Source organism: Thermococcus alcaliphilus (genome assembly GCF_024054535.1).
Taxonomy (GTDB): domain Archaea; phylum Methanobacteriota_B; class Thermococci; order Thermococcales; family Thermococcaceae; genus Thermococcus_A; species Thermococcus_A alcaliphilus.
The window spans coordinates 221581-276112 of the sequence record NZ_JAMXLV010000020.1 but is presented as its reverse complement, the minus strand read 5'-3'; the positions used below and the strand labels follow the sequence as shown (position 1 = coordinate 276112).

Here is a 54532-nt window from a genome sequence, read left to right as displayed (position 1 = left end):
GGGAAGGGGATCCTCTCTTTACAATACACGCGGAGAGCGAAGTTAGACTCGACCAAGCAATAATTCAAGCAAGGAGAATGGAGCCGATAAGAATAGAGGGCATGGTGCTCCAGAGAATTGGAAATATCTAACGTTTTCTATGCCTTTCGTACCATCCCCACTCTTTTTTGCTTCCAAAGCTTCTTACCCCTTCTTTCACAAGCTTTATCCTGAGTTCTTTGGCTAATTCAGGAGTTATCTCGCCGTGCTCCTCCATCCAGTTGATAATTTCCAAAGCCTCCTCATCGGTCTCGCATCTTCTTATGAAGTCAATAACCGTCGGATTGTACCCGGAAAAATCCATCAATTCTTCCTCTTCTTCCTCTTCCACTCTGTAACCTTCGATAACAAGACCAGGCTCTTCTTCAAGTTCTTTAGCTAAGTGGGGATATTTTTCTTCAAATTCTTCCTTATCATATTCCTGCCAAGGAAATTCATCAATGGGGCGCTTTTTCTTTTTGTCCACCATACTAGGCACCTCTCTTCAAACTTTACTCCGCTGGTCTGCTTTATATACTTTGTTGCCTTGCCCTTGCAAAGCCCTTATATATTCTTTTGCAGAGTTCTAAACATGAAGGGCTCCTATCTTCTTGTAATCTATTTGGAAAGAGACGCAAACATAAGAACAAAAGCCCGAGAGTTTCGTTTGAAGAAAGGGTATTACATTTACGTTGGCTCTGCAATGAACTCCCTCGAAAAAAGGGTTGCAAGACATTTCAGAAAGAAAAAACATCTTCACTGGCATATTGACTTTCTTCTCCAAAGAGCACAGCTTTTGAGCGCTTATCTAATACCCAGCGAGGAAAGAATTGAGGAGGAACTTTCCCGTATCGTGGGAAAAGTTTTTCAAGGGGTTGAAGGTTTTGGGGCGAGTGATGTTAAAGTAAAAACAAATTTATACTTCTCCGCAACTCCTCCAGATGGAACAATATGTAACATCTTAAACTCAAGAAACCTTAGGTGGAAAAGAGTTAAAAGTCCCGAAGAAATTATGAAGTGGAGGGAAGAGAATGCTGAGGATAGGAAAGGTTGAATCTTACATTCACGAGAAGCTCGAAAAAGAAAAACTCCACTTTGTTCTCTTAGATCCCGATGATGTTTCTCCCGAAACTGCAGGAAAGCTTGCCAAAATGAGTGAGGAACTCGGTGTGGATGCAATAATGGTTGGTGGTTCCACAGGGGCAGAGGGAGAAATTCTTGATGAGGTCGTTAAGTCGATAAAAGAGAGTTCCAGCTTACCTGTGATACTCTTTCCGGGTTCACATGGAGGGGTAAGCAAATATGCGGATGCAATATTCTTTATGAGCCTCCTTAATTCACGAAATCCATTTTTTATTACTGGTGCCCAGGCGCTTGGAGCTTTTACGGTAAAACGCTATGGAATTGAGCCAATACCGATGGCCTATCTGGTAGTAGAGCCGGGTGAAACAGTTGGATGGGTAAGTGATGCTAAGCCGATTCCAAGGCACAAGCCAAAAATAGCCGCCGCTTACGCTCTAGCTGGGCAGTACATGGGGATGAGGCTTGTTTACCTTGAAGCGGGAAGCGGTGCTCCAGAACATGTACCGAATGATATGATTAAAGTTGTTAAAGCCGCAATTGATGTTCCCCTAATAGTTGGAGGCGGCATAAGGAGCTACGAAGATGCAAAAGAGGTTGCCCAGAGCGGTGCGGACATAATCGTTACTGGCACAGCGATAGAGAAAGCGGGATCTTTAGAGAAAGCTAGGAAAAGGCTGGAAAGAATAATAAAAGGGGTCAAAGAAGTCAAGCCTTGAGTTTGACTGGTGAACCTTTGTTCCTAACTTCACTTTTTTGAGGTTCCCAAGAAATCTCCAACAAGCTCTGAGAGGCCTTTCCAGAATCCTTCTAGAAACCATATAATCACTATTACGGTAACTAACCACACAACAATTCCCATAACTATCTTTAGAAATTCAACTATCGCGCCCATTTAATTCTCCTGTTTAATTGATTGTGCTCATTATATTTATTGGTTATCGTTTTTGTTTCTGAGGGTGTCTTGTTTCCCAAATTTATTTAAATGTGTGCCACTGAGATATTTAATCGGTGATCCAAATGCGCGCTTTTATCTCTGTTGATTTAGAAGGGATGCCCTTTATAGTCAGTCCTCAGCACTTGGTGGAAAAAGGCGCTCTATACAACGAAGCTCGGAAAATAGCCACGGAGATAACTTTAACCGCTGCAGATGCCCTTCACAGAGCCGGTTTTGAAGAGGTGATAATAGCTGACAGCCACGGCCCAATGGTAAACCTTCTTCCCGAGGAGCTCCCCGAATACGTTTACCTCGTCAGAGGTTACCCAAGGCCAATGGCTATGGTTGCTGGAGCTGAAGAATGTGATGTAGCTTTATTTTTGGGATATCACGCAAAGGCTGGAACGGCATATGGTATCTTTGACCACACCTACAGCGGTGCAAACGTTGGAAAGCTTGAGCTAAATGGCATTGAGGTTAGTGAATTCCTCTTGAATGGCTTTGCTGTAGGACATTTCAACATTCCAGTGATCCTTGTTGGAGGAGACAAAAAACTCCTCGAGGAGGATGTGGAGAAATTCACACCATGGGCTGAGAGAGTGGTATTTAAGGAGGCATTCTCAAGGTATTCCGCCATAAGCCCGAGCATGAAGAAAATTAAGAAAGACCTCGAGAACGCCGTCTTCAGAGCTGTTGAAAAATACAAAAACGGGGAAGCAAAACCTCTAAAACTTGACTATCCCGTTAGGGTGAGGCTCACTTACAACAACAGCGGCATGGCGGATGTAGGAGAACTTCTACCGGGGGCAAGAAGGATAGATGGAAAAACGGTAGAGTTTGAAGCAAAGAACATTATCGAGGCATACAAGGCATTTCAGCTACTGGTGTTTGCTGCCACTGGAGTCACATCAATACTTAGGCGTTAGGCTTCACTCAACACTTTAAAGCTGATTTTTCCGTCTCTTACTATCTTTTTGATGTCCTCAAGGAGCTTTTGAACGTTCTCTTCTGCAACTTCCATTCTTATTTCACTAATACCTTTGCTTGTGGGGGGCAAGAAGTATATGTCCTTAATCTTTCCCCTAACCTCATTTAAAATTTTACTCAAAATTTTTCCCCTTTTCTCATAAGGCAATTTTATGTCCAGTTCAACAATTTTCATAGCTGTCACCATTTTATTTTAGAAAAGAAACCCTATATAACCTTTTTCATGAGCCAGAGGTATGAAGCTTTTGGGAGTTTATTCCTCTCGGTTATGAGAAAATTTTTGATGTTTTCATCTAACTATCAATGCCCCGGAGAAACCGCGGGGGATGAGCGAGTGGCGAGCTGTGATTCCCCTTCGCTCCTCCGGGGCACACTTTAAATGTTGAGTGGCTTAAGAAGGTTTATCCTGAAGCCATCCTTCTCCTCGATTGAAACAACTGCTGTTGAAATCTCCTCCATAATAGGTAAAATTTCCGGAACCGCTGATTTTATCAAATCTGCGTTGATGAAGTAGAAGGCAATCCTCTTTTTGTTTCCGAGATATTTCAGCACTCCGTATATACTGGGTATGAAATCTTTTCTCTCGCTGTGGAGAATGAAAAGCTTATCAAAACCCAGCACGAGGTTTATCACTTTCTCTTCGGGCAGTTTTTCAAAGATTTTATCGTATTCTCTTTCCAAAACCGTGCTCTCAGTTATTGGGACTCTTCCTAGGACTTTCCCTATGTTTATAGCCCCTCCAATCTTTATTACATTAAGGTCGTTGAGAAGGGAAGTATCTATTCCAGCAATCTCCATCTGAGATTTATACATGTGGAGCGTGTCCAAGAAGTCATCTACAAGAACCGGGTAGTTATTCTCCCTGCTCCACTTTATAAGTTCGTGGAAGAGCAGATAAATCGGAGCTTTTGAAGAGTACTCCACTAAAACAGTTTCACCAAATTTTAGTTTTTCCAGTATAGAAAGAAAGTTGTGCACAGCGGCACCCCCGTTTGTGATTTTTCTATTGGTTTAGATAATTTTGAAAATCTTATATATTTTTCTCTTCCTCCTCTTCATATGGGGCAGTTATGACTTTTCTTATCTCTCTGGCTATTTTTTCTCCAATTCCATCCACCTGCATTAACTCGCTCTCTTTTGCCGTGAAAACCCTCTCCACGCTCCCGAAATGCCTGAGGAGTCTTCTCGCTAAGGTTGCCGATACATAGGGGAGCCCTTCAACGATTAGCCTCTGCCTTTCAGCTAATGTTAAGGCCTTCTTCTCACTTCTAACGGCTACTTCCTTCTTTCTCTCCTCCTGTTCACGCTTGGCGATGAGGTAAATGTAGTTGGCAACTTCACTCGAATCTTTAGCGAAAAGAACTGGGATCTCCCAGTCTACAGTTAAAGCAGCTAAGGCACCTCTAATGGCATTTGGGTGCACGTTCCTAATTCCGTAGAGCTCTCCTTCGATAATAATGACCGGTCTGGAATAGGCCTCTTTTAAACGCTTTGCCTGATCAAAAAGCCTACCATCTATTATTGACTGGATAAAATCATTAGCGGCTTTTCTCTCTATAGCCACGTCTTCACTCACTATGTAATCTCCAACGTCGAGGGTTCTAACTTCCAAATGAGCACCTAGTTCCTTTAGTATTTTTGGAACCTGGCTCTTGAGCTCGCGTGAATCAACATAAACTACAATTCCTTTTGGCTTTTTCACAAAAATTGGCTTTATGGGGAGCTTTTCATACACATCTTTCTCTGGCTCTTCCCTCTTTTCGACAACTTCCTCAGCTTTTTCCTCCTTCTCTTTCGGCTTTACAAAACCTAAGAGGGAGGCTTGTTTTTCTTTTTTAACCATATCCTCCACCTTCTTTAAGAGAGAGATCATCTGCTTCTCCTTATGGCGGGAACTCCAGTAGTAAGCTTCGTCCCTCGTGCCCTTCGCCATTAATATAACAACCCTGCCCGGCCTGTGTCTTCCCGTTCTTCCCCTTCTCTGGATACTTCTTATGGCAGAAGGCACAGGTTCGTAAAAGATAACCAAATCCACTTCGGGAACATCCAGACCTTCTTCGCCAACACTTGTGGCAACGAGAACGTTGAATTCTCCCTGGGAGAAAAGATCTAAAATTTGCTTTTGCTTCTTTTGGCTTAAGCCCCTGTCGTTTTCTTTATTTGCCTGTCCCACAAAACGCATGCTCCTTATTTGCTCTTGAAGGAGCTCTTTTACGATCTTTTTTGCAGTTTCCCTGTAGTTTGTGAAGACGATTATCTTTGAGGCGGGTTTCTTGCTCAATTGCTCTTTAATCAGCTCTTTCATCTTGTCTAACTTTGGATGGTCGATTCCCAATTCTTTTGCTTGGACAAGAAGGGCTATTGCCTTTTTCATCTTTTGATCCTGCATTAGCTCCTTTGTTGACTTTGTCTTTCCCCTCTTGGCCTCTTCATAGAGCTTCTTGAGGTAAGCCCTCAAGGCGGATAATCCTTGGGTTTCGAGAAGTTCTATTGCATGGTGGAGCTTCAGGGCTTTTGCTTGGTAAAACATGAGTTTTCCTACATCATAGTTGCCTTTTGCCATCTCGGCGTTTATTATCTGTCCCGCTTTGAGGATTTCTTTTTTCGGAACATCTGGAGAAGCGCTCTCGATAAGACCTGCCTCAGCCAAAGGCTTCAACGAATCTCTGAGCATTTCTCTTAGAATTTTTCTAACTTCCTTGTAGATCCCCGGCAGCTCTACCCTAACCCATTCAAACTTTATCCCTTGGACGTAAGGTTTAACATCGGGAGAGTTCTCGGTTCTAACCTCAATGTGCTCTATGAAGAGGTTCTTGACAATCTCCTTAATCTTTGCCTCATCGCTTCCAGGAGAAGCCGTAAGACCCAAAATGAGGGGATGTTTTGCTTGTTTCATGTATTCTTTGGCTATGTAAACATAAGCATAGTTCCCCACCGCCCTATGGGCTTCATCAAAGACGAGCAGAACAACGTCTTCAAGGCTTATCCTCCCAACAACAAGGTCGTTTTCTATCGTTTGGGGAGTAGCGGTAATAATAATACTTTTTTTCCATATTTCCTCTCTTCTCTCAGGTTGGATCTCGCCAGTTAATGTGTTTATCTTCTCCTCCGGAAGGTCAAAAAGCTTCAGAAAGCTTTCTCTATGTTGGAGGGCTAGGGGTTTTGTTGGTGCGAGCATCAGAACTTTCCCGCCGTATTTAGATAAGCGATAGTCAGCTATCATCTGAGCTATTAGAGTTTTCCCTAATCCGGTCGGCAGAACAACTAGGCTGTTTTTGTCTTTGCACTTCGCGTAGATTACTTCTTGATAAACCCTCGGCTGGATAAGGTCTTTCCGCAGATACATTAATCTATATTTTGGCAAGGAGGTTTATAAATACGCCGCCGCACAAAACCTAAAAAGGGGAAACTCAAACTGTAGTTTAGGTGTTAAAATGCCACGCGGGATGGGATGGAGAAGAGGTAGAAGACGAAAAATGCGATTTATTGGTTTCATACCTGAGGTTAGGCATTTCTACCCAGCTAAGCCCCCTTTTGGCCCTCCGCAGCCTCCGATTTTCATGACCTACGAGGAGTTTGAGGCGTTAAGGCTGGTGGATTATGAGGGGTTAACTCAAGAGGAAGCCGGGCAGAGAATGGGTGTCTCAAGGGGCACTGTGTGGAGGGCTCTAAGCTCTGCAAGAAAAAAGGTGGCCCAAATGCTTGTTGAGGGGAGAGAGCTAATAATCCTTGCCCAGGGAAATGAAATCCCCAGATCATCTCAGGAGCCAGAGGTTACCGATGAAGACTCGTTTTAGTCCTTCTTTTCTGGCGATTGTGTAAACCCTTTCCATTTGTTTCTTACTGGTAGTTGGCACGTCGTGCATTAGATGCTGCGGTGCAAATGCTAAGAGAACGTATGGTATATCCGGATTCAGCTGGGCAAGGTACCTCGCTATTCCACCGACCTCTTTCCCATCTATGTAATGGGGCACAACAAGAGTACTAACTACTAAAAGGGGAGGCTCCTTTCTCTCGTCCATTGAGACTATAATCCTTATGTTCTCCTTTACTCTCTGAAGGGCTTTCTCCCCGTTAATTCCAGTTAAGGCCTCGTAAACACTAGGTGTATAGGCTTTCCAGTCAATCTTGACTATTCCCCCACTTTCAAGGCTTATTCTTGCCATCTCTCGAATTATCTTAGGATTTTCAAGCCCATTCGTTTCCCAGCAAATTCTTTTTATTGCTCCAACTTTCTCGGCTCGTTTGAGAATTTCTCTTGAAGTTTTTATTGCATAGGGGCTGTGTGGAGTAGGATCGCCGCCAAAGTAGCACACACATGATACTCTACTTCTCATTGCTATATCTACTAGCTCCTTTGAGCTTATGACAACCCCTTCAAAGGGATCTACGCTCCCGTTTTTTATCATGTATTTATGCTCTATGTTCTGGCAGAAAAGACAATCTAAGTTGCATCCGGCGAAGAAGACTGCTAGGTTGTAAAATCCTCTATGTTCTTTTTCTGGACAAACTGGTCTTGCGACACAGTTTGTTGGATGAGGATCGAGATACCAATGAAGATATGCCTTATCAAAGCTTCCAGTTATGGGGACTAACTTTCCTTTCCTGTTCCACATTACCCCGCAGTAGCCGGAACTTCCCTCCGGAATTTTGCATTCGTTCACGCAAAGCAGGCATTGAATGCCTTCTCTCGGCACTTCTGGAGGCAAACCTATGAGCCTACGCCATTTCCGGTGGGATTCCCTTGATATTTTTAGCGCTTCTTCCGGATTTTCTCGCAAGCAGTTAACGCAGACCCCAATTGATTCGCTAATTTCCTCAGATTTATATCCACATATTTTGCATCTCATCAATAATCTCTTGGGGCTTCATCTTAATCAAGGTTTCCAAAATCTTTAAACGCCCTTAGGCTAACCTAACACTGGTGAGTCTATGATTGCCTTTGGCCCCGTGCCCTCAAGACGGTTGGGCAAAAGCCTGGGAATAAACAATATCCCAGATAAAGTCTGCTCTTATGCATGCGTTTACTGCCAGATTGGGAGAACCTTGAGAATGGAAATTGAGAGAAGGTCTTTCTATCCACCTGGGCTTGTCTTTGAAGAGGTTAAAAGAAAGGTGGAGGAAGCTAAAGAAAAGGGAGAGCACATAGATTACCTTACGTTTGTACCCGATGGCGAACCTACTCTCGATGCAAACTTGGGAAAGGAAATAGAGATGCTGAAGTCTCTCAATATTCCGCTGGCAATTCTGACGAACTCCTCTCTCATCTGGAGGGAGGATGTTAGAGAAGATCTCCTAAAGCTCGATTTTGTTTCCCTAAAGCTCGATGCGGTGACTGAGGATTTGTGGAGAAAAGTAGATCGCCCACATAAGAGCTTGAAACTCGATAAAATTCTTGAGGGGATGCTAGAGTTCAGAAAAGAGTTCAAGGGCAAGCTCGTGACTGAGACAATGCTTATAGATGGGATAAATTATGGGGACGAGTTTAAGAAAATTGCCAAGTTTTTAAGGAAGTTAAATCCGGATATAGCCTACATAGCAGTTCCTACAAGGCCGCCGTGGGAAAAATGGGTGAAGCCAGCTAGGGAAGAAGTTATTAACCTGGCTTTCCAGACATTTGCAGAGGCAATTGGGGAAGAAAAGGTTGAGTATCTTATAGGGTACGAGGGGAATGCCTTTGCCTTCACCGGAAATGTGGAAGAGGATATACTCAGCATTGCTGCAGTTCATCCAATGCGCGAAGATGCCCTAAAAGAGCTCTTGAAAAAAGCCAACGCTGAATGGGATGTTGTGGAGAAGCTCATTGCAGAAGGAAAGCTCATAGAACTGGAATACGGAGGAAAGAGATTCTATATGAGAAAATTAAAGAGCAGGGAGCTACTTTAAAATCTCCTCTTTAACGACTTCCGCTATTTCTTTGAGCACTATAGAGGCTTTTGAATCCGGAAATACTTCAACTACCGGCTTAAGCATTACCATGCTTTTTGGGAGTGCCCTATCGTATGGTATCTCACCAATTATTGGTATGCCCTCCTCCTCGGCGAATTCATAAAGTCCCTTAAAGCCCGGATTCAGATCAGCTTTGTTTATTATAAGGTATGCTGGCTCTCTGAAGTGCTGGACAACCTTGTAAACCCTTTTCACGTCACTTAGCGAAGCGGGAGTTGGTTCTGCCACAAGAATCGCTACATCCGCCCCTCCAAGGCTTGCTATCACTTGGCATCCTATTCCGGCTGCCGAATCAACTATCATGTGCTCTATTCCTTTCTCCTTCATGATCCGTTTAGCCCACTCTTTTTCCTCCGTAACGAGCTTTCCACTGTTTGGTCTTCCCACATCGAGCTGGGCTGAAATTAGTGGGAAGCCGTATTTGGTTGTTGTTTTCCTAACTATGCCTGAACGGACTTCCTCTAAAGTGATTACCCCTTCCACAGGACATACGAGCTTGCAAACTCCACAACCCTCACAAGTTAGTTCATTAACCACGTAATTTCCATCAACAATCTTTATGCAGTCATAGGGACATCTTTCAGCGCATATACCGCACCTTATGCAGGTGCTGGTGTTTATCCTTGCCACTTTTGCACCTATGAGCTCTTTTTCCTCTTCCCACCTTTCAACCCCAAAGAGCAGGTCGAGGTTTGGGGCGTCGGCATCAGCATCAACTGCTATTAGGGAATACTCATCTTTGAGGAGGTATATGAGTGAAGCAGCTACGCTCGATTTTCCTACGCCACCTTTTCCACTCGCTATCGCGATCTGCATTTCAATCACCCCAAATAACTGGCTACCCTTTCGGCAAGGCCTTTGAAGATTTTCGCTTCCTTTTTATCGGTTAGGATTATAGGTTCTCCTTTAACATAACTCTGGATAATAGCTTCGCTGTATGGGATTTCCCCAATTATCTCGGCGTTGTATTTCTGCACTATCTCTTCTACTCTCTTTTTCTCTCCAATATCAGCCCTATTGACAACAACCCATGCCTCTATGCCCATTAATTTGGCGAGCTCGAGGATAAGAGTCAAATCATGAAGGCCAAGTGGAGTAGGCTCTGTAACTGCTATGAGAAGCTTTGAATCTTCCAATGCCTTGGAAACAGTGTTGCTTGTACCGGCGGCAGTGTCCACTAGCAAAAGCTCTTTGTTAAGGGTTTTCGCCCTCTTTTTTGCTGCGGTTACAATAGGCATTGCCCGCTCTTCTCCTTCGAGCAGTTTTCCGGTAACTAAAGGAGACCCATAAGGTGTCTCGGTGAGGTAGGTATGTCCCATAAGCTTCTCTCCTCCCAATATTGCTCCCGTAACTGGGCAGACTATCTCACAAGCCCTGCACCCAGAACATAGAGTGGGCATTAAGAACGGTGTTCCATCCCTCATTGTGATTATTGCGTTTTCTTCACAAACTTCCGCACATTTTCTGCATTTTATGCACTTCGAATAATCAAAGCGCGGCATGAACATATGAACGGGTTCCTCGTTCTGCAGCTCAACTCCAAGGAGAATATGATCGTTTGGTGCTTCGACGTCCAAATCCGCCAAGGCTAAGTCGAAATACTCCCGTAAGGCTATTGCAAGGTTAATGGCTACAGTTGATTTTCCTGTTCCGCCTTTACCTCCGCTCACTGCTATCTGCATCACCTCACCTCCACAGTTAGGGAAACCTAAAACCTTAAAAGTTTTGTGCATATGCTCGTTCACTCCCCATTCCTCAGTTGTGTGATAAAGCATTAATTAGGAGTTAGTTATGCCGAAGATTGAGTTCTTCGAAAAACACCGCTACAGGTACAAGGACTAGTTTGAAAGAAGCAGGCATACCTCTCCGAGCTTGAGGCTATCAAAAGACTTCTGCCTAAAAAGGGAAAGGGAGCGGAGATAAACGTTGGAACGGGAAAATTTCTCGACCTCACGCTTAACTTCCTTAGGGGATTTGAGGAAGGAAATTGGAAGTACGTAGTGGAGGTTCTGTAGTTATTTCGCGAACCTCCCATCATCTTTTGCCTTTGGGAGTTTGTGGACGTTTTCTTCGAGCCAGCCGGTTTTCACACCGTCCCTGTGGTCGAAATCGGGTACGTAGGGCTTTATATCCAAGAGAGGAGTTCCATCGAGGATATCAACATCCTCAACTATGAGAACGTTCCCGCGCCTTTTAACGAGCCTTACTATCGAGATGCCGATGGGATTTGGACGCGCAGGTGCTCTCGTGGCGAATACGCCGTGGTAGTTCTCGTCCATGTATGGTCTCACAAGGAGACTTCTAAACCTCGCCCTGTGAAAGTGGTAGACCAAAATCAAATGAGAGAACCCTTCGATGTCCTTTAATCCTTCCTCGAACTCGGGAAATATCTCAACGGTTCCTCTAATTCCCCTTGCAGCGGAGGCCTGTATGGGGACATCTTTTGGCTCCCTGAAGGGGCTGCGGATGATCCCAATCGGGTGGTAGCATACTTCTTCCAAAGCCAAATTGTTATTAACCTCTTTCATCTTACCCCTCCTATAAAAATTGGTGATTGAGACTTTAACTCTAGCCCTCCCAAAAAGGATTTAGGGATTCTTTTGAACTCTTGACCATAAGACTAACGACAACATCTCGACTAAAGGGTTGGAGCGTTCTCGTTAAGGGCAGAGGTAGATTCATCTTTACTCCTCTATTGGTGGTTTTTCAGCTTTTTTCACCTGCACCTGTTCCCAGAGGTCATCGAAGTTCTCTATGACTCTTCGGAGTGCTAGTTTCAGGTCTCTCGTCTTCGTGAAGAAAGCCACCTTGTTGGTTTTGTCACGGATCCGGAGGAAGTTTGGTCCCATTCTAAATGCAGCTAAGATATCAACGTCGAGGAGCTGGCTCACAACGGCTTTAAACTTCCTTGGGTCACCGTGTCCTTCATCGTGTTCCTCTTCAAAGTCTTTAGCTTTGTTGTGTCTCTTTTCGAGGAGCTTTACGCTCCCGTCTTCGCAGATTTTGTAGATCGCGAAGAACTCTGAGTCTCCATAATGGGCATCGATGAGGTGTTCATCATCTTCCATTCCGAACGCGACCTTGAGGCATCTCTTTTCCATGTAATATCCCCAGAGGGTTGTTCCGTGAAACTGGTTTATAAGAGTTAGGGAAACCGAAAAGTTTAAATGTTGTGCATATGCACAAAATAATAGAGGTGGTGGATATGAGGATTGCTGTTCCAACAAATGGTGGAGGTAGGGAAGATACAGTTGCTCCGGTCTTCGCAAGAGCACCAGCATTCTACATAGCGGATGTTGATGAAAATGGCAACATAGTCAGCGAGAAGGTCATCCAGAACAGCGCTGCAATGGTTGGTGGAGGTGCCGGCCCAATGGCAGTGCAGACCCTCATCAACGAGGGCGTTGAAGCTATAATCGCCCCGCAAGTCGGCCCGAATGCATTCGGCGCGATACAGGCAGCAGGCATTAAACTCTACCAGGTCGCCCCTGGAACCCCTGTTGAGGATGCCATAAAGAGCGTTGTGAGCGGTAGAGCAAGCCAGTTCACAGCACCGGCTCCACAGGCTCCGGTTGCTCCAGTTACTCCAGTGACCCCAGCAACACCAGTGGCACCAGCTGCCCCAGTGTATCCCGCCTACCCAGCCTACGGCTTCGGCTATGGATGGGGTAGAGGCTGGGGAAGAGGACGCGGTTTTGGCAGAGGATGGGGTAGAGGCGGAAGAGGCTGGGGAGCAAGGCTCGGCTACTGCCCGTGGACGGGAATGCCCAGCAGGAGAGCCCTCCGCTGGTATTACGGCTGGTGGTAAAGCAACTTCCTTTTACCTTTTTTAGCTTTTTGAGGTGCTGAAAATGCCACGCGGTTACAGAAGGGGCATGGCGCAAGGTAGACAATTTGTTGCCCATTCATATTATTATGGAAATTTTCTCGGCCGCTTTGGCCTTTACAGGATAATAGACCTAATATTCCTGCTCTTGATGCTCTACCTGCTCTTCAAACTCTTTCTTGTAGCCTCGACCTATGTTATAGCCCTCGTGCTAGTTTATATTATCCGGGGCTTTATAAGTCCAAGGAGGCGTTATTTCGGGCTACTATAAGCCTGACAATGCCCTTGTAGTACCTCTCCTCTTTTTCCACTTTGAAATACTTCCTAACAAGTTTGTGGGTCTCTCTCAGCGGGTTGTCGTCGAGGAGCGGCTTCAAGATAAGTTTCATCGGGAAAAGGAAGAGGTAGTTCACTATCCTGCTCTCGCTCTTCGTGTGTTCGAGAAAGATAACCCTTCCACCGGGTTTGAGTACTCGTTTTATCTCATCCATTGCCTTATCAGGGTTAGGAACGGTGCAGAAGACGAAGGAAGAGACTACTGTGTCAAAGTAGTTATCGGGAAATGGAAGACGCTCTGCTTCAGCAACTATGAGCTTCACTTCTATTCCGAGTTCTTCTGCCCTCCTCTTGGCCATTTCAAGCATTTTCTCCGAGCCGTCAACGGCATAAAGCTCAACACCCTGAGGATAATAATGAAGGGTCTTTCCAGTACCGATCCCGATCTCGAGCGTTCTTCCCTTGGCAAAGGAGATGGCCCTCTCACGGAGAGGATTGAAGACCCTGTCCAGTGGCTTTTCTAGGAGCTCATAAAAGCCTGCTATCCTATCGTACTTTTCACGGTACATAAAAAACACCAGAAGGAGCTTACATACTTCCACTTACTGCTAGCTGGATTATCTTCCCTATCTCCACTAAAACCCGCTGAAAGAACTCGATGACTTTCACATCATTGAGAATCGCCCTTCTCTCAACCGAAACGTGAAGGTTCTCAATTTTGAGCACTTGCTCACCCCATGGGTAACATCGATAAGATATTTTTAAGCATTTTGAAACAGACTTGTGTAATGAGCATATGCACAAGATTTTTAACTTAGGTTACCCTAATTCACGTGGAGGTGATGGAGATGAGGATAATTGTGTCAACCGTTACTGGAGGTCTTGAGGATAGGGTGAACACTGCTTTTGGAAGGACGCCGACGTTCACGATCGTGGACGTTGAGAACAACCAAATAGCCAACGTTCAGGTCGTTCCAAACCCGGGTTACTCACAGCCTAGGGGAGCAGGAGTTACAGCAACGCAGTTCGTTATAGACCAGGGTGCAGATGTTGTCATCGCCGGTCAGTTCGGTCCCAACTCCTCTGGAGTGCTCCAGGCTGCAGGCATAAGGATGATCTCGGCTCCAGCCACTATGACAGTTAGAGAAGCCGTTGAGGCCTTCCTCAGGGGAGAGCTTACTACGGCAGTCTTTGGGCCAGAAGGAGGAATAGGCCCAGGCATGGGCAGAGGAATGGGTCGTGGAAGAGGTAGCGGCGGAATGAGAAAAGGAGGAGGCTTTGGAGGCAGAAGACAAGGGGGATGGTAATCCTTTAACTTCTAAGGGAAAGCCGTTTATACTTATTCCCCCTATTCTTTTTGGTGAACTCTATGAAGTACAGCAAACTTGCTGTAAAGATTTTGGAATACGAAGAGAAGGAGATATACTACGATCCGGTTTACCACGGCAGAACTCTAAAGGTTTTTGGCATCGATGATGACCCCACGAGAGTTATAGATTACATTGGAGATCAATTTCTCGAAAAAGAATACGGGCTGATTTTCTTTGATACAAGGGGAAAGTATCCTAAGGAGAAATTCGACACTATAATAGAAATAGAGGACAACAAGCCTACAGGCCTTGACCCCATAAAGATGGTTAAAAAAGGCCTCTTGAAGGACTTTTACACAGCATCAACGATAATTCAGACCATATACGGATTGGATCGCTCTCTTACCGATAAACTCTATGCTGACGTTCTTGGGAGCAAAGTTAAAAGTGTAGCAGATGTAGCCAAGTCAAAGGAACAGTACGGGGAGGTTATAAGAGAAGTCTACACTTCCCTCGATGAGACCTTTTTTGAGGGAGAAGTTCCCGAGCTCGGCAAGAGCATTTTGGTTGACTTTGGAAAAACCTACAGCATAAGTACCGTGGGAATGGCGTTTCTAATCCTTGCGGCGGCTGTTAAAGATAGAAGGAGCACTTTAATAGGAATCGATGATGCGGCGGTTCTTTTCTACACAACTCCCGGAAGTGCAGCCATTCCTCTATTGACTCAACCCATGAGGGGGAGGGTTACAGTATTAGGCTCCAGATACGTTGCGGAAAATCTCCTTAACATACCGGGACCAACGCTGGTTCTTTACAACGATCCAGACCTGCAGAGCATGATTTACGAAGCTAACGGAGTGCCTCAAGGAGATATGAGAAAGCATGTTCTCAAAGGAGAAGGAGCATTTGTATGGAGGACAACCCAAACACTGGAAGTGGAGTTTGGCAAGCTTCCCTTTGAGGGATGAAGATGAGGATGGTAGTGCTATTTGAAAATCATGCAGGGTTTAAAAAGGGCCTTCTCGGGGCCCATGGCTTTTCTCTTTTTGTGGAGCACAATGGGAGGAAGATTTTGGTGGATGCAGGTACGGATGGCACGATTTTGCTTCACAATATGGAAGCGCTCAATATATCCCCCAACGAGATTGATGCAGTATTCATTACTCACGGTCACTACGACCATACTGGGGGACTTGAAAAGTTTTTAGAGGCGAGAAAAGACTCCATAGTGGTTTATGCTCACCCCGATATATTTTTAAGAAGGGTGGCTCTAAAGCCCAAGCGCAGGGAAATTGGAATTTCATTTTCACAGGAGCATCTAGAAAAACTCGGAGCCAACTTTATACTAAAGGAAAAACCAGTTAAGATTTTTAATGGGATATACACAAGCGGTGAGATAGAGAGAACGACTTGGGATAGATCAGTTGGCTATATAGTGGATGGGAGAAAGCTGATAAAAGACCCTCTAAAAGACGACATGTCACTGCTCGTTGAGCTTGGAGGCAAAATGGTCGTTATAACTGGCTGTGGCCATAGTGGAATTTTGAACATAGTGAGGCACTCAATAAAACTCATGAATAAGCCGATTTTTGCTCTGGTGGGTGGGTTCCATCTAACTGGAGCCAAGAGGAATATTTTGGAAGATGCAATTAAAGGCATTAGCACCCTTGGGGTTGAAAAACTTTATCCAGGACACTGCACAGGATTTGATGGAATTTGCAGCTTTATGTCTGCTTTTGGAAGTAAAGTAGAACCTTTATACGTAGGAAAAGAGGTCAAATTTGTCCACTAACATTTTTATCCTCCTTTGAACCTATGTTTTATGGTGATGTCAATGTTGAGCATAGACCTTTCTGGAAGATTAGCGTTTACTACGGCCTCAAGCAAGGGGATAGGCTTTGGCGTTGCAAGGGTTCTAGCAAAGGCTGGGGCTGATGTAATACTCCTCTCGCGGAGTGAGGAGAACCTGAAGAGGGCGAAGGAGAAGATCAAGGCCGAGAACGACGTTGAGGTTAGCTACATCGTTGCAGACCTCACAAAGAGGGAAGATCTTGAGAGAACCGTAAAAGAGCTCGGAAGCATTGGTGAGCCGGACATATTCTTCTTCTCCACCGGCGGGCCTAAGCCGGGCTACTTCATGGAGATGGACATGGAGGACTGGGAAAGAGCTGTTGATCTTTTGCTATACCCTCCGATATACCTAACGAAGGCTTTGGTTCCAGCTATGGAAAAGAAAGGCTTTGGAAGGATAATCTATTCTACAAGTGGTGCGATAAAGGAACCGATACCTAACATAGCCCTCAGCAATGTCGTAAGGATTTCGATGGCAGGCCTCGTGAGAACCTTGGCTAAAGAGCTTGGGCCTAAAGGCATAACCGTCAACGGCATAATGCCCGGCATCATAAGAACTGACAGGATGATACAGCTCGCAAAGGACAGAGCTAAAAGAGAAGGCAAGACCGTTGAGGAAGCTCTCCAAGAGTACGCGAAGCCGATACCCCTTGGAAGGCTTGGAGAACCTGAAGAGATAGGCTACCTCGTGGCTTTCTTAGCCAGCGACCTTGGGAGCTACATAAACGGCGCCATGATTCCGGTTGATGGGGGAAGGCTGAATTCGGTATTTTGAAATGGTTGCTATGTTAAACCTTTCTTTTTACATTTAGTTCCGTTTTTAAACGAAAGTATTTTATAGTTTGACAACTTACCATTGACTATAATCACATGGTTTTTTGACGTTTTTGTCGCCGTGTGAAAAAGATGGTGAAAAAATGAAAGGTAGGTTTGCAGGCTTTGCCCTGCTTTTGAGTGTAGTGCTGCTTGGAGCTTTCATCTCTGGATGTATAAACCAAAGTGTTAGTACGGAAACTGTCAGCAGACCCGAGGAGACGGTAACAAAAACCGAAACCGAGACAAAAACTGAGACAGAAACAAAAACTGAAACCACTACAACAGACACCCATACACCAACGGAAACTGAAACCAAGACAGAGACCGAAACACAAACAGAAACAACAACTGAAACACAGAGCCCAACCGAGACTCCGACGGAAACACCGCCTGAAACCTCCAAGGGGCTCTGGGGGAACATGACCGAGGAGGAGGTCGAGAAGTGGCTTGAGGAGATGGTGAGCATCATAGAGTTCTACAACAACGATATCGAACACAGCAAGGAGCTTTTGAACAAGACCGGAGCCCGGCTGGACACCATGATGAACAGCCCCGGCATAGTGACCCCGGATGAGGAGTTCGCCTCGCTAATGGAGCTTGCCGAGGGAACGGACAACAAGACGCGGAAGCTCCAGTACTTGGTCAACGCCTCGCTCCTTAGGTTCAGGCAGGCGATAGCCATGAGGAACCTCGTTCTCACGGTCGCTGTGGAGAAAAGCTACTGGGAAGCTTTTAAGAGCGGCAAGCCGATAGACGAGTACTACAGAAAGGAAAATGGCATGTTCACGGTCTTTGAGCCTCACCCCGACGTCCTCTCTGTTCAGAAGCTCGACGCCAGGCAGATGGCCGAGATGACGAAGAAGATAATAGGCAACAGAGAAGTTGTAGGAGTCCATATACTCGTCCCCTCCGCCGATATGGGAGTCATTCTTGGAGAAGGGAGGAGGGACGTTGAGGCAAGGGCAGTTCCAAAGCTCGTCCTCCCCAGGGATAAGCCAACGACGTTCAAGGTCAACACCCCCAGTGGCAAGGTGATTATACGTGAGATTAAGAGGAAAAATAACGTCGCTTCATTTCCCACAAACGAGCCGGTGAAGGTGGACTTCGTTGCCGGGGGCATTTACACCATAGACGGAGTCAACGGGTGCGTCCTCATACCGGAAGGGGAGCCTCCCTTTGACATAATTCTCACCCCCGCTCCGCCCTTCAACCCGTGCCCTTACCCAACTGAGAGCACGTTCTTCGTCGTCGGCGACTACAAGGTGCCCACGGAACTGAGCGAGGAGGAAGTTGCAAAGCTCTCATCTCAGGGCGTCTTTGGGCCGGAATGCTTTGATTGTAATGCCATAGGGGTTCCGCCGGGAACGTACTCAATAGCCCCCAAGGACTTCAACATGGCGATAGTCATCGACCCGAGAACGGGGGAAGTCATCCACAGGGCGGACATGGGCGGTGGGGACTTCGAGCTCCCGCCCCTAGATGGTGAGGCCGTTCTCTACATTCCCTACGCGAAAGGCGAGACGTGCAGGAGGGTAAGGCCTAAGGTAGACCACGACCGTGTCATCATAGACTTTGGGACTGTTAGGAGCGACTGCGGATACCCACCGGACGACTGGCTCATCCCAGACCCGGAGAGCATGCTCATCGTGGAACCCGAGGGAGACAAGCCCTGGGATACTGAAATACCCCCGTACATCGTCTACCGCCAGCCGGAGGAGAGCTACCTTGAACCGGGCAACTACTCGGTAATAGCCGTAAACGTCACCGTAACCCCCGAAGTTGCTCTGATTGACGAGATAATCCCCGCGGGCCCACACTTTGTCCACGTGGACATAGGTAAAACTATAGAGGACCTCCTCAAGCCCTCACCAACGTTCCCCAACCCGGAGAGAACCTCGGGGAAGTTTGAGAACTCCCCGTGGGGTTATCCAATGAGGATAGGACAAGGGGGCAACACCACGCCGATGTTCCCAGGGCCCTACAGTCCGTTCCTCCAGGGAGTCTACAACGACACCTACGGCTCACCCGGGCCCTACAACCCGATTGATGTTCCCCCGCTGATGGTAAACGAGAGCACAGGTTCACCCGGCCCCTACGACCCCTTGGGGCCATCAAAAGTTGGGCCAATAACCATTGAGATAAAGATAGTCATCAAGCTCGGCAAGACTACGAGAATGGGCGCTGAAGAGCCGCAGGTTCTGATAATCTCAAGCGGGCCAAGGGACGCAAGTGGAAGGAGTGTCATCCCCTACTACATACCCCACTTCTCCCTCGACAGGCTCATCATAGAGGTTCTGACCTTGAGGGAGCCGACGACGGGCGAGGAGAGTCAGGTGGCCTTTGTGAAGCTCATAGGAATCGACGGTAAGTTCGACCATAGAGAAGCGATACACAGGGCCAGCGTGGGAGTCCTCGACTGGCCGGGGATGACGATAAACGAAGAATACAAGGGAAGTAGGTTCCCTAGGAAATGACGACAAACGAAGAAGCCCTTTCATTTTCCAAGCTCTTTTTCTTTTTTGGCAATCTTTTCGTAGGCTCCCTTTATTTTCCCATAGCTCCCCTTCGTGAAAGTGCACTCCTTTACACAGACAGAGCAGCCGAGGGTTCTTGAGAAGACGACGGCACACTTTTTGTAGTCTATGTGCACCTCCCGGCTGTTTTCCCTCTTCGGCGTGATGTATATCGCCTGGGCAGGGCAGGCCCTAACGCACGCGTTGCAACGGTCGCAGAAGTCCGGAATCCACTCGTATTCCCAAACGCGCTCGTCGGTGTAGGGAAGCTCCAGATCGGTGTAAACGGCCCCTATCCTCACGCTCGGCCCGTTTTCAGGGGTTATCAAAAGCCCGTGCTTGCCTATGTGGCCGAGACCAGCTTTCTGGGCCAGAAGCGGAAAGTTCGTGCTCCCGCCAACTGCCGGGTCGGGCTGGGCGTTGTAGCCCCTCTCCCTTAAAAACTCCGCTATCTTGTAGGCCGCCCGGGTTAAGCGGTAGTAGGTTCTCCACACCTCGATTCCGGCTCTAATGCCGGGCGCCTTCGCTATCTCCCCCTTTCTCATCTCACCTATGAGCACTATCGCGTTCTCGAAGAGCACAGCCCTGTTGGAGAAGACCAGCTCCGGAGTAAGTTTCGTGTAGCCGACCTTCAGAACGCCGAGTGATTTTGCATAGCTCTCAAGCTCCTCGAAGAACTCCGGCGGGGCGGTCTTTTTGCCATTTCCCGGGTTCTTCCGTACGCTCGTCACGCTCTTTCGGGCGTAGTAAGCCGTGCCCACAAGGTATGGAAGAACGAGTACCATCTTGAGGATATGCACTCCGGGCTTTCCGTATAACGCAACCACCTCGGGCACCAGCCGACCCTCTGGAGAGTTAGGGGAATTCTCAAAGGCCGGCTTAATGCTTGTGTACCTCCTCACGTCCGGGAAGACCGCGTAGACGAACTTCCTCGCGAGCTTGGCCTTGAGGCTCATCTCACCACCAAAGATCAATTGTGGGAAAAGGATAAAAGGATGTTGTAACTACTTAAGTTACACAAACTTTTTATCTTAACAAACGCTCACCGCTTGAAGGGTGAAACCATGGAGTACGTTAAAGTCCTCAGCGAGCTTCAAAAGGCCGATATTGGTCTGGCTGGTGGGAAAGGAGCATCTCTGGGGGAGTTGGTGAGAGCCGGCCTTCCAGTGCCAGAGGGTTTTGTGGTCACGACTAAGGCCTACGACGCTTTTCTCAAAATCAACGGACTGGATGGAATAATCCGCGAAGCTCTAAAAGAGAACCCGCCCAACGGGAAAAGAATAAGGGAAGCGTTTTTGAGGGCCAAAATTCCCCGTGAGGTGGCTGAGGAGATAGTGAGTACCTACCGTGAGATGAATCTTGGGAGTGTTGCAGTCCGCTCTTCGGCCACTGCCGAAGACCTTCCGGGTGCAGCATTTGCAGGCCAGCACGAGACTTTTCTCAACGTGAAAGGGGAGGAAGAGCTTCTTAAGGCAGTGAAGGGGTGCTGGGCATCACTGTGGAGTGATAGGGCGATAGAGTACCGTGAGAAGATGGGAATACCCCACGAAACCGTGAAGATGGCCGTCGTCGTCCAGAGAATGGTAAACGCCGAGGTTTCCGGTGTCATGTTCACCGCAAATCCCGTGACGGGAAGGATAGACGAGGTCGTTATAAACGCGAGCCCCGGTCTTGGTGAGGCTATCGTATCCGGAACCGTAACACCTGACCACTACGTCCTCAGAAAGACCCGCTTTGGGTGGAAAGTGGTCGAAAAGCGGCCCGGAATGAGGGGAATTTCGAAAAGAGGGCGAGAATTCGTGCTCTCTGAAAAAGACCTTAAGAGGCTCGCTTCCCTCGGTCTCAAGATTCAGGAGCACTTCGGAAGGCCCCAGGACATCGAGTGGGCCATCGAAGGAGGAAAAATCTTCATCCTCCAGGCCCGTCCCATAACAACCCTCCCAGAACCGCTTCCGGAGATGGGAAGACTTGCAAAAACCTTGATAAGGACGCTCGCCGAGATAGTGCCGGAGAGGCCCCTCCCAATGGACCTCGAGTGGATAAGGGCCCTCTTCTCGAATGCCGTTGGCAGGGTGGCGAGGTACTTCGGTCTCGGAGTCCCGGCTATCGACGAGATATTTATCGTGGAGGACGGGATTCCCGTGAAGGTTAACCCGGGCTTTTCCGTGAGGCCGAGGCCAGGGATTCTCTTGGCCCCGTTTAAAGCTATTCGCCTGGCGCTGAAGTACAAACCCTCTGCCTGGGAAAGCGATCCCTTGCTTAGGGAGTACCTCTCTAGGTTGGAAAAAATAAAAGCAACTGCCGATGAAGTCTCGAGCAGAGAGGAGATAAAATCGGCTATCGAAGGTCTTCTCGATAACCTTTCCCTCATCGGCGAGCTCAGGAAGAGATACCTGCCGGGGATCCTGCTCTCCTACCTGAAGGTTCGCCTTATGCTTAAGCTCGCCCGCAGGGATTCTTATTCCCATCAGCTCTTATTTACCTGCGTTGAGACCAAGGTGATCGAGACCAACAGGGAGCTTGAAGGGCTGGCGGAATTCGTGAGAGAAACGCCAGAGCTGAGGGAGCTCTTTGAGAATCATGAACCGGAAGAGATCCTCAAGCTTCTCCCGGGAATTCCCGCTGGCGCTGAGTTTTTGGAGAAGTTCCGCGGGTTCCTCGAAAAGTACGGCCACAGGGAAGCGGCTGGCTCCGCAATGCTCTCGCACGGCACGTGGAGCGAGAGGCCCGAGATAGTTATTGGCATAATCAAGGGACTGTTGTCGGCTGGATCGATGGAAAAGAAACCTTGCAGGTTTGAGAAAGCCCTTGAGGGAGTCCTGTCCAGCTCATTTCTCGGAAAACGTCCCTTCAGGGGTTCCTTCGTCAGGAGCCTCGAAAACGCCCGCGTTCTGCACAAGCTCCGCGAGGACACGAGGTTCTACGCAATGGCATCAATCCCGGTCATGAAGAAGCTCCTTAGAATGGCAGGGGAGCTTCTTGTAGGGGAGGGGGCGCTGGAGGAGCCAGCGGACGTCTTTTACCTGACGGTTGATGAGCTCGATGAAGAACCGGAGGTCATAGCGGAGAAGGTTAAAAGGAGAAAGAAACGGTGGGAGGAGCTTAGGGACGTTCCCTTCATAGACCCGAGGCTTCTTCTTGAGACGAGGGAAGTGGCCGAAAACGCCCTGGTCGTGGGAATCCCGGGAAGTCCGGGGATAGCTGAGGGGACTGTGAAGGTCATAAGGGGCCCGCATGAGTTCCACAAGCTCAGGAAGGGCGATGTACTCGTGGCGCCTTACACCACACCCGCATGGACGCCGCTGTTCAAGCTTGCGAGTGCCGTGGTTGTAGATACCGGAGGTCCTCTTTCCCACGCGGCGATAGTGGCTAGGGAATACGGCATCCCCGCTGTAATGGGCACTGGAAACGCAACTAAGGTTCTCAAGGACGGGATGAGGGTTAAGGTTGACGGGACTAGGGGACTCGTCTTTCCCGCGGAGGTGTAGCTATGGAGTTCGATGAGAGCTACGTGAGAAGGGCAACACCTCTACTAGCTTTTACGACCCTCATAGTCCTCTACGCTGAGGCAATGCTCATCCCCAGCATACCGCGCATCCAGGCGGAGTTTGGAGTAACGCCCGCCGAGGCTTCGTGGATACTCGCGGTTTACTTTCTATCAGGGACGATCTTTGCCATGGTCTTCGGAAGGCTCGGTGATGTATACGGCAGGAAAAAGCTCCTCATCACCGCATTATCCTTCTTTACCCTGGCCGTTTTATTCAACGCCTTTGTCCCAAGCTTCCACGCCTTCATAGCCTTTCGCGCCCTTCAGGGGGTCGGAATGGCCACCGCTCCACTCGCATACGCCCTCGTTAGGGAGCAGTTCCCCAGGGAAAAGGCACCCTTTGCCCAGGGCCTGATTTCGGCGATGAACGGCCTTGGCCTCATAATAGCGCTCCCCCTCGGCGGTTTCATAGCGGAGCACTACGGATGGAGAGTGACTTTCTGGAGTGTGTTTCCATTCTCCCTAATCCTGATCTTCTTGATAGCCGTTACCATCAGGGAAAGCCGTGCAGGTAAAGCCGAAAAAGAATTTGACTGGCCGGGAGCGGCGCTTTTTGCACTCTCTGCCTCTTCGCTTCTCATCCTCATCTCAAACGGCCCACAATGGGGAATAAAAAGTGAAAAAACGGTCCTTACTGCCCTGACTTTCATTCTCTCATCCGTTGCCCTCATAATGCATGAGAGGAGGAGCGAGGTCCCTCTCATTCCACTCTCAATATCGGACAGGAACATCTCGTCCTCCCTGATTGCGGCTTTTCTGGCGGCGGTGGCGTTCCAGGTCATATTCCTGACCCTGACGTACCTTTTCCAATCTCCGAAACCCTACGGCTACGGGGTGGAGAGCTCCAGGGCCGGTTCGCTCATGATTCCGATGGTAGTGGCGTATATGCTCTCAGCTCCCCTTGGGGGAAAGCTCGTGGTAAGGGTTGGGGCTAAAGTTATGGGTATCGCTGGAGGTGCCGTTGCATCCATAGCCTACCTGATTTTGGCGCTGAGCTCTCATATGGGTCTTGGTGTTGTTTTAGCCCTGATAGCGGCCGGTGCTTCGGGAATGGCACTCCTCAACGTGGCGGTCATCAATACCCTCACCTTCTCAGCCCCAAGGGAGGTTTTAGGTGCATCCACCGGGCTTTTTACAACCTTCAGGAGCGTTGGTTCTTCCCTTGGACCCTCCATCGGGGGAGCCGTGCTTTCAGCACTTTCACTCCCCATGGCGTTCAAGGTCAACTTCCTGCTCGTTGCGTCGTCCTTCGCCCTTGCCACCTCCCTCTTCCTCAGCGTTCGCGAGGTTGTTAAAGGATAAAAAGGAAGCCCAAAGTGATGCTCAATGATAGACGAAAAACTCGTTGAAAATCTCAAGCGTCTTGGCCTTAAGGACTACGAGGCGAGGGTTTACGCCGCTTTGGTGCTCCTCGGCCCCTCAAAGGCAAGCGAAGTGGCAAGGGAGAGCGGCGTTCCAAGGCCGAAGGTCTACGAGGTGCTGAAAGAGCTTCACAGGAAGGGCTTTGTTGACCTCAGTGAGGGGAAGCCGGCCTTCTTCCGCGCGGTGGAGCCGGAAAAGGTCATAGGTGCACTCAGGGACGAGTACATAAAGTCGGCCGAGGAGGCGATAATCTCCCTCAAGAGCGGGGGGAAGCGGGAGAAGGAGTGGTATCCCGTGTGGTACCTCCAGGGGGAGTGGAACATCCGCGGGAAGGCCGAGGAACTCATCGAGGGGGCACAAAGGGAGGTCATGGCGGCCTTTGTGGACAGGCGCTTTTCCAGGAAGCTGGCGAGGGCTTTAAGGAACGCCCGCGGGAGAGGGGTTGAGGTTACCGTCCTTCTCCTCGGAGGAAAGAGGCCGAAGTACCTTGAGGGAATGAGGGTTGAGGTCGTTGACCAAAGAAGGCTCCAGAGGAAGGAGGATCTCAGGGACATCTTCATAAACTTGATGTTTGAAGGTCCCTACGCCGTCAAAGCCCTTCTCATCCTCGATTCCAGGGAGTCCCTTATGATATACGAGGAGAAGGGCGTCCTAAAGGGCATCCTCGTGACGATACCCTTCATCCCGACCTTCCAGAGGGCGGCGTTGCTTTACCTCATAGACGAGGCTGGAGTTTGAATTCTTTACAAGGGCTTTGATTGAGCGCGAAAGAATCAGCCTTAGCAAATTCCGAAACCCTAAAATACTTTCGAAGTGTAGAACGAAACCGGTGCCTGTGTATGGTTCGCGTGATGCCCGATCAGATAACGGTAAAGCGCTCCGGGATGCTGGCGAAGGAGAAGACCGAAAGATACCAGGGCGAAGCCGGGGAAGTTAGGGATTATTCAAAGCTCGAAACGGTGATAGCCCTCCTGCTCGGGATAATCGCAATCGGCTTTGTAATATTCGTGCTAAGTCACTACCTGTGAGGGATTTTGGTGAAAAAGTTTCGAAAGTATCTTTTCTGGCTTATCCTCGGGGCTTTATCCACTTACTTTGCAGAGGTCGTGACGGCCTCAACGCCCTTCCCATTCTTCACTCTCCCTGGCCTCCTTGTGACTTACCCCTTCTACACCCTGAACATGTTGGTTTTCGCCTACGTAGCCTTTCAAAAGCGGAAGGTTGACCTCTACACCCTCTTCCTTGCAGGCCAAGTCTTCGGGCTCTTCGAGGCCTACGGAACCAAGATGCTCTGGAGCCCCGGGTGGGGAGCGGAGCCAAAGTTCCTCGGAATCTCGGTGATTCCCTTCCTCCTGCTCATCTTCCTCTGGCACCCCTTGATGTCATTCGCTCTTCCTATTCTCATCGCGGAAAGCTACCTCATATCCTCCAACGAGGTGGTCACTGGCATTCCGGGGTGGATTTCACGGTATCTTGGGAACAAGAGAATTCTGTATGTAATTTTTGTTCTCTTCGTGCTCTTCTGTGCGATAAACCAGGCCGTTAATTCGCCCTCAAAAATGGTCTCTCTCCTCTCTCCATCGGCCTCGTGGATTCCTATCCTTCTCTCAATCTGGCTCTGGAGGAGAAAGGGCCTTAATTTCAGCCTTCGGGAGCTTCTGCCCACAAAAAGAGAGATTTCAGTTGTTTTTCCCTTCTTCCTCCTGATGTACGCTCTGCTCGGTATCTACTTGTTCCCCGAGGGTATACCCCAGCTGGAAGAGCAGGCCGGTGTGTGGGTTCTGTACGCGTTCTTCGGAGCCCTCCTCTACTTTGACGTCAAATCACCCCATTCGGAAGTGGCAAACGTTCCGCAAGAGGTTCCACGGGAAATTTTTGCGTCCTTTGGATTTGTGGTTGCGTTTGTCGCCTACTTACTCCCAAAATCTGTGCCTCTGGTGGTCGTCTCCTGGGTTCCGGGTGTTGCCGTTGGGATTTCCATTTTCTGCTGTGCTGTAAGGAGGATATTTAAAATATTCCCAAACCCACATGAGGAGGGGCTAAAATGAGGCTGCCAAAAAGGTACGTCTTCTGGTTCATCATCGCTTCCCTTTCGGCGCTCTTCGGTGAGGTGGCGATAGGCTCCACGCTCTACCCTTTCTTCTCTCCCTGGGGGGTTCTCGTTATCCTTCCCCTATACGGCCTCCACACGCTCGTTCTTGCTTCCATAGTCTACCGTTTTGGCAGGCCACGCTTTGAGACTCTCTATTTGGTGGGCATCATCTTCGGCCTTTACGAGGCATACATCACCAAGATAATCTGGAACCCGGACTGGGAGTCTCCTATTCAGGTGGGAGGAATCAGCGTCCTTGAGCTTCTCGTTGTTGTGTTTTTCTGGCACCCGTTCATGTCCTTCATGATCCCCGTTGGAGCTGCCGAACTGCTGACCTCAAGGAGAAAGCTACTTCCCGAATTCGTCTTAAAGCGGCCCCTTCTCTTTGCCATCATTCTCGGGGCCCTGGAGAGCTCAAACTCTCCCTCACCGCTCCACTCCTTCCTGTCTCTAGCATCAACATTAACCGTAATCCTTCTTCTCATATGGTGGTGGAGAAAGCACTATGAAGGAGAAAACCTGGACGACCTCCTTCCCACGTTGAAAGAGCTAAGGGTTCTTATTCCCCTCCTTTTGGTCTATTACATTGTCCTTGGCCTGGGAATAAAGAGGGAAGCAATACCGGGGCTTGGAGCTCAGGCCTTTATCTGGTTCCTCTACGCTCTCACGTTCTATCTCCTCTACAGATCGCTCAAGAAATCGAGAGGGGTGGAAGTTGAGCGTATTGTTGCTCCCTCCTTGAATGGATTGGTTATGCTCTCACTCGTTTGGATTATCTCGGGAGTTGCCTTCTCCACCCTGAAGCTTTTCATCCACGAGCTGAAGTACTTAATAATTGTGGCTCTATGGCTCTTTGGGGCTTTGATTGGACTCATAAGCTTCTTTAAGAGTGCATGGTGGACACTAAAAAAGTGAGATAACTTTTTATAAACCCAAACTCCGAGAGTAATGAGGTGTTAATATGGCAATCATGAGGCTATGGCACGGGCGCGTGCCGAGGGAGAAAGGAGATGCCTACGAGCGCTTTTTGATAGAGCGGGCAGTTCCAGATTACAGTTCTGTTGATGGACTTTTGAAGCTCTACTTCACGAGGAGGGACGAGGAGAAAGAGATTCACTTCTTGCTCGTGACGATATGGGATTCATGGGACTCCATCAAGAAGTTCGCGGGTGAAAACCCTGAGCTGGCCAAATACTATCCCGAGGACGACGAGTTCCTTCTGGAGAAAGAGAAGTACGTCCAGCACTATGAAATCTTCTATGAAAAGTAATGGAAGGATCGAAAGCGATATAAAACAGAAAAGACAATAATGTGTTAATCCGAAAACTGTCCTTAGGTGATGATTATGGGATTAATAGAGGATAAGGCCTTGGTGGAGGCTGCCCTGTTTGTTGCGGGACGACCTTTAAGCCTTAAAGAGCTATCTAAAGCCCTTGGAATTAAATCCCTCGACTATCTTGAAAAGCTTATTGAACTTATAGCGGCTGAATATGCCGAGAGGAAAAGTGCCATAGAAGTTGTAAGGGTTCTCGGTGATAAATATGTGATGCAGGTTAAACAAGAATACTCCCAAAGGGTTATTCACCTCATGCCAAGGCCAGATCTGAGAACTGGAGAGCTCAAAACTCTTGCTTTGATAGCTTATCTACAGCCAATAGAGCAGAGCAAACTGGTAAAGCTCAGGGGAAGCCAAGCCTATGAACACATAAAACGCCTGTTAGAAATGGGTCTTATCTATGCAGAGCCGTATGAGAGGACTAAAATCCTTGGAACAACCCAGAAGTTTGCAGAGCTTTATGGATTCCCAGAAAACGACCCCTTGATAATAAAGGAAGCCTTCAAAAAGGTTGTTCATGCCGAATATTCCGACTTAATAGCAAAAATAGAGAAGCAACAAGAAGAGAAAAACGTGGAGTAGTAATTTCTTATACCGCTCGTTTTTCTTTTTCTGCACTATGAAGAAATTTTAAGGGTTTATTAAAGATTCAAAAACTTTAAATACCTGCTCTGCGAATTACTATTCAGGTGAGTGTATATGACGGTTATAACGAAAGAGGAGATTGTGGATAGGATAAGGAAAAAAACGGGTATGAGTCTAAAGGAAATAGAGCGTAAAATCAAGGAGATAGCTCAGACTAATGAAATCTCTGAACACGCAGCCGCACTTCTTTTGGCAGAACAGCTTGGAGTAGAAACCGAGGAGGAAGAGCCTGCTCTGATCCATATTGCCGATTTAGTTCCTGGAATGAGGAACATAAACGTAGTTGGTAGGGTTTTGCGCAAGTATCCTGTTAGAGAATACACTAAGAGGGATGGCTCAACAGGAAGGGTTGCTGCTCTTTTAATCTACGACAACACTGGAAGGGCAAGGGTTGTTTTGTGGGATTCTGAGATCGCAAAGTATTATAATGAGATCCAGCCCGGTACAGTGATCAAAATTATAAATGCGGATGTGAGAGAAAGTCTTAGAGGCCTTCCAGAGCTTCATGTTAACTTCAGGAGCAGAGTTATAATAAATCCCGAAGATCCAAGGGTTAAGGAAATCCCACCAATTGAGGAGGTTAGGAGCTACAACTACACGAGAAAAAACATAGGGGACTTGATGGGTGGAGAAAAGTTCGTTGAAGTTAGGGGTACAATAGCGAAGCTTTACAGGGTTATAGCATACGATGCATGTCCTCAGTGCAGGAGAAAAGTTGACTATGATCCGGCAACGGAGACATGGGTGTGTATAGAGCACGGTGAGGTTAAACCTATAAAAGCCACCATACTGGACTTTGGTCTCGATGACTCGACAGGCTACATAAGGGTTACCCTCTTTGGAGACGATGTAGTGGAGATTCTCGGAGCTGAGCCGGAAGATATTAGCGAGAAGCTTAAAGAGCTTGTAAATACTGGCTTAACTATGAGGGAAGCCGGAAGAAAGCTTGCAGAAGAAGAGTTCTACCATGTTCTCGGAAAAGAGATAATCGTCAGGGGAAACGTCGTTGAGGACAGATTCTTGGGGCTTATATTGAAAGCATCCTCATGGGATGAGGTTGAGTATGAAAGAGAAATTGAAAGAGTCAGGAGAGAGCTCTTGAAGGAGGTAGAGTGAGATGGAAGAAGTTCCTCAAATTAGGAGAAGAAAACCTGCGGTTGAAAAGAAAATTGCAGAGATAACTCCGGAAGATGTTAGAGTTTCACTGGTCGGCAAGGTTGTTAAAGTTGACAAAATAGACTATATCTTTTGGCTTGATGACGGAACTGGAGTTATAGCCATTGAATGTGAGGAAAACATCTTGCCCAAAATTGGACAAACGGTTAGGGTAATTGGCAGGGTCATTAGGAACGAAAAGGTTCACATATATGGAGAGGTGGTTCAAGATTTCAGCAATGTAAATCTGGAGTACCTTGAAGAGATTCAAGAACTAGAGAAGAAACTCTTACCTAAACTTGAAAACGCTCTTGTGTGGTGGTTAGAATGAAAAAGAGATTACCTTCAACAAGGGTTTACATAAAAGACATTCTAGAGGGATTTTATGTTAAGAGCGAGGGAGATTTCGAACCAAATTACCTTATCACAAAGGATGCAAGAAAAGTATATAGGGCAAAGATAGTGGGAACAGTGGTTAGAGAGCCCATAATTGCGGAAGATGAAACTTATGGAAAGTTCCAAGTAGATGATGGAACTGGAGTGATATGGGTTCTTGGATTTAGAGACGACACTAAGTTTGTCCGCTTGGTAAAGAGAGGAGACATGGTTCAGTTGATCGGAAAGATAGCCGAGTGGAGAGATGACAAACAAATACTCGTTGAGGGAGTTAGCAAAGTCGATCCTAATATGTGGATACTGCACCGATATGAGGCACTTAAAGACAAGGTTGAGCACATTAAAAAAGCCAGAACAGCGTTTGAGATATACAACACCTATGGAATTACCGCAAAGGCCAAGGTTATCGCAAAGAACAAGGGAATAAGTGAAGATTTGCTCACTACAATAGATGAGCTTTACGGCATAATAATGGAGCAAAAAGCCGAAGAGGCTGCTTTTGAGGAGGAATTGTTTGAGGAGGAATCTGCAGAAGTTAGTAAGGAACTTGAAGAGGCCAAGAAGGCCGTGTTGGAGATACTTAGGTCAAAGGGAACTGCGGTTTCATTGAAGTTCATCCAGAGAAAACTTCAAGATAAATACGATCCAGAGACAATTGAGGATGCAGTTAGAGCTCTCCTTGCGGAAGGAGAAATTTTTGAGCCTGAAGTCGGCTATTATCAAATACTCGAGTAGCCTCTTTCTTTTTAAATTTTAAAAAAAGAATGTCAGTATTGCTCTCTCATTGTCCTAATTACCGGATCGTAGATTAAGGTTGAAGTTATTCCATCTATAAGTCTGTAGAACTCGTTTTTGCCTCTCTCTAGATCCATGCTTTCTATCTTTAAAAGCTCGCACTTGTTGCCTAGTATCCACCTTCCAAGCACAATCTTTTCCCTTCCATCTTGCTCGATATCTATCCTTATAACGCCGTAAGGAATATCCGCAGTCCACCAGTTAGCTTTAAACATAACCTGCCATCCAAGTTCTTCTAAAACACTTGCAAGCCTGTCCATAGTTTCCCCAGGGCCATAGGGGGTTTTGAAGGTGATGACCATCCACAACTCCTTATCGGATAATTTATCTTTGATCTGATCCTTAAACTCCATAATCTCACACCTCCTTTGTCAGTGAGCCTAACAAGAAGCTGAACACCGCCAAATAAATGGCGAGTTTTAACTTCCGTTGAACTTTTCCAGCGGTAATTGGGGAGGGGTCTTTTAAAATTTCGTATGATGAAAATAAAATTATCCCATCTACAACTATTATTGGAAGGTATCCAAGGCCAATTCCGGCTTTTACGGGTAAGAATGAAGCGATTACAGTTGCAATGCTAAATAGAACACCAAGTTTTGATGCTTTTTCAACTCCCCAAACGATAGGGAGGGTTTTGGCTCCATGGGCTTTATCCCCTTCAACATCCTCCACATCCTTGAATATCTCCCTTGCGACGTTCACTAAAAACGCACAGAGAGCAAGATATCCGGCAAGGCCAATTTTTCCCACAGCAATAGCCCCGTAAAGAGGAGTAGCTCCAGTAAGGGTTGCTACTGCGAGATTCCCAACAAGTGGTGTGGGTTTGAGTCTCCAAGCGTAGAGGTACATCAGTAGATATGCTCCAAAGGCAAAGAAAAATGCCCACAGATTAAGCATATAAGCTATCAAAAGTCCTAAAGCAGATAAGCATAGTCCATAAACGAGGGCGACTTTTCTTGAGAGTGCTCCTCGGGGAAGTGGTCTGTTGGGTCGATTGATTTTATCGATCTCATAATCAAAATAATCGTTGATTATATTGCCCCAGCTGCACCCTAAGAATACCACAAGAAAGATCATCAAGCTTTTTTCATAGCTGGGAAGATTGCCTAACGCTACAGTAGCGCCCAAAATTCCAACTAAACCTGCTACAACACAGTTAGCTGGCCTTAGAATTTCCAAGAATCCCTTGAATTCCATTAGGCACACCTAATATTAAAATGGTAGAGCGGTTAAAAACCTTTCTCTAAAGGGCATCCCTGTGTAAAAGCCCAAGTTCCTCTCCGTCTTCCCGAACTCTAATTCTTCCAAACCTTATTTCGACGGCGTTTTTAATTTCATTTTCATTTAAAGGAGTTAGCACATGGGCTTTAAGCTCTTTGAAGTTTATCAGCTTCAGAATTCCAAGTCCCAGGCAAAAACCGTCTTTGTCTATAAAACCAATAAGGAGGTTGCTCAAGTTTTCTAAATCCACTGCGTTCATGGCATTTTTATCAAAATTTCTTGGGAAACTCCCGATGTCAGCCTTTACAACAAAATACCTGCTGGCAATTTTTCTCCCGTGGAAAATAAGCCACCTAAATAGACTCTCCAGGAGACTTTTCTCTTCTTCACTTATTTTTTTTCCCTGAAACATCTGGGTGCCGCTGATGTAAAACTTTCGAAGGTCTAGAATGTATTCACTGGAGTTTTCAAAGTACTTTTTCCACTTTTCTTTTCTTATTTGCCTTCTCTCTTCCCTTGTATGAGGCTTTGCATTTTCACTAATCGCTAGCCGAATCACTCTTGTTTTGTTTTCAAAAGGCCTGAGGATGTCCTCAAGCTCGTCTTTTCTCTGCAAAGCAAGCACCAGATCAGGCTTAACCATCTCTATTTTCATTCTTTTTAACTCAACTCCCGAACCATGAACTAGACCGGTAGTGTCTATTATAACGATGTCAGCTCTTCGTTTCATAGCCTCATTCACAAGGAGCTTAACTCCAGTTACCATCTCTCCAAAAAACTGATTTGGTGTTATTGTACCGACAAAATAGTGCTTTACAGGTTTTATTTCTTCCATTGTTGTGAAAATGCTGTCAGGAAACCCAAGACTTATGAGAGCAGGAGGCAAAATGCCTTTTTGACCAACGTCGCTGTCTACAATCGCTACTCTAAATCCTTGGGAGAGAAGCTCATTGGCTAGAAACACAGTTAGAGTTGTTTTCCCACTGTCAACTCCACCCAGTATCATAATCTTGAGGGGCTTTTTCTCTTCTTGAATGATTTTGAGGACTTCGTTTCTATCTTCTGGAACTTCCTGTGTGTATTTCGCCTTATTCATGATTGAAAGTAAAAAGGAAACAATTAAAAAGTTAACCCCAGAGTTTATGGGGGACTAAGTAGCGGAATCAATTTACAAAGACCAAAAGATTTATTAAACTATTAAACCTAATAGTTTGTGATTGCAAAATAAACAAAATGAGGTGGTAAAAAATGAATACCGAAGCTACACTTACATCAAGACAAGTAGAATTGCTCAAAAAGCTTTACAAAGAGGGAAAAACCATAGAGGTGCACACCGTTGAAAAAACCCAGGATGAAATAGCCGAAGAATTGGGAATAACAAGACAGGCCTTAAGCAATCATCTCAAGACCCTCAAGGAGCTCGGGTACATAAGAACGGGTAGAGGGTTTATAGATCTCACCGACAAAGCGTTGGAGTTTCTGGGTGAAAAGAAAGGAGATGTGTTCATCTTTGTCAGAATTGAACCCACGAAAAGAAAATCTGTTTACGATGCAATCAAAAAGCTCAAAGTTAAGCGCGTTTACAGGGTTACTGGAGATATAGACCTTATTGTTGAAGCAGATAAAACCAGACTTGATGAGATACTGGAGGAAATAGCCTCTCTCGATGGAGTTAGGGAGACAATCACCCACGTTGTTCTCGAGACTCTTTGATCTTTTCTTCTATCAATTTTCTAAGCTGGTCTAAGTTTGTCCCAAATTTTGCAGAGATTGGGACAAAAGTATCTTTGTAATCTTCCCACGTTCCATTGAGCCCAAATTTCTCTATGAGACGATTTATGGTTGCATTTAAGTTTTTCACTTTGTCCATCTTGTTGACTGCAACTATGGTTGGTATGTTAAGTTCTTGAAGAAACTGGAAGAACTCGACATCGATGGGTATCTCTCCCCTTTTCTCCCACCGCTCAATGATTTCAAGGGCGCTTTTTCCATCTACAACCAAAACCGCAAGCTCAATTTTATCGGCGTTGTCTTCTATAAAGCGCACTATTTCAGTTTTTATCTTTTCTTGAACATGTTTTGGTACTCCACTCATAAATCCAAACCCCGGCATGTCAATTATCGTTTTCCCCCTCCATCCTATCTCTATTGGTTTTCTCGTTACACCCGGCCTCTTGCCTCTCTTAACGTACTTCCCAGTAAGCCTAAATATCAGCGTGCTTTTCCCAACATTTGACCGTCCAACAAAGATTATCATTGACTCTCACCTTTTGACCTCGGAAAGGCTTAAGTAGAGTAACTTCAAAAATCTTTCTTAGGTGAGTGCCATGGAGAACCAACAGGGGAACCAGCTTGTTAATAAGTTTGTTGTTTCATTGACCGATGGACAGATACTTGGTTATGTGACCGACATTAATGTGGAAGTTGATCACGACCAGTTCTATTTTATTCTAAAAATCAAGCCCCTGGAGAACATAAGCAAGAGCGGTGAACTCCAGCCCGGCATGTTCTCAAGTGAAAGAAAGATAAAGATCAAGCCCACCGACATTGTCAGCGTTGGTCCAGATGTCATAATCCTCGGAAACGGTCAGGTTCCACCAATAAGGGAGATAGAGAGGCTCCACAACATAGCTTCGGAATACAACGCTTTGGTGAAAGAGCTGGAGCACAAAGAAAAGGTTATTGCAGAGCTTAAGGAGGAAAACTCAAAGCTGATTAAACAGATTGACGAACTTACCAGAGAGGTAAAGAGGCTTCAGGTTCTCAAAGAGGACTTTGAGCACTTAAAAGAACAGCTTATAAAGCAAGAAGGACAGCTTGAGATGGCGAAAGAGTATATAAAGCTCCTAGAAGGGTTAAGGCATGATATAGACCAGATAAAAGCAGACGTCGAGACTCTCATAAAGGGATACATCGAGGACGTCATTAGAAAAATAGTGAATGAAGAGTTAAACGCAAGGGGTTTAAAGAAAACTCTCCTCTAGCCAAATATTTGATGACCAAACACATTGAGCAGTATCTCAATAGCCACAAATATCAATACTATTGCTATTGCCCCTTTGGGGCTTATTTTTATTGCCCTTGTGTCTTCGTCAAAGAATCTCATTAAACCCGCACCGGTTGGGGGGAGAGTTGTTTTTTCCTTGGCCATTGTATCACCTCTTGTTGAGAAGATGAGCATAAGCATATAAAAAAGTTTTTGTTGAAGAAACCTTTTTAAATGAAGCCGCTTAGCCCATGGTGGACAAGGGGTTTACCCAATGAATCCCGCTAATGAAAGTGGAGGTGGGAGGAAATGGCAACATTTAAGCTTGTAATATCCGATCCAAAGAGTGGTATCGCAAAGCAGGTCGAAATTACTGGAGCTGAGGCAGATAAATTGATTGGACTTAGAATAGGAGACGAAATAGAGGCTAAGGAGTTAGGGCTTAATTTGAGTGAAATCTTTGGAAGTGAAATTCCAGCAGATGTTAAGCTTAAAATAACCGGTGGAACTGACAAAGATGGCTTCCCAATGAGGCCTGACGTTCATGGGCCAAGAAGGGTTAGAATTCTCCTTTCAAGAGGTCCTGGATTTAGGCCTCAAGAGAGGGGAGAAAGGAGGAAGAAAACCGTTAGGGGCAACACAATAAGCCCCGAAATTGCTCAAATAAATGTTAAAATTGTCTATCCATGAACCTTCCTTCTCCATTCTTTAATCTTTAATTGTCATCGATTAATTTAAAAGTCCTTGTGGTAAGGTTAATAAGGGAGAATAAACCCTTAATTTTGGAGGCGAGGAAAAATGGCAAAGAAGAAGTTTAAGCAGGCTGAGGTTAATATCGGTATGGTTGGTCACGTTGATCACGGTAAGACAACACTAACAAAAGCTCTAACCGGAATTTGGACTGACACACATAGCGAGGAGCTTAGAAGGGGTATCACAATTAAGATAGGTTTTGCCGATGCTGAAATAAGAAAGTGTCCAAGCTGTGGAAGGTATTCTACTTCTCCAAAATGTCCATACTGTGGTGCTGAAACCGAGTTCGAGAGGAGAGTTTCTTTTATAGACGCCCCGGGCCACGAGGCTTTGATGACCACAATGCTGGCTGGGGCTTCTTTGATGGATGGTGCAGTTTTGGTTATTGCCGCAAATGAGCCATGCCCAAGACCTCAAACGAGAGAGCACTTAATGGCATTGCAGATAGTAGGAAACAAGAACATAATAATCGCCCAAAACAAGATTGAGCTCGTAACGAAGGAACAAGCCATGGAAAACTACAGACAGATTAAGGAGTTCATCAAGGGCACTGTAGCGGAAAATGCTCCCATAATTCCAATATCCGCCCTTCACGGAGCAAACATAGACGTGCTGATAAAGGCTATAGAGGACTTCATTCCAACACCCAAAAGGGATCCAAACAAACCCCCAAGAATGCTTGTTTTGAGAAGTTTTGATGTCAATAAGCCTGGAACTCCTCCCGAAAAGCTTGTTGGTGGGGTTATCGGGGGTTCAATTATTCAAGGAAAGCTCAAAGTTGGGGATGAGATCGAAATAAGACCCGGGGTTCCCTATGAGGAGCATGGAAGAATAAAATACGAGCCCATAACCACTGAGATAGTCTCCCTTCAGGCAGGGGGACGATTTGTAGAAGAGGCATATCCCGGTGGATTGGTGGGAGTTGGCACTAAGCTTGATCCCTTCTTGACTAAGGGAGATTTAATGGCAGGTAATGTTGTCGGAAAGCCAGGAAAGCTTCCACCGGTTTGGCAGGATCTTAGGTTAGAAGTGCACCTCCTTGAAAGGGTAGTTGGGACAGAAGAAGAACTTAAAGTAGAGCCGATAAAGAGGAAGGAGATACTCCTCCTCAACGTAGGGACGGCAAGAACAATGGGTCTCGTAACTGGATTAAGCAAAGACGAGATTGAACTCAAGCTCCAAATCCCGATATGTGCAGAGCCTGGAGAAAGAGTTGCAATTAGCAGACAGGTAGGCTCAAGGTGGAGACTTATCGGCTACGGCTTCATAAGGGAGTGATTCTTTCCCTTTTTTGGTGATTTTATGCGGAAGTGGATTGTTATTCCAGACACGAATTTTCTTTTAATCCCCGGTCAGTTTGGAGTTGATATAGTGGGCGAGCTTCATAGAATCCTCGATGTGAAGTTTGAGATCCTCATTCCGAACGTTGTTCTTGACGAGCTCAGTGTAATAGAGCGTAAGGTCAAAGGAAAAGATCTCATAGCTGTTAGAATGGCCAAAAGGCTGGCTGAAAAGTTTAATATTGTGGAGATAGGCAGGTTTGGAGAAAAACCTATAGACCAGCAGATACTTGAGTTTGCACTAAAAACCCCAAATGTGATAGTATGCACCAATGACAAAGCATTAAAGAGAAAACTCCGCGAAAATGGTATCCCTGTGGTCTATTTGCGACAAAAAAAGATTCTTGAGCTTGAAGGCATGCTCTCTTAAGGCGGAGAAAGGTATATAACTACGTTTTACCTTAACTCGGCTTAGGTGTTAAATATGCCCTATGTAGAGAGACTAGAGATGAAAGGTTTCAAATCATATGGAAACAGAAAGGTTGTAGTTCCTTTTTCTCGTGGGTTCACAGCGATAGTTGGTGCCAATGGAAGCGGCAAAAGCAACATCGGTGATGCTATTCTCTTTGTTCTCGGAGGTTTATCAGCGAAGGCAATGCGTGCAACAAGGATAAGCGACCTAATATTTGCGGGTACGAGGGAAGAACAGCCGGCCAAATATGCAGAGGTTGCGATATATTTCAACAACGAAGATAGAGGATTTCCAATAGATGAGGACGAAGTAGTCATAAAGCGGCGCGTCTATCCAGATGGGAGAAGTGTTTACTGGCTTAATGGAAAGAGAACCAGCAGAAGTGATATCCTCGATTTGTTGAGCGCTGCAATGATATCTCCCGATGGCTACAACTTAGTTCTCCAAGGTGACATAACCAAGTTCATTAAAATGAGCCCAACCGAGAGGAGAATGATAATAGACGAGATTTCGGGAGTAGCGGAATACGATGAGAAGAAAAAGAAAGCTCTGGAAGAGCTAAGGCAAGCAGAAGAGAACTTAGCTAGGGTTGATCTTCTAATTAGGGAAGTGAAAACACAGCTCGACAAGCTCGAAAAAGAAAGGAACGATGCTTTAAGGTACTTAGACCTAAAAGAAAAGCTGGAGATAGCCAGGACAACTTTGCTCGTGGGAGAAGTGAAAAGGCTTGAGAATTTAATTGCAGAAAGCCAGAAAAGAGACAAGGAAATCGAAGAAGAAATAAATGAGATCAGTAAAAAGCTGGAAGAGATTGCAAAGGAAATAATCGAAAAGGAAAGAACCCTTAACCAGATTGAAAGAGAGCTCGAAGAGAAAAGCGAAGATGGCATTCTTGAAGTAACGAGGAAGATAAGCGAAGTTAATTCCAAAATAGAGCTGGCAAAGAGAAACATTGAGATAGCAAATAGAGAAATTGAAGAAAGTCAAAGAAGGCTCGTGAAAACAAAGGAAGAGCTTAAGGCTGTTTCTGAGGAAATCGAAAAGAGCAAATCTGCAATAGAAAGATGGAAAAAGAGGAAAGAAAAGCTTCTCAAAGACATAAAGGAAAAAGAGAAAGAAAGGAATGAACTGGTTCTAAAGCTGGCAGAAATAGACAAAAACTTCTCAATAGCTAAGGAGGAATTCGACAAAGTTGAAAAAGAACTTGAAGACTCAAAAAAGGAGTACTACCTCAAAGAAAGTGAAATCGAAAAGATGAACGATGAGATAGAGAGAATCAAGACCAAAAATGCTCAATACTCTGCAAAAAGATTGGCACTTAAGAGTAAGATTGAAGAAACCAGAAAGGAAATCGAAAAGAAAAAAGCTGAGTTGTCAGAAGTAGAGGGTAAGATGGAAAAAATCACCAGCAGGCTGAGAAGACTTGAGAAGGAGCTCGAAGAAAAGCAGCAAAAGCTGGAAAAAATCCTTCCCGAGATTAAAAAAGTAAATGAAGAACTTATAAAAGCCGAGGCACAAAGAGAAATCAGCGGCAATAGGACACTTGAGGCATTGAAGAAAGCGAACATTCCCGGAATTTACGGCTCTCTGGCGGAGCTTATAAAGGTCAAGGATGAGAGCTACCTCACCGCTGTTGAAGTCGCCCTCGGTTCTCATGCTGACAACGTGGTTGTTGAAGATGATAAAGTTGCAGAGAAAGCAATAACTTTCCTCAAGAGAAACAAGCTTGGAAGACTCACATTTCTTCCATTAAATAAAATAAAGCCGCGCAAACTTACTGAGACTTCAAAGGGCATCCCCGTTATGGACGTTATTGAATATAATCCGAAGTTCAGAAACGCTGTTTCATTTGCCGTTGGGGATACTTTGATAGTCACCGATATGAATGAAGCCAGAGAGGTTGGAATTGGAAAAGTTAGAATGGTTACTCTTGAGGGCGAACTCTTAGAGAGAAGTGGCGCAATTGTCGGAGGTTATTACAGACCAAAGGCGAAGCTTGGGATAAATACCGATGAAATAAAGAAACGCTTGGAGGCTCTGGAAAGAGAAAAAGACTCTCTGGAGTCCCAGATAAATGCTCTCAAAATTGAGCAGAAAGGATTGGAAAGAGAGCTATTTGAGCTGAGAATGAAAAAGAGCGACCTTTCAAAAGATCTTCAGGTTCTCCAAAAGGAAATGGATAGACTGCTCAATGAAGATAATGCCCTGAAAGAGGAAATCGAAGAAGGTGAAAAGAGAATAAAAGAGCTTGAAGAGTTGATTCATCAGACAAAAGGCGAGCTTGCAAAGCTCAGCGGAAGAATAGAGAGACTTGAGAAGAAGAGGGAAAAGCTGAGAAAAGCACTTGACAACCCAGAGGCAAGAGAACTTAACCAGAAGATAAGAGAAGTAGAGCACGAGCTCAGTGCCCTTAGAGAGGAGCTCAGTAAAGTTGAATCAAAGCTTGAAAACCTCGATGTTAGGATTAACGAAGAACTAATTCCAAGAAAAGCTGATCTGGAGGAAGAGATTGAAGGGCTTATAAACAGAATAAACGCCTTCAAGGCCAGCATAAGCAAAAACGAAGAAGACATTGCCAAACTGCAGGAAGAACTCAAGAAGCTGCAAGAGGCAGAGGAGGAAGTGAAGGAGGAGCTTAAGCATCTTAGGGATGAAAGAGAAAAACTTAGGGAAGAAATCTCGCAGTTAAGAGAAAAGAAGGAGGAGCTCAGAGATACCCTGCAAAAACTTAGAATTGAGGCAAATTCACTCAAGATAAGAATCGCTCAATACGAAGCCCAGCTCCAGGAGAAGAACAGAGAGCTTAAGCATCACGACGTTAAGCTTGTTAAAGAAATCCCACTCGACTTGGAGAAGCTCAGAGAGGAAATAGATGAAATGGAAGAAGAAATTAGAAGGCTTGAGCCTGTGAACATGAAAGCAATTGAAGATTATGAAGTTGTAGAGAGGCGTTACCTTGAGCTCAGATCAAAGAGAGAAAGACTTGAGGCGGAAAAAGACAGCATCGTCGAGTTCATAAATGAAATAGAGGCGCAGAAAAAGAACGTCTTCATGAGAACGCTGAATGCCATTGCAAAGAACTTTTCAGAGCTGTTTGCAAAGCTTTCCCCCGGCGGAGAGGCTAGGCTAATACTCGAAAATCCCGAGGATCCCTTCAGCGGTGGACTGGACATAGAGGCAAAGCCCGCTGGAAAGGAAGTAAAGAGAATAGAGGCAATGAGCGGTGGAGAAAAGGCATTGACGGCATTGGCTTTTGTCTTTGCAATTCAGCACTTTAAGCCAGCCCCGTTCTATCTCTTTGACGAAATCGATGCCCACCTTGATGATGCAAATGTAAAGAGGGTCGCCGATCTAATAAAAGAAGCCTCTAAAGACAGCCAGTTCATAGTAATAACACTTAGGGACGTCATGATGGCTAATGCGGACAAGATTATAGGAGTATCAATGCGCAACGGAATTTCAAGGGTTGTAAGCCTAAGCTTGGAGAAAGCGATGGAATATTTAGAGAAGGCGAGGGCGAAGAATGCAAACGCCGCAATCTAGGTGAAAGAAAATGGAACACAAAAGAGAGGAAGAGATAACTCCCATTGACATCCTCCTCCAGCTCGTCACAATGGGTAAGGTAGACCCTTGGAACATAGACATAGTTGATCTCACAGAGAAGTACATCGAGAGGATTAGGGAGATGCAGGATCTCGACTTAAGGATATCTGCCAGGGCAATCCTCGCCGCCTCCATCCTTCTTAGGATGAAAACTGAAGCTCTGCTTTACGGTAATGAGGAAGAGGAAGAAGAGAAGGAAGAAGAAAGGATAAGGGTTGAAGTGGAACCTTATGTACCCCCTTTGAGAAGAGTGGAGCGCTATTATACGCTTGATGATCTCATTGAGGCCCTCATGGATGCACTGGAAGAGGCGGAAAAGAAAAAACCCCGGAAGAAAAAGAAAGTTGATATTGAAGAAGAGATATTCGTTGTTGATGACTTCAGGGTGGACATAGAGAAGCATGTGAACAGGCTTTATGCAATAGTCAAAGAGCTCTACGAAGAAACAAAGGAGAAAATATCCTTCTGGGAGCTGATATTTGACCCAACTCCTAAGATAATAGCAAGAACATTCCTTTATTTGCTGTTTTTAGCAAACATGGGAAAAGTCGAGCTTATTCAAGAGGAACCCTTTGGGGAGATATTTGTAGTCCCGACGTAGTCCCTTTCTTTCCTTTTTGTAGGCCTGAATGTTATAGCAAGTAAAGGTTCTTCTTTCCCCACATAGATAACTCTCTTCTCCCTGTTTATGTAGAAGTAAAAGCTGCCATCAGGAATTTCGCTTAAAAACTTCCGTGGAGTTGTTTTCTTTGCAACCTTTTTGTCTCCCCAAAATACGCACTCGTAGGCTTCTTCAATGTCTTTGACTTTCTCAAAAATTTCTGAGAGGGGGAGTTTTCTCCATTCCAGTTTGGAGCACACGAGGGACTTTCTTTTATCCGTGAATATAACGATCTTATCGTTAACTTCAATTTTCTCTGCTCCTTTAAGGAAATCCAGAAGAGCCGAGTAAATTTTTTCATATCTTCTGCTTTTTGAAAGGCGTTTGATTATTCTCTCCTTGGCATGGTTTGTGAGCAGCATAAGAACACCAAGAAAAATTTTAATGGTGCCGGGGGCGGGCTTTGAACCCGCGACCTCCCGGTTTCCCAGGCTCCCCCGAAGGGGAGCAGCCCTATGAGCCGGGCGCTCTGACCAGGCTGAGCCACCCCGGCACTTCCGCATATACCTCTTTGTACTTTGTTTTTAAATCTTTCGCCGTTTATTAAATAACTTCAAGTATGAGCTCAAGGAGTCTCTTATCATTTACCGCTATTATGTTGAGCTTTTCCCTTGCATCTAATCTAAACTTTATTTCCTCTCCGCTATCGTTGGTTATAATAGCTCCAGCTTCTTTTGCGATTATGTAACCTGCTGCTATGTCTGTCGGCCTTACATAGTTCCTTATGTCTATTACCCCATCTAAGGAACCCCTTGCGAGGTATGCAAGCTCAACTGCTATAGCACCTAAAACCCTCGTTCTCTTAACTTTCTCAACGAGCTCTGCTCCCCTACCTCTTGTGTAGAAGCTTATTGAGATAGACTTTTCATTTAAATGCCTAACTCGTATTCTCTCCCCGTTTAGATAGGCTCCCTCACGGGGAATTCCTTCATAAACGTTCTTTGTGATGAACTCGTAGATCATAGCATAGACGGGTTTTTCGTTTTTGAAAACTGCAAAGCTGAATCCAAAGATAGGAATGCCTTGGATAAAGTTGAAAGAGCCATCGATGGGGTCAACGACAATAGTGTATTCACTTCCAGCCTCTATGTTCCCTATCTCCTCACTTACTACGTTTACGCCAAGAGGTCTGAGGTACTCCAGAACAATATCTTCTGCAACTTTATCTACGAGTTTAGTTTTGTCACCACTCGGACTAAACCCGATGAATTCTCCAGCCTTCTTTGTCCCAAAGAGAGGCATTACTTCTCTTTCAATATCCTTTGCGAGATTTAGGGCTATTTCATTCCATTCATACATATCTAAACCCCCATAAGCATTCTCAGAAGATTTCTCGTTCCAGGGGCAAAGCCAAGGATAAACATTACCATCTTTATAAAATCCATAAGCTCCTTCTCACTTTCGCTCTCCTGAAGCTCTTCCATCAGGTAGAGGGCGACCATTAAAACGGAAAACTTCAAAAGGTACATAACTGCGGCAGTTCCGGTTAGGCTCATGAGGTACCTCGGCAGCACGTGTTGCTCCCAGTAACCGAGAAAATCAACCCCTACAAACGTTGTCGTTGCGTCGTAAAAGTGGGCATAGAAAAGGTAGGAGTTTTCTCTTACGAGCCTTATCTTCTTGGAAAGGAGATAAACCACAGCCAGGGCAAGCGATGCAAAGGGTATGAAGTACTTTAAAACTTCGAAGTTAAAGCTTACTTTGTCCAGATTAAAAAGCAGGAGCAGAACTTCCCCACCAACGAGGGCCCATCCAGAGTAAAGGAAAACTTTTCTCCAGTCTTCAAAGAATTTATGCGTTATTAAAAGAGCGGAGAAGGTTATTGCAAACACGAGAAAATATATACCCGGCGTAACTGTGAGATAAGTCCTAGGTATTATCGTCGCATCTGTAAGAGCCCTCCCAAAGGCGCCCAGAATCATGTAAGGGATTAAAGCCCTAAAGAACGCGTTGTCATACTTTATGCCAAGTTTTTTAAGAACCTTATAAACCCCAAGGGCCGCCAATCCAAGAATTATTGCATATGTGAGGGTGTTCACAATGTTGTAGCCTTGATTATACCTTATTGGGTCTATGAAATATCTCTGAAAGATCTCTCCAATGCCCATTTAATCACCTGAATGAATATTCCGGGATTAGTTAAAACTTTTTCCTCCAATTATTTTTTAAGCTCTGAGGGAGAAGAATAGAGGGGGGATGATCATGCATTTAATGGAACTACCAAGGGAGGTTCTTCTTGGTGAAAACCTTAAGGATAAGGTTAGCCAAGTTGCCAAGCGGCTCAAATTGGGTGAAAAGGCTCTAATTCTCTACGGTCCAAAAACTAAGGAAATCGCCGGAAAAGATGTGGAAAAGCATCTAAGGGATTTTTTTGAAGTAGAGGGCCTGATAGTGAAGGAAGCTTCAATGAAGGAAGTTGAAAAGACCCTCAACGTGATACGGAATGAGGGCATAAACTGGGTTATCGGTGTTGGGGGTGGGAGCATAATAGATGTAGCAAAGCTGGCTTCTTTTAAGGCCGATATTCCCTTCATAAGCTTTCCTACAACTGCTTCTCACGATGGCATTGCAAGCGCAAACGCTTCAATAAAGGACCTCGGCACCAAAACTTCAGTAAAAGCCCGTCCTCCTGTAGCGATTATTGCAGATGTTGAGGTCATAAAAACAGCTCCCTATAGGTACCTTGCAGCTGGAGTTGGCGATATGATAAGCAACCTCACGGCGGTAAAGGACTGGGAGCTGGCCCATAAAATTAAGGGAGAATATTTCAGCGAATATGCTGCTTCGCTTTCTCTTATGAGCGCAAAGATGGTTATCAAGAACGCTGACATTATACGATTGGGCAACGAGGAAAGCGTGAGAAAGGTAATAAAGGGATTGATCTCAAGCGGTGTAGCAATGAGCATAGCCGGTTCCTCCAGACCTGCAAGCGGTGCAGAACATCTCTTCAGCCATGCATTGGATGCAATAGCTCCAAAGCCTGCCCTTCATGGAGAGCAGTGTGGAGTGGGAACAATAATAATGGCTTATCTGCATGGCCTTAAGTGGCAAAAGATTAGGGAAACCTTAAAGAAGGTTGGGGCACCTACTAATGCATACGAGTTGGGAATTGATCCAGAGTACATTGTGGAGGCATTAACAATAGCCCACACAATTAGGCCCGAGAGATACACAATTTTGGGTAAAGATGGCCTCACAAGGGAAGCGGCTGAGAAAGCGGCTAAAATAACGGGTGTAATATGATCATCCTTCATAGGAGGTGTTAAAATGGTAATCACGCTGGTTGGAGAAAAGCTTGCAAAACCCGGGGTAGAGTTCATCTATTACGGCCCAGCAGATCCATGTAAAAGCTGCAGATTGGCAAGGGTCTGTGTAGGTAACCTCGAACCTGGAAGGAGGTACAAAGTTGTAAGGGTCAGAAACATAGAGCACTCCTGTCCCCTCCACGAGGGGAAAGTAAGAGTGGTAGAAGTAGTGGAACCAGCAATAGAAATAGCAATAGAGCCAAGAATTGCAATAGTCGGATCAAAGATAAAGCTGAGTTTTGTGGATTGCAGTGATCCGGAGAAGCAAAACCTTGTTAGACCCGAGGGGCTTTTTGAAGGTGATAGTGTCAAAATTCTTGAAATTCTCGGGGATTTTGAATGTGATGGGAAAAAATACAAACTTGCCCGTGTTATGCGGGAAAAAGAGTGACTACCTCTTCTTTTCTACTTTTGTGAAGGCTATTAGCTCTTCTTCAAACACTTTCAATTTGTAAGCCCTTAATTCTCCAAGGAGGAACATCTTTATGACCTCCATGGTTGTCTCGCGTCTTCTTAAAGCCTCCTGAGCCTCTTCAACGCTAGCGGCTCTAAATTTGAGCTTTCCTCCCGGCCTTGTTTGAGCTACTTTTGGAATATCCACCCTTGCCACAACTCCAATCTTTGCGTATCCTCCAGTTGTTTGTCTATCAGCGAGCATTATTATCGGCTTGCCACTTTTTGGGACTTGAATAGAGCCGAGGGGAATGGCATCGGTGATTATATCGGCACCTTTTTCCGAGTGCTCTATTGCCGGCCCTTCTAGGCGATACCCCATCCTATCGGACTCAGCTGTTACTTCATAAGTTGATCTCAGGAATGTTTTAATGCCTTCCTCTGTAAAGTGCTCCTCTTGTGGCCCTAAAATCACCATAACTTCACTCTCGTTCGAATATTTCGGCACAAACTCCTTCGGAAGCTTTTTGCCTTCCTTTTCGGTTAAAATTGCGTAGCCCAAGCTTAGAGTATCCCCGCTTTTCAATGCCCTGCCAAAGTTTGCCCTTATATAGGTGGAGTAGCTGCCAAGAATTGGCTCACACTTTATCCCTCCGGCAAAGGCTATGTAGCCGTACATGCCACTTTTTAGAGTTCCTACCTCCAACACATCGCCCCTCTTTGCCCAGTAGCTCTCCCAGGGGTTAATGGGAATGCCGTTTAGTTTTGCATCAATATCTCCGCCTATGGCGAAAACCGCTGAAGAATGAAACCTTATGGTTGGTCCCCTCAGGACAAATTCAAGCAGAGGTGTATTATCCTCATTCCCCACGAGATAGTTTGCCAATCTGGCAGAGACCTCATCCATAACCCCGCTTACCGGCACTCCGAACTTTTGGTAGCCTGTTCTTCCCAAGTCTTGGATTGTCATTAGCGAAGGAACATTAACAAGCTCTATCATTGCTCTCGCCCCATTCTTGCTTATAAATCTCCCAGAACTCTTCTTCACTTATAGGCACAAACTTAACGTAATCTCCAGCCTTTACTATACTTGGCGGGCTTTTAGAAGGATCAAAGGTTTTCAAGGGTGTTCTTCCAATTAAACGCCATCCTCCAGGGCTTTCTATGGCATACCATCCCGTCTGCTTCCCAGCTATGCCCACACTCCCGGCTGGAACTTTTAAGCGCGGCTTCTCAAGCCTTGGTGTTGCAATCCCCTCGTCCATCCCGCCAAGATAAGCAAACCCTGGGAGAAATCCAAGCATATAAACTCTATAGAGGGGCTTTGAGTGTATCTCAATGACTTCCTCAACCGTTAGTCCATTGTACTCCGCAACGAACTCTATGTCCGGGCCGAATTTTCCTCCATAGGCAACAGGTATCTCGATGATTCTCTTTTCCTCCTCTCTGGGCTCCGCAGAAAGGAAGGGCTTTACGGCTTCGAGAACTTCAGAGTATGAGATTTTGAGGGGATCATAGTAGATATAAACGCTTGTGTAAGTTGGCACAACTTCGATGAGCCACTCTGGAGCTGCTTCTTCAATTGCTTCCGCAACGGCATGAACTTTTTTATTAACATTTTCATCGATTTCATCGCCAAAAATTATTGCTATGGCTGAATCGCCAGCCGGTTTAAAAATTGGAAACATAGAAATCACCGAATAAACTCCCTCATAGGAACGACCTTCACTCCCTCTTCTTCGAGGCGCTTTCTTATGTATGCTGTTATCTCAACAGCTTGAGGATTGTCTCCATGAACGCAGATTGTGTCCGCTTTGAGCTCCACCCATTCGCCGTTAATAGCTTTAACACCCCCGTCTTTGACCATTGAGATTACTCTCTCGGCTATAAGCTCTTTATCATGAATAACTGCCCCCGGCTTTCTTCTTGAGACGAGGGTTCCATCTGGGTTGTATGCCCTATCGGCGAACACTTCGTGGGCTACTTTTAGCCCCATCTCTTCTGCAATTTCCAAAGGCTTTGACATTGAGAGCCCAACGAAAATAAGCTTCTTGTCAAAATCTGCTATTCCTTCTAGAACTCCTCTTGCAAGCTCTTCGTCTTTAACCAGAGCGTTGTAAAATGCCCCATGGGGCTTAACGTGCTGGAGCTCCAGCCCTTCAGCCTTCACGAACGCATATAATGCCCCGACCTGATAGAGAATGTAGTTCCTTGCCTCCTCCCTCGTTATGTCCATGTACCTCCTTCCAAAACCCATTAAGTCTGGATAACCCGGATGTGCCCCAACAGCGACGTTCAGCTCTTTGGCAAGCGTTACAGTTTTTCTCATTACCATTGGATCACCAGCATGCCAGCCGCATGCAACGTTTGCCGATGTTATGTACTTCATTACTTCCTCATCAAGCCCAAGCTTATACCTCCCAAAGCTTTCACCAAGGTCAGAGTTGAGGTCTACTCTCATTGTTTTCACCACCCAATAATAAAGCGATAACCCTTTAACCCTTTTCTCCAATTACACACCATGCTTGTTATAGACGCCGCAATATTCATTCAAGGGGTTGATGTTGAAGGTGTTACAAGCCCAAAGGTGCTTGAAGAGATTAAAGACCCGGAATCCAAGGTATTCGTTGAAAGCTTGATTAGTGCGGGAAAGGTTAAGGTTCTCGTCCCCTCGAGGGAGAGCATAGAGGCTGTTAAGAAGAAAGCTTTAGAGAGTGGGGAGCTTGGAGAGTTAAGCGAAGCAGATATTGAAATCTTGGCCTTAGCTTATGAACTCAAGGGAGAGATTTTTACCGATGATTACAACCTTCAAAACATTGCAACCCTTCTCGGCTTAAAGTTTAGAACGCTGAAGCGTGGAATAAAGAAGGTCATAAAATGGCGCTACGTCTGCATTGGCTGTGGGAGAAAGTTCGAAACTCAACCGCCAGAAAACATATGCCCCGACTGCGGGAGTAAAGTTAGATTACTTCCAAAAAAGAAGAGAAAGAAGCGTCAGCGCTCATAGGGTTCTTCATCACTCCGCCAGAGTTTCTCATCATCCGCCTCTCTTAACTACTCCTGATTACCTTTTAACTTTCCGGAATTGTTGTACAATTAACTAAACTCCTCAACCCCTAAGCGTTGCTATTAACCTTTTCTCATTTAGCAGCAGGTTAATAGCATCCTTAATATCCTTGACTACTATATCACTTGCCAGCAATGCCTCGACGCTGGCTCCTTCTTCTCCTATTACGCATATGGCAAGCTCAGCATTCTCAAGCATTCTGACATCGTTATTGCCGTTGCCAACTCCAATGTAGGGTTCATATTTTAATGCCTTCTGGAGCTTCTCGTTGCCATCTTTGACCTTTTCTATTTTAACTTTCATACCCTTAAACTCGTCTTCCAGAGTTCCAAATGTATCGGAGCTTAGAACAACGATCTCGTATTTTTCGCCAAGTTTCCTTAAAAGCTCCTTTACCTCTTCCCTTACTTTTCCTTCAAGGCCTAGTGTTCCATTTAAGTCAAATATAACTGTTCGTGTGCTTATCCTTCCATAGTTTGGAATCTCCATTCTGTTCACCAAGAGAAGTTTAGCAAAAATGCTTAAAACTTTGTTCTCAACATCCAAGTGGTGGAAGAGTTGTGAGAGTGGCATGGGGAATCAGTGGGGCTGGGCACTTGCTTCTGGAAAGTATTGAGGTACTAGAAAAATTAAAGGACAAGCATGAGATCAAAGTATTCCTATCCTCGGCTGGAGAAGAGGTAGCCAGAATGTATGGAGTTCTCGAAAGAATAGGAAGCTTCCCTCTCGTTAGGGAATCCAAACAGGGACATTCGTTTCCTTCATGTGGCGCTTTTAATCTGGGTAAATTTGACGTCTTTGTAATATCCCCCGCAACTTCAAACACGGTTGCAAAGATACGACTAGGCATAGCAGATTCTTTGCTTTCATGCTGTGCATCTCAAGCCTTGAAAAGTAGAGTGCCGTTAATACTAGTCCCAACAGATTCCAAGCCAGTTGTGGAAACCAAAGCCCCTAACGGGGAGATCTTTAAAATCTATCCGCGCAAAATTGACCTTGAGCATCTCGAAGCGTTAAGAAAAGAGGGGGTAGTAGTTCTTGATCACCCTTACGATGTGGAAAAAGCTTTAGAGCGGTTTTTGTGAACATAGTAGAATTTTCCATCTTTTGTTACTGTTACGTAGTCTGGGGTGTATTTTGGACCATAATAAAGGTTGTGTCCATCCAGTCTGTACCATAAAGCTCTTGCCGCTTCGAGCTTGTTAAGTTCATCTAAAACGCTCAAGTTCCCCTCCTTTACCATCTCCAGCAACCCCTGCACGTATTGCTCGCTTATGTTGAAAGTCACGTAGGAGGCAAAGAACTCATATCCTGTAATCAGCTCTTCCATGAGGTTTTTGTAGGGATACGCTGGAGTTACAGATATATTAAAGCGCTTGTAAAAATTCTCCACTGCAGTAACGTCGGGCCTGTAAGGAAGTATCCCAAGAACCATCATCTCCACCGTATCGTCATAGTATCTCCTAAACCAATCCCGATCATATGGATAGAAAAGGTTCTCATTTGATATGTAAGGGTCTTTTCCAAGGACGTAAAGGGCTCTATAGTTGCTTCCGACTAGAAGGGGCACATCCCATATTACTATTATCTCTGAGTGATCGAGCTTCCATCCGCTAATGCTTGCCGGGATCTGAAGTGCCCACGCTTTGAGGTTGAAGTCCATGAAAAAGTTGTTCATGAGAACAACTTGGGTTTCTCCATCGTAACCACATATGCCTGATCTTAGGGTTTTTATTATGGGCAAATCGTAGGAGTGGACGTAGCTGTTTACGAAATAAGCTACATGCAGAGGAGTTATGGAGTAAAAGGGTAAAGGTTTGTTGTAAAATCGGAAGAAGTCTTCTTTAGCTCTTTCATAAAAGAATTTCATGGCTTCTCCCATCTTAATCTTGCCGTACCTATCAAACCCCAAATCCGGATAAATGATCTTGTATATGTGGAGGGGTTTGTAAGTAGTTGCCGATCGCCATATGTGCTCCAGCTCTTTCCTGCTGTAAGGATGAGCATTCTGAAACCATTCGCCGCTTCCATCAAATTTTATCTCAAAAATTTCTGGGTAGTGGGAAAACTCCACTCGGATTGAATTGGAATTCCCATGATAATCTCTCCCTTTTATCGTTATGTTATACTCCCCCCATTCCAGGGGAAACTCTATTATTGAGCTGTAGGTAAGGGATTGCGTTTTAATGTTGACTTTGTATTCCCTCTCCCCCACCTTAATAACGAGCTCCTTCGGGGGATTCACATTATCCCTTATTGTAAACGCAACTTTAACTTTCTTCCCTTCACTTTCTATAGTTCCCCATATTTTGGGAGCTTTCTTATCGCTTTTCTGCTCTTTTTGAAAAACTTCCCAACTGAGATTTACCTTGGTGATTTCAAATCTCGCCGAGTTTTCTATGAACCACTCCCTAAAGGTTTGATTGGTGATTAGGTAGCTCTCTATTGAGCCAAGGCTTTCAAGAAATTCTTCTATCTCATAAGGCTCAAATCCATCTATTATTCCATTCATGTTGTCTATAGCGTTTTTCACGTCAGGGGGAAGTTCATAGAGGGCCATGTGAAGATCTTTTATTAGGGCAATATAATTCTGCAACGTACGGGCGGCATAGATATTTTGAGAGTTTTCTATGCCGTTTCTAATCCTAGGTGGCAACTGGTTGTAAGTTTCAAGGAATTCGCTTACCTGATCCTCAAATATTGTTACCTTCTTGGAAAACTCCTCAAGCGTATAGGGGCTTTCTGAAAAAAGAAAACGAATCATGTCATCTCTTAGGGAGTATGGAACTTCTTCAAGAACTCTGCTGACTCTTTCGCTTAAATTTGCGAGGAGAATTAAGTTGTCGGTCTCCACTTCATCAAGCAGTGTACTCCTGTATTTGTAGAGAGGGTATATTTTATTTGCTATGTCTTTCTCTTCTTCGCTTAACTTCCCATCATCAAGAAACCCCAGTTTTGAGGCAATTTCATATATCTCTTGGTCTTTTTGGGTGATCTGTTGTGGAGGAGGTTGTACAGCTCTCATGCTCCAGAAAAGGAGGATTAAATACGCCAAGAAGAGTCCAATGAGAATTTTTTTGGCATCAACAACAAATTTTTTCCCCATGTTTTATTATTATCTCTCAATGCTTATCTACTTTTCTTTTGCCAAAATTTAAATATCTGGGATATAAAAATACAGTGGTGATTGTAGTGAGGATAATCCGTTTTGGTGTCTCGATGCCGGAAGATCTCCTAGAAAAGTTTGATGCCATTATAGAGGAAAAGGGATACGCTAACAGAAGTGAGGCTATTAGGGATTTGGTGAGGGATTTTATAGTTAGACACGAGTGGGAGGAAGGGGATAAGGAAGTTGCTGGAACTATAACCATTGTTTACAACCATGATGAGGCCGATGTGGTGAAAGAACTTCTTGACATGCAGCACGATTATGTGAATGAAATTATCTCAAGCCTTCACGTTCATATGGATGAGCACAATTGCCTCGAGGTCATTGTAGTTAAGGGAAAAGCCAGCAGGATAAAGAGAATAGCCGAGAGGCTAATTAGCCTGAAAGGGGTAAAGCATGGAAAGCTAGTCATGACCACTACGGGCAGAGAACTGGTATGAAAAAGCTTATAAATTTCTCTTTTATCATCACACTTGGGTGTGCCGGGGTAGCCTAGCTCGGTAGGGCGGCGGACTCGTAATCCGCAGGTCCCGGGTTCAAATCCCGGTCCCGGCTCCATATTCTCGTTTCTGATGCTCATGCAACAAGCGGTGATAACCTTTATTATATCTTTTGAATCTATGTGGATACGGGTAGCTAGTGGATGAAGCTGGAGCCTAGTTTATGTATATTGTGCAGAGGCCGAGGATGGTGCGGCCTTGCATACTGCCCCGTAATAGCAAGAGCTCGGGCTACTTTACGAATTAGGCGCTCTGTTTCTTCAAAAGTTATTGAAGGTTCAACACCTCCATCGGTCTTTGTTGGTAGAATTGGTTATCCATACGTGAGAATAGGGCCGGCAACACCTCCCTTAGTGGGAGATACGAGTGTCTTTGATTTTCCTGAGATGTGGATTAATAGGAAAGTAGAGGATATTCTCGAATATCGCTGGAGCTTGATCACAGGGATCAAAATAGCAAACGTCAAAAAGCCAGAAGACAGACTCATCGAGGAGTTAAGACTTTTGGCCATGAGTTCCAAGCCCGTTGATATTGAACTTGCCCTTAAAAAACCACCAAGGCCTTTCATGACGTTCAGTGAGCAAGAGCCACCGCAGGGACCACGATCTCCCCTTGCAAACATGAAGGTCATTGGAAACCCCTCAATTCCAAGGCCTGTGGAGAAGGCCCATGATGATACAGATTTGCCGGCATTTGAGGCCGTTGTTAGCCTTTATGAATCTGGATTACCTGTTTCATATATACAAAAGATATTCAGCACCGGTGCATTTGGAATTAAAAAACAGAGAAGACTCGTCCCTACGAGATGGAGCATCACTGCAGTAGATAGCATGCTCTGTAAAAAGCTCATCAAGGAGATAAAAGAATACAATCCACTAAATGAGATCCTTGTGTTTAGATATCGCGTTCATGAGAATCTCTTTATTGCTATTTTATACCCAGCAAAATGGAGTTATGAATGGATGGAGGCATGGTGGCCCGGTTCCACTTGGAATCCGGGTTTGGATAATGTTGTTATCGAAGGGGACTACGAGGATTACCACGGGAGGACAAACTATCCAAGCATAGGTGGCTGCTATTACGCAAGTATGCTTGCGACCCTCGAATATCTGAAGAGAATAAAACGACAAGCCACCGCGATACTTCTTAGAGAGATTTATCCCGGCTTTAAGATACCGGTTGGTGTATGGTTTGTTAGGGAAAGCGTTAGGGCAATGTTTAATTCTCCACCTGTTTTGAAGACAGACAGCCTAGATGAAGTTTTGGAGTTTTTAGAAAAAGAAACAAAGCTTGGAAGTAATAGATGGTTCTCTTCTTCAGTGCTCTTGAGAAGAATACGATTCACTAGACCCATTGACGAGTTTTTGAAGAGAGATTGAGAGAGCAAGAGATAGATGGCAAAGTTTTATAGATTTTTTAGTTATTATGAGGGTTAAATCAGAGCTAATCCTGGTTTAAACATCTAGAAAGCGTTTTTGTTTAAACAATTCAGATGAACATCTAAATGTTTTATAAATATAAAACCACTTCGTTTCATGTTATCTCTCAAACTTTGACTCGATTTTTTACTTTTGATGATTTTTAATATAATACAATTTAAAATAGTGTTATAGTTGACAAGATATAGAATAACACAACTTTAAAATACTAAATTACACATAAATTACATTTTATTAAAGTAAAATTTTGCAAATTTTTACCTAATTCAAAAATAATAAAACTTACTACTCATACATTTAGCTTTTCGTGACACTCACTTCTGTTTTGGAGTTGATGTATACTATTAGATATGCTTTTAAACTCCTGATGTGTTATAATATGAGGTGATAAGACGTGTTGGACATACTCGGTTTTATTTTCTATGCTGGGGCTTCGCTTGTTATCCTATTTATAGCAGCGTTTTCAGGAGGCATATCGAGGATACTAGCTCTTCCAGCAGCGCTTGGGTACATACTACTGGCCTTTTGGTCAATAGAGCAGGCAAGTTCTGATATAATGAGAAAGGACAGGAAGAGAGATGCGAGAATGATACTCCTCTTGAACATAGTCTCCTTTGGATTAGGGGCGTTGTCCTTCTACATTTACATGAACAGTATAGTGACGCCAATACTGCTGCTTGGACCAGCGTTCGTGATTGGCCTCTGGAGATCCCTGCGGGAAAATAAAGGGCCTTGAAATTTTTCGCTTTTCTTTGTTTTTGATGTTCTTCTTTGTGCACGAGTTTTGGATAT

64 protein-coding genes and 2 tRNA genes (1 of these 66 cut by a window edge) are annotated in these 54532 nt (G+C 45.4%); 39 read left to right on the top strand and 27 right to left on the bottom strand.

The window, feature by feature from the left end; all coding sequences use genetic code 11:
• Window positions 1–131, top strand: the 3' portion of a protein-coding gene (locus NF859_RS06205) for an AMP phosphorylase (protein ID WP_004069717.1). Its footprint begins 1381 nt before the window's first position; the window shows 131 of its 1512 coding nt (coding positions 1382–1512); the start codon falls outside the window, past its left edge; it ends in the stop codon at window positions 129–131.
• Here the strand turns inward: NF859_RS06205 and NF859_RS06200 are convergent.
• A complete protein-coding gene (locus NF859_RS06200; RefSeq protein ID WP_252743474.1) occupies window positions 128–508 on the bottom strand; it encodes a DUF2095 family protein in 381 nt (126 codons plus the stop codon). The two genes, NF859_RS06205 and NF859_RS06200, sit on opposite strands and share 4 nt — an antisense overlap.
• 102 nt (window positions 509–610) lie before the next feature.
• On the opposite strand from NF859_RS06200, the gene NF859_RS06195 reads away from it, so the two are divergent.
• Both NF859_RS06195 and NF859_RS06190 read left to right on the top strand, forming a co-directional pair.
• Window positions 611–1072: a GIY-YIG nuclease family protein gene (locus NF859_RS06195; protein WP_252743473.1), complete on the top strand. Its 462-nt coding sequence runs from the start codon at window positions 611–613 to the stop codon at window positions 1070–1072.
• Entirely contained in the window at window positions 1050–1817 is a 768-nt protein-coding gene (locus tag NF859_RS06190; RefSeq protein ID WP_252743472.1) for a phosphoglycerol geranylgeranyltransferase, read from the top strand. The genes NF859_RS06195 and NF859_RS06190 overlap by 23 nt, the downstream gene beginning before the upstream one ends.
• A 29-nt stretch (window positions 1818–1846) precedes the next feature.
• Here NF859_RS06190 and NF859_RS06185 read toward each other — a convergent pair whose 3' ends face one another.
• Window positions 1847–1993: a hypothetical protein gene (locus tag NF859_RS06185; RefSeq protein ID WP_252743471.1), complete on the bottom strand. Its 147-nt coding sequence runs from the start codon at window positions 1991–1993 to the stop codon at window positions 1847–1849.
• A gap of 125 nt (window positions 1994–2118) precedes the next feature.
• Here NF859_RS06185 and NF859_RS06180 point away from each other — a divergent pair, with 125 nt between their 5' ends.
• A complete protein-coding gene (locus NF859_RS06180) occupies window positions 2119–2961 on the top strand; it encodes a M55 family metallopeptidase (protein WP_252743470.1) in 843 nt (280 codons plus the stop codon).
• Here NF859_RS06180 and NF859_RS06175 read toward each other — a convergent pair.
• From NF859_RS06175 to NF859_RS06165, 3 genes are all read right to left on the bottom strand, one after another.
• Window positions 2958–3197 (bottom strand): hypothetical protein, encoded by a 240-nt coding sequence (locus NF859_RS06175; RefSeq protein WP_252743469.1) that lies wholly within the window; start codon window positions 3195–3197, stop codon window positions 2958–2960. The two genes, NF859_RS06180 and NF859_RS06175, sit on opposite strands and share 4 nt — an antisense overlap.
• A 200-nt stretch (window positions 3198–3397) precedes the next feature.
• Entirely contained in the window at window positions 3398–4000 is a 603-nt protein-coding gene (locus NF859_RS06170) for a DUF257 family protein (RefSeq protein WP_252743468.1), read from the bottom strand.
• 52 nt (window positions 4001–4052) lie between these two features.
• A complete protein-coding gene (locus NF859_RS06165; RefSeq protein ID WP_252743467.1) occupies window positions 4053–6368 on the bottom strand; it encodes a DEAD/DEAH box helicase in 2316 nt (771 codons plus the stop codon).
• 88 nt (window positions 6369–6456) lie between these two features.
• Between NF859_RS06165 and NF859_RS06160 the strand changes: the two genes are divergently transcribed.
• Window positions 6457–6819 carry a helix-turn-helix domain-containing protein gene (locus NF859_RS06160; protein ID WP_252743466.1) on the top strand — a complete coding sequence of 121 codons (363 nt, stop codon included), beginning with the start codon at window positions 6457–6459 and terminating at the stop codon, window positions 6817–6819.
• Here NF859_RS06160 and NF859_RS06155 read toward each other — a convergent pair.
• Window positions 6778–7872, bottom strand: coding sequence for a radical SAM protein (locus NF859_RS06155; RefSeq protein WP_252743465.1), 1095 nt, complete (start codon window positions 7870–7872; stop codon window positions 6778–6780). The genes NF859_RS06160 and NF859_RS06155 overlap by 42 nt on opposite strands.
• An 82-nt stretch (window positions 7873–7954) precedes the next feature.
• Between NF859_RS06155 and NF859_RS06150 the strand changes: the two genes are divergently transcribed.
• Window positions 7955–8908 (top strand): radical SAM protein, encoded by a 954-nt coding sequence (locus tag NF859_RS06150; protein ID WP_252743464.1) that lies wholly within the window; start codon window positions 7955–7957, stop codon window positions 8906–8908.
• On the opposite strand, the gene NF859_RS06145 is transcribed toward NF859_RS06150, so the two are convergent.
• The 4 genes from NF859_RS06145 to NF859_RS06130 all read right to left on the bottom strand — a co-directional run bounded on the left by NF859_RS06145 (window position 8900) and on the right by NF859_RS06130 (window position 12072).
• Window positions 8900–9787 carry a nucleotide-binding protein gene (locus tag NF859_RS06145; RefSeq protein WP_252743463.1) on the bottom strand — a complete coding sequence of 296 codons (888 nt, stop codon included), beginning with the start codon at window positions 9785–9787 and terminating at the stop codon, window positions 8900–8902. The two genes, NF859_RS06150 and NF859_RS06145, sit on opposite strands and share 9 nt — an antisense overlap.
• 5 nt (window positions 9788–9792) lie before the next feature.
• Window positions 9793–10653 (bottom strand): nucleotide-binding protein, encoded by an 861-nt coding sequence (locus tag NF859_RS06140; protein ID WP_252743462.1) that lies wholly within the window; start codon window positions 10651–10653, stop codon window positions 9793–9795.
• Between the two features lie 333 nt (window positions 10654–10986).
• Entirely contained in the window at window positions 10987–11499 is a 513-nt protein-coding gene (tsaA, locus tag NF859_RS06135) for a tRNA (N6-threonylcarbamoyladenosine(37)-N6)-methyltransferase TrmO (RefSeq protein WP_252743461.1), read from the bottom strand.
• Between the two features lie 156 nt (window positions 11500–11655).
• The gene (locus NF859_RS06130) at window positions 11656–12072 is read right to left on the bottom strand and encodes a NifB/NifX family molybdenum-iron cluster-binding protein (RefSeq protein WP_252743460.1); all 417 of its coding nucleotides are present in this window, start codon (window positions 12070–12072) and stop codon (window positions 11656–11658) included.
• A 104-nt stretch (window positions 12073–12176) separates the two neighbouring features.
• Here NF859_RS06130 and NF859_RS06125 point away from each other — a divergent pair, with 104 nt between their 5' ends.
• A complete protein-coding gene (locus NF859_RS06125; protein ID WP_252743459.1) occupies window positions 12177–12779 on the top strand; it encodes a NifB/NifX family molybdenum-iron cluster-binding protein in 603 nt (200 codons plus the stop codon).
• A gap of 43 nt (window positions 12780–12822) precedes the next feature.
• The gene (locus NF859_RS06120; RefSeq protein ID WP_252743458.1) at window positions 12823–13068 is read left to right on the top strand and encodes a hypothetical protein; all 246 of its coding nucleotides are present in this window, start codon (window positions 12823–12825) and stop codon (window positions 13066–13068) included.
• Here the strand turns inward: NF859_RS06120 and NF859_RS06115 are convergent.
• Window positions 13031–13642: a class I SAM-dependent methyltransferase gene (locus tag NF859_RS06115; RefSeq protein WP_252743457.1), complete on the bottom strand. Its 612-nt coding sequence runs from the start codon at window positions 13640–13642 to the stop codon at window positions 13031–13033. The two genes, NF859_RS06120 and NF859_RS06115, sit on opposite strands and share 38 nt — an antisense overlap.
• Window positions 13643–13661: 19 nt before the next feature.
• Complete coding sequence (locus tag NF859_RS06110) at window positions 13662–13799, bottom strand: hypothetical protein (RefSeq protein WP_252743456.1); 138 nt, start codon at window positions 13797–13799, stop codon at window positions 13662–13664.
• A gap of 122 nt (window positions 13800–13921) precedes the next feature.
• Here NF859_RS06110 and NF859_RS06105 point away from each other — a divergent pair, with 122 nt between their 5' ends.
• From NF859_RS06105 to NF859_RS06085, 5 genes are all read left to right on the top strand, one after another.
• Window positions 13922–14380 carry a NifB/NifX family molybdenum-iron cluster-binding protein gene (locus tag NF859_RS06105; protein WP_252743455.1) on the top strand — a complete coding sequence of 153 codons (459 nt, stop codon included), beginning with the start codon at window positions 13922–13924 and terminating at the stop codon, window positions 14378–14380.
• A gap of 62 nt (window positions 14381–14442) precedes the next feature.
• Window positions 14443–15351 carry a hypothetical protein gene (locus NF859_RS06100; protein WP_252743454.1) on the top strand — a complete coding sequence of 303 codons (909 nt, stop codon included), beginning with the start codon at window positions 14443–14445 and terminating at the stop codon, window positions 15349–15351.
• A 2-nt stretch (window positions 15352–15353) separates the two neighbouring features.
• The gene (locus NF859_RS06095; protein ID WP_252743453.1) at window positions 15354–16175 is read left to right on the top strand and encodes an MBL fold metallo-hydrolase; all 822 of its coding nucleotides are present in this window, start codon (window positions 15354–15356) and stop codon (window positions 16173–16175) included.
• Window positions 16176–16217: 42 nt separating this feature from the next.
• Window positions 16218–17009 carry an SDR family oxidoreductase gene (locus NF859_RS06090; protein ID WP_252743528.1) on the top strand — a complete coding sequence of 264 codons (792 nt, stop codon included), beginning with the start codon at window positions 16218–16220 and terminating at the stop codon, window positions 17007–17009.
• 142 nt (window positions 17010–17151) lie between these two features.
• A complete protein-coding gene (locus NF859_RS06085) occupies window positions 17152–19524 on the top strand; it encodes a hypothetical protein (RefSeq protein ID WP_252743452.1) in 2373 nt (790 codons plus the stop codon).
• 20 nt (window positions 19525–19544) lie between these two features.
• Here the strand turns inward: NF859_RS06085 and NF859_RS06080 are convergent, their stop codons facing one another.
• Window positions 19545–20519, bottom strand: a complete 975-nt coding sequence (locus NF859_RS06080; RefSeq protein WP_252743451.1) for a 4Fe-4S dicluster domain-containing protein — start codon at window positions 20517–20519, stop codon at window positions 19545–19547.
• A 108-nt stretch (window positions 20520–20627) separates the two neighbouring features.
• Here NF859_RS06080 and NF859_RS06075 point away from each other — a divergent pair, with 108 nt between their 5' ends.
• The 11 genes from NF859_RS06075 (at window position 20628) to NF859_RS06025 (ending at window position 30831) form a co-directional block, all read left to right on the top strand.
• Window positions 20628–23051, top strand: a complete 2424-nt coding sequence (locus NF859_RS06075) for a PEP/pyruvate-binding domain-containing protein (protein WP_252743450.1) — start codon at window positions 20628–20630, stop codon at window positions 23049–23051.
• Between the two features lie 2 nt (window positions 23052–23053).
• Entirely contained in the window at window positions 23054–24412 is a 1359-nt protein-coding gene (locus NF859_RS06070; RefSeq protein WP_252743449.1) for an MFS transporter, read from the top strand.
• A 24-nt stretch (window positions 24413–24436) separates the two neighbouring features.
• On the top strand, window positions 24437–25210 hold the full coding sequence (locus tag NF859_RS06065) for a TrmB family transcriptional regulator (protein ID WP_252743448.1): 774 nt from the start codon (window positions 24437–24439) through the stop codon (window positions 25208–25210).
• Between the two features lie 101 nt (window positions 25211–25311).
• On the top strand, window positions 25312–25500 hold the full coding sequence (locus NF859_RS06060) for a hypothetical protein (RefSeq protein ID WP_252743447.1): 189 nt from the start codon (window positions 25312–25314) through the stop codon (window positions 25498–25500).
• 9 nt (window positions 25501–25509) lie between these two features.
• Window positions 25510–26520, top strand: coding sequence for an AF_0692 family protein (locus NF859_RS06055; protein ID WP_252743446.1), 1011 nt, complete (start codon window positions 25510–25512; stop codon window positions 26518–26520).
• Window positions 26517–27479, top strand: a complete 963-nt coding sequence (locus tag NF859_RS06050; protein ID WP_252743445.1) for an AF_0692 family protein — start codon at window positions 26517–26519, stop codon at window positions 27477–27479. Before NF859_RS06055 ends, NF859_RS06050 begins: the two co-directional genes overlap by 4 nt.
• Window positions 27480–27525: 46 nt before the next feature.
• On the top strand, window positions 27526–27834 hold the full coding sequence (locus NF859_RS06045) for an antibiotic biosynthesis monooxygenase (protein WP_252743444.1): 309 nt from the start codon (window positions 27526–27528) through the stop codon (window positions 27832–27834).
• Between the two features lie 75 nt (window positions 27835–27909).
• Window positions 27910–28482, top strand: coding sequence for an SMC-Scp complex subunit ScpB (gene scpB / locus NF859_RS06040; RefSeq protein WP_004069673.1), 573 nt, complete (start codon window positions 27910–27912; stop codon window positions 28480–28482).
• Window positions 28483–28599: 117 nt separating this feature from the next.
• Window positions 28600–29661, top strand: a complete 1062-nt coding sequence (locus NF859_RS06035) for an OB-fold nucleic acid binding domain-containing protein (RefSeq protein WP_252743443.1) — start codon at window positions 28600–28602, stop codon at window positions 29659–29661.
• A 1-nt stretch (window position 29662) separates the two neighbouring features.
• Window positions 29663–30031, top strand: coding sequence for a replication protein RepA (locus tag NF859_RS06030; protein ID WP_252743442.1), 369 nt, complete (start codon window positions 29663–29665; stop codon window positions 30029–30031).
• The gene (locus tag NF859_RS06025; RefSeq protein WP_252743441.1) at window positions 30028–30831 is read left to right on the top strand and encodes an OB-fold nucleic acid binding domain-containing protein; all 804 of its coding nucleotides are present in this window, start codon (window positions 30028–30030) and stop codon (window positions 30829–30831) included. Before NF859_RS06030 ends, NF859_RS06025 begins: the two co-directional genes overlap by 4 nt.
• A gap of 32 nt (window positions 30832–30863) precedes the next feature.
• On the opposite strand, the gene NF859_RS06020 is transcribed toward NF859_RS06025, so the two are convergent.
• From NF859_RS06020 to NF859_RS06010, 3 genes are read right to left on the bottom strand one after another with little or no spacing between them, the layout of a single operon-like run.
• Window positions 30864–31244, bottom strand: a complete 381-nt coding sequence (locus NF859_RS06020) for a ribonucleoside-triphosphate reductase (protein WP_252743440.1) — start codon at window positions 31242–31244, stop codon at window positions 30864–30866.
• 4 nt (window positions 31245–31248) lie between these two features.
• Window positions 31249–32088 carry a geranylgeranylglycerol-phosphate geranylgeranyltransferase gene (locus NF859_RS06015; protein ID WP_252743527.1) on the bottom strand — a complete coding sequence of 280 codons (840 nt, stop codon included), beginning with the start codon at window positions 32086–32088 and terminating at the stop codon, window positions 31249–31251.
• Between the two features lie 46 nt (window positions 32089–32134).
• Entirely contained in the window at window positions 32135–33208 is a 1074-nt protein-coding gene (locus NF859_RS06010; protein WP_252743439.1) for a Clp1/GlmU family protein, read from the bottom strand.
• A 152-nt stretch (window positions 33209–33360) separates the two neighbouring features.
• Here NF859_RS06010 and NF859_RS06005 point away from each other — a divergent pair, with 152 nt between their 5' ends.
• A complete protein-coding gene (locus tag NF859_RS06005) occupies window positions 33361–33825 on the top strand; it encodes an Lrp/AsnC family transcriptional regulator (RefSeq protein WP_087035410.1) in 465 nt (154 codons plus the stop codon).
• Here NF859_RS06005 and engB read toward each other — a convergent pair.
• Window positions 33797–34369, bottom strand: coding sequence for a GTP-binding protein EngB (gene engB / locus NF859_RS06000; RefSeq protein WP_252743438.1), 573 nt, complete (start codon window positions 34367–34369; stop codon window positions 33797–33799). The two genes, NF859_RS06005 and engB, sit on opposite strands and share 29 nt — an antisense overlap.
• 70 nt (window positions 34370–34439) lie before the next feature.
• Between engB and NF859_RS05995 the strand changes: the two genes are divergently transcribed.
• Window positions 34440–35096 carry a hypothetical protein gene (locus NF859_RS05995; protein WP_004069659.1) on the top strand — a complete coding sequence of 219 codons (657 nt, stop codon included), beginning with the start codon at window positions 34440–34442 and terminating at the stop codon, window positions 35094–35096.
• Here the strand turns inward: NF859_RS05995 and NF859_RS05990 are convergent.
• The gene (locus tag NF859_RS05990) at window positions 35093–35263 is read right to left on the bottom strand and encodes a preprotein translocase subunit Sec61beta (RefSeq protein WP_004069658.1); all 171 of its coding nucleotides are present in this window, start codon (window positions 35261–35263) and stop codon (window positions 35093–35095) included. The two genes, NF859_RS05995 and NF859_RS05990, sit on opposite strands and share 4 nt — an antisense overlap.
• 144 nt (window positions 35264–35407) lie before the next feature.
• Here NF859_RS05990 and NF859_RS05985 point away from each other — a divergent pair, with 144 nt between their 5' ends.
• The 5 genes from NF859_RS05985 to NF859_RS05965 all read left to right on the top strand — a co-directional run bounded on the left by NF859_RS05985 (window position 35408) and on the right by NF859_RS05965 (window position 41807).
• Window positions 35408–35788, top strand: a complete 381-nt coding sequence (locus NF859_RS05985) for a 30S ribosomal protein S6e (protein WP_004069291.1) — start codon at window positions 35408–35410, stop codon at window positions 35786–35788.
• Window positions 35789–35896: 108 nt separating this feature from the next.
• The gene (locus tag NF859_RS05980) at window positions 35897–37129 is read left to right on the top strand and encodes a translation initiation factor IF-2 subunit gamma (RefSeq protein ID WP_004069289.1); all 1233 of its coding nucleotides are present in this window, start codon (window positions 35897–35899) and stop codon (window positions 37127–37129) included.
• Window positions 37130–37153: 24 nt separating this feature from the next.
• Complete coding sequence (locus NF859_RS05975) at window positions 37154–37561, top strand: type II toxin-antitoxin system VapC family toxin (protein ID WP_252743437.1); 408 nt, start codon at window positions 37154–37156, stop codon at window positions 37559–37561.
• Window positions 37562–37615: 54 nt separating this feature from the next.
• Window positions 37616–41146 (top strand): chromosome segregation protein SMC, encoded by a 3531-nt coding sequence (gene smc / locus NF859_RS05970; RefSeq protein ID WP_252743436.1) that lies wholly within the window; start codon window positions 37616–37618, stop codon window positions 41144–41146.
• Between the two features lie 10 nt (window positions 41147–41156).
• Window positions 41157–41807 carry a segregation and condensation protein A gene (locus NF859_RS05965; RefSeq protein WP_252743435.1) on the top strand — a complete coding sequence of 217 codons (651 nt, stop codon included), beginning with the start codon at window positions 41157–41159 and terminating at the stop codon, window positions 41805–41807.
• On the opposite strand, the gene NF859_RS05960 is transcribed toward NF859_RS05965, so the two are convergent.
• The 4 genes from NF859_RS05960 to NF859_RS05945 all read right to left on the bottom strand — a co-directional run bounded on the left by NF859_RS05960 (window position 41765) and on the right by NF859_RS05945 (window position 43975).
• Window positions 41765–42229, bottom strand: a complete 465-nt coding sequence (locus tag NF859_RS05960) for a hypothetical protein (protein ID WP_252743434.1) — start codon at window positions 42227–42229, stop codon at window positions 41765–41767. The genes NF859_RS05965 and NF859_RS05960 overlap by 43 nt on opposite strands.
• A 23-nt stretch (window positions 42230–42252) precedes the next feature.
• Window positions 42253–42360, bottom strand: a tRNA-Met gene (locus tag NF859_RS05955).
• Window positions 42361–42410: 50 nt separating this feature from the next.
• The gene (locus NF859_RS05950) at window positions 42411–43166 is read right to left on the bottom strand and encodes a bifunctional fructose-bisphosphatase/inositol-phosphate phosphatase (protein ID WP_252743433.1); all 756 of its coding nucleotides are present in this window, start codon (window positions 43164–43166) and stop codon (window positions 42411–42413) included.
• 2 nt (window positions 43167–43168) lie between these two features.
• Window positions 43169–43975 carry a DUF63 family protein gene (locus NF859_RS05945; RefSeq protein ID WP_252743432.1) on the bottom strand — a complete coding sequence of 269 codons (807 nt, stop codon included), beginning with the start codon at window positions 43973–43975 and terminating at the stop codon, window positions 43169–43171.
• A gap of 94 nt (window positions 43976–44069) precedes the next feature.
• Between NF859_RS05945 and NF859_RS05940 the strand changes: the two genes are divergently transcribed.
• Together NF859_RS05940 and NF859_RS05935 are read left to right on the top strand one after the other, a co-directional pair.
• Window positions 44070–45110, top strand: coding sequence for an NAD(P)-dependent glycerol-1-phosphate dehydrogenase (locus NF859_RS05940; RefSeq protein WP_252743431.1), 1041 nt, complete (start codon window positions 44070–44072; stop codon window positions 45108–45110).
• 24 nt (window positions 45111–45134) lie between these two features.
• Window positions 45135–45563 (top strand): UPF0179 family protein, encoded by a 429-nt coding sequence (locus tag NF859_RS05935; RefSeq protein ID WP_087037676.1) that lies wholly within the window; start codon window positions 45135–45137, stop codon window positions 45561–45563.
• Here NF859_RS05935 and NF859_RS05930 read toward each other — a convergent pair whose 3' ends face one another.
• From NF859_RS05930 to NF859_RS05920, 3 genes are read right to left on the bottom strand one after another with little or no spacing between them, the layout of a single operon-like run.
• The gene (locus NF859_RS05930) at window positions 45564–46565 is read right to left on the bottom strand and encodes a 5-oxoprolinase subunit C family protein (RefSeq protein ID WP_252743430.1); all 1002 of its coding nucleotides are present in this window, start codon (window positions 46563–46565) and stop codon (window positions 45564–45566) included.
• The gene (gene pxpB / locus NF859_RS05925) at window positions 46549–47253 is read right to left on the bottom strand and encodes a 5-oxoprolinase subunit PxpB (RefSeq protein ID WP_252743429.1); all 705 of its coding nucleotides are present in this window, start codon (window positions 47251–47253) and stop codon (window positions 46549–46551) included. The genes NF859_RS05930 and pxpB overlap by 17 nt, the downstream gene beginning before the upstream one ends.
• Before the next feature lie 5 nt (window positions 47254–47258).
• A complete protein-coding gene (locus NF859_RS05920; RefSeq protein ID WP_252743526.1) occupies window positions 47259–48026 on the bottom strand; it encodes a LamB/YcsF family protein in 768 nt (255 codons plus the stop codon).
• Between the two features lie 60 nt (window positions 48027–48086).
• On the opposite strand from NF859_RS05920, the gene NF859_RS05915 reads away from it, so the two are divergent.
• Window positions 48087–48572: a type II toxin-antitoxin system VapC family toxin gene (locus NF859_RS05915; RefSeq protein WP_252743428.1), complete on the top strand. Its 486-nt coding sequence runs from the start codon at window positions 48087–48089 to the stop codon at window positions 48570–48572.
• A gap of 102 nt (window positions 48573–48674) precedes the next feature.
• Here the strand turns inward: NF859_RS05915 and NF859_RS05910 are convergent, their stop codons facing one another.
• On the bottom strand, window positions 48675–49121 hold the full coding sequence (locus NF859_RS05910; RefSeq protein ID WP_252743525.1) for an HAD family hydrolase: 447 nt from the start codon (window positions 49119–49121) through the stop codon (window positions 48675–48677).
• Between the two features lie 71 nt (window positions 49122–49192).
• Between NF859_RS05910 and NF859_RS05905 the strand changes: the two genes are divergently transcribed.
• The gene (locus NF859_RS05905) at window positions 49193–49717 is read left to right on the top strand and encodes a flavoprotein (protein WP_252743427.1); all 525 of its coding nucleotides are present in this window, start codon (window positions 49193–49195) and stop codon (window positions 49715–49717) included.
• On the opposite strand, the gene NF859_RS05900 is transcribed toward NF859_RS05905, so the two are convergent.
• The gene (locus NF859_RS05900; protein WP_252743426.1) at window positions 49681–51738 is read right to left on the bottom strand and encodes a hypothetical protein; all 2058 of its coding nucleotides are present in this window, start codon (window positions 51736–51738) and stop codon (window positions 49681–49683) included. The genes NF859_RS05905 and NF859_RS05900 overlap by 37 nt on opposite strands.
• 86 nt (window positions 51739–51824) lie before the next feature.
• Here NF859_RS05900 and nikR point away from each other — a divergent pair, with 86 nt between their 5' ends.
• The 4 genes from nikR (at window position 51825) to NF859_RS05880 (ending at window position 54476) form a co-directional block, all read left to right on the top strand.
• Entirely contained in the window at window positions 51825–52241 is a 417-nt protein-coding gene (nikR, locus tag NF859_RS05895) for a nickel-responsive transcriptional regulator NikR (RefSeq protein ID WP_004069256.1), read from the top strand.
• Window positions 52242–52282: 41 nt separating this feature from the next.
• Window positions 52283–52359, top strand: a tRNA-Thr gene (locus tag NF859_RS05890).
• 85 nt (window positions 52360–52444) lie between these two features.
• Entirely contained in the window at window positions 52445–53680 is a 1236-nt protein-coding gene (locus NF859_RS05885) for an Nre family DNA repair protein (protein ID WP_252743425.1), read from the top strand.
• A gap of 454 nt (window positions 53681–54134) precedes the next feature.
• A complete protein-coding gene (locus NF859_RS05880; protein ID WP_004069252.1) occupies window positions 54135–54476 on the top strand; it encodes a hypothetical protein in 342 nt (113 codons plus the stop codon).
• Window positions 54477–54532 lie beyond the last annotated feature (56 nt).

Bases quoted from the DNA above. Each gene is read 5' to 3' on its own strand.
- NF859_RS06100 (WP_252743454.1), top strand. From the start codon at position 14,443: ATGAAGTACAGCAAACTTGCTGTAAAGATTTTGGAATACGAAGAGAAG.
- NF859_RS06115 (WP_252743457.1), bottom strand. From the start codon at position 13,642: ATGTACCGTGAAAAGTACGATAGGATAGCAGGCTTTTATGAGCTCCTA.
- NF859_RS06175 (WP_252743469.1), bottom strand. From the start codon at position 3,197: ATGAAAATTGTTGAACTGGACATAAAATTGCCTTATGAGAAAAGGGGA.
- pxpB (WP_252743429.1), bottom strand. From the start codon at position 47,253: ATGTTTCCAATTTTTAAACCGGCTGGCGATTCAGCCATAGCAATAATT.
- NF859_RS06200 (WP_252743474.1), bottom strand. From the start codon at position 508: ATGGTGGACAAAAAGAAAAAGCGCCCCATTGATGAATTTCCTTGGCAG.
- NF859_RS06075 (WP_252743450.1), top strand. From the start codon at position 20,628: ATGGAGTACGTTAAAGTCCTCAGCGAGCTTCAAAAGGCCGATATTGGT.
- NF859_RS05940 (WP_252743431.1), top strand. From the start codon at position 44,070: ATGCATTTAATGGAACTACCAAGGGAGGTTCTTCTTGGTGAAAACCTT.
- NF859_RS06190 (WP_252743472.1), top strand. From the start codon at position 1,050: ATGCTGAGGATAGGAAAGGTTGAATCTTACATTCACGAGAAGCTCGAA.
- NF859_RS06005 (WP_087035410.1), top strand. From the start codon at position 33,361: ATGAATACCGAAGCTACACTTACATCAAGACAAGTAGAATTGCTCAAA.
- NF859_RS05935 (WP_087037676.1), top strand. From the start codon at position 45,135: ATGGTAATCACGCTGGTTGGAGAAAAGCTTGCAAAACCCGGGGTAGAG.
- NF859_RS06090 (WP_252743528.1), top strand. From the start codon at position 16,218: ATGTTGAGCATAGACCTTTCTGGAAGATTAGCGTTTACTACGGCCTCA.
- NF859_RS06125 (WP_252743459.1), top strand. From the start codon at position 12,177: ATGAGGATTGCTGTTCCAACAAATGGTGGAGGTAGGGAAGATACAGTT.
- NF859_RS06060 (WP_252743447.1), top strand. From the start codon at position 25,312: ATGGTTCGCGTGATGCCCGATCAGATAACGGTAAAGCGCTCCGGGATG.
- NF859_RS06010 (WP_252743439.1), bottom strand. From the start codon at position 33,208: ATGAATAAGGCGAAATACACACAGGAAGTTCCAGAAGATAGAAACGAA.
- NF859_RS06085 (WP_252743452.1), top strand. From the start codon at position 17,152: ATGAAAGGTAGGTTTGCAGGCTTTGCCCTGCTTTTGAGTGTAGTGCTG.
- engB (WP_252743438.1), bottom strand. From the start codon at position 34,369: ATGATAATCTTTGTTGGACGGTCAAATGTTGGGAAAAGCACGCTGATA.
- NF859_RS06130 (WP_252743460.1), bottom strand. From the start codon at position 12,072: ATGGAAAAGAGATGCCTCAAGGTCGCGTTCGGAATGGAAGATGATGAA.
- NF859_RS06165 (WP_252743467.1), bottom strand. From the start codon at position 6,368: ATGTATCTGCGGAAAGACCTTATCCAGCCGAGGGTTTATCAAGAAGTA.
- NF859_RS05990 (WP_004069658.1), bottom strand. From the start codon at position 35,263: ATGGCCAAGGAAAAAACAACTCTCCCCCCAACCGGTGCGGGTTTAATG.
- NF859_RS06160 (WP_252743466.1), top strand. From the start codon at position 6,457: ATGCCACGCGGGATGGGATGGAGAAGAGGTAGAAGACGAAAAATGCGA.
- NF859_RS05950 (WP_252743433.1), bottom strand. From the start codon at position 43,166: ATGTATGAATGGAATGAAATAGCCCTAAATCTCGCAAAGGATATTGAA.
- NF859_RS05930 (WP_252743430.1), bottom strand. From the start codon at position 46,565: ATGATAGAGCTTGTTAATGTTCCTTCGCTAATGACAATCCAAGACTTG.
- NF859_RS06195 (WP_252743473.1), top strand. From the start codon at position 611: ATGAAGGGCTCCTATCTTCTTGTAATCTATTTGGAAAGAGACGCAAAC.
- NF859_RS06015 (WP_252743527.1), bottom strand. From the start codon at position 32,088: ATGGAATTCAAGGGATTCTTGGAAATTCTAAGGCCAGCTAACTGTGTT.
- smc (WP_252743436.1), top strand. From the start codon at position 37,616: ATGCCCTATGTAGAGAGACTAGAGATGAAAGGTTTCAAATCATATGGA.
- tsaA (WP_252743461.1), bottom strand. From the start codon at position 11,499: ATGAAAGAGGTTAATAACAATTTGGCTTTGGAAGAAGTATGCTACCAC.
- NF859_RS06180 (WP_252743470.1), top strand. From the start codon at position 2,119: ATGCGCGCTTTTATCTCTGTTGATTTAGAAGGGATGCCCTTTATAGTC.
- NF859_RS05980 (WP_004069289.1), top strand. From the start codon at position 35,897: ATGGCAAAGAAGAAGTTTAAGCAGGCTGAGGTTAATATCGGTATGGTT.
- NF859_RS05945 (WP_252743432.1), bottom strand. From the start codon at position 43,975: ATGGGCATTGGAGAGATCTTTCAGAGATATTTCATAGACCCAATAAGG.
- NF859_RS06050 (WP_252743445.1), top strand. From the start codon at position 26,517: ATGAGGCTGCCAAAAAGGTACGTCTTCTGGTTCATCATCGCTTCCCTT.
- NF859_RS05885 (WP_252743425.1), top strand. From the start codon at position 52,445: ATGAAGCTGGAGCCTAGTTTATGTATATTGTGCAGAGGCCGAGGATGG.
- NF859_RS06150 (WP_252743464.1), top strand. From the start codon at position 7,955: ATGATTGCCTTTGGCCCCGTGCCCTCAAGACGGTTGGGCAAAAGCCTG.
- NF859_RS05910 (WP_252743525.1), bottom strand. From the start codon at position 49,121: ATGGAGATTCCAAACTATGGAAGGATAAGCACACGAACAGTTATATTT.
- NF859_RS06120 (WP_252743458.1), top strand. From the start codon at position 12,823: ATGCCACGCGGTTACAGAAGGGGCATGGCGCAAGGTAGACAATTTGTT.
- NF859_RS05965 (WP_252743435.1), top strand. From the start codon at position 41,157: ATGGAACACAAAAGAGAGGAAGAGATAACTCCCATTGACATCCTCCTC.
- NF859_RS06065 (WP_252743448.1), top strand. From the start codon at position 24,437: ATGATAGACGAAAAACTCGTTGAAAATCTCAAGCGTCTTGGCCTTAAG.
- NF859_RS06155 (WP_252743465.1), bottom strand. From the start codon at position 7,872: ATGAGATGCAAAATATGTGGATATAAATCTGAGGAAATTAGCGAATCA.
- NF859_RS06140 (WP_252743462.1), bottom strand. From the start codon at position 10,653: ATGCAGATAGCAGTGAGCGGAGGTAAAGGCGGAACAGGAAAATCAACT.
- NF859_RS06095 (WP_252743453.1), top strand. From the start codon at position 15,354: ATGAGGATGGTAGTGCTATTTGAAAATCATGCAGGGTTTAAAAAGGGC.
- NF859_RS06145 (WP_252743463.1), bottom strand. From the start codon at position 9,787: ATGCAGATCGCGATAGCGAGTGGAAAAGGTGGCGTAGGAAAATCGAGC.
- NF859_RS05900 (WP_252743426.1), bottom strand. From the start codon at position 51,738: ATGGGGAAAAAATTTGTTGTTGATGCCAAAAAAATTCTCATTGGACTC.
- scpB (WP_004069673.1), top strand. From the start codon at position 27,910: ATGGGATTAATAGAGGATAAGGCCTTGGTGGAGGCTGCCCTGTTTGTT.
- NF859_RS06185 (WP_252743471.1), bottom strand. From the start codon at position 1,993: ATGGGCGCGATAGTTGAATTTCTAAAGATAGTTATGGGAATTGTTGTG.
- NF859_RS05975 (WP_252743437.1), top strand. From the start codon at position 37,154: ATGCGGAAGTGGATTGTTATTCCAGACACGAATTTTCTTTTAATCCCC.
- NF859_RS05985 (WP_004069291.1), top strand. From the start codon at position 35,408: ATGGCAACATTTAAGCTTGTAATATCCGATCCAAAGAGTGGTATCGCA.
- NF859_RS05995 (WP_004069659.1), top strand. From the start codon at position 34,440: ATGGAGAACCAACAGGGGAACCAGCTTGTTAATAAGTTTGTTGTTTCA.
- NF859_RS06035 (WP_252743443.1), top strand. From the start codon at position 28,600: ATGACGGTTATAACGAAAGAGGAGATTGTGGATAGGATAAGGAAAAAA.
- NF859_RS05960 (WP_252743434.1), bottom strand. From the start codon at position 42,229: ATGCTGCTCACAAACCATGCCAAGGAGAGAATAATCAAACGCCTTTCA.
- NF859_RS05920 (WP_252743526.1), bottom strand. From the start codon at position 48,026: ATGAGAGTAGACCTCAACTCTGACCTTGGTGAAAGCTTTGGGAGGTAT.
- NF859_RS05915 (WP_252743428.1), top strand. From the start codon at position 48,087: ATGCTTGTTATAGACGCCGCAATATTCATTCAAGGGGTTGATGTTGAA.
- NF859_RS06025 (WP_252743441.1), top strand. From the start codon at position 30,028: ATGAAAAAGAGATTACCTTCAACAAGGGTTTACATAAAAGACATTCTA.
- NF859_RS06045 (WP_252743444.1), top strand. From the start codon at position 27,526: ATGGCAATCATGAGGCTATGGCACGGGCGCGTGCCGAGGGAGAAAGGA.
- NF859_RS06105 (WP_252743455.1), top strand. From the start codon at position 13,922: ATGAGGATAATTGTGTCAACCGTTACTGGAGGTCTTGAGGATAGGGTG.
- NF859_RS06030 (WP_252743442.1), top strand. From the start codon at position 29,663: ATGGAAGAAGTTCCTCAAATTAGGAGAAGAAAACCTGCGGTTGAAAAG.
- NF859_RS06020 (WP_252743440.1), bottom strand. From the start codon at position 31,244: ATGGAGTTTAAGGATCAGATCAAAGATAAATTATCCGATAAGGAGTTG.
- NF859_RS06070 (WP_252743449.1), top strand. From the start codon at position 23,054: ATGGAGTTCGATGAGAGCTACGTGAGAAGGGCAACACCTCTACTAGCT.
- NF859_RS06080 (WP_252743451.1), bottom strand. From the start codon at position 20,519: ATGAGCCTCAAGGCCAAGCTCGCGAGGAAGTTCGTCTACGCGGTCTTC.